We start from the raw sequence: 57671 nt of genomic DNA on the forward strand, positions 1-57671 counted from the left end.
ATCCTCTTCGGCGGCCGCGTCTGATGTGTATAAGAGACGGGGCACTGGGGCTGCGCGCGGCAGCGCAGCCCGGGGCGCCCGCGCGGCTAGCCGCGGGCGCGCTTTATGCCGCCGCGGGGCAATGGCCCGCCGCGGCGGAGCAGTTTGCGGCTGCGCGCGAAGCCGCGGCGCAGCCATGGGTCTCGCGAGCCGCCGCTTCGGGGCTCGCGGCCGCACTTGCGGCGCGGGCGCGGGCAGCCGCGCCAAGAGCCGTGCCCGCAGCGCCTCTGCTCTGCGAGCGGGAGCTGCTGCTGCGCGTCACCTCCGCGCTGCACGGCTTATAGGATATAGTGCTCTCAAACACGCTCTCAATATAGCTAATAACCCAAGCGTTTATTTAATCAACCAGCCATCGCGTTCCTCCTACCGCTCCTCATCGCGCTTCGCGAGCTGCTCCGCAATAATCGTCTTCCAGGCCGCCAGCCAGCGGCTCTGGTCGAACGTGAGCGCCGCCCGCCGCGCGGCAGCTCCCATCCGTCTTCGCAGTTTGGGTTGTTCAATGAGGTCGCATATTGCCGGCGTAACGGCGCCGGCTGAAGGATGCGTCAGCCGGCCGTTCAAGCCGTCTATAATGAGGTCGTTCAGTCCGCCGACATTCGTTGCAACCACCGGCAGACCACAGCTCATGGCTTCGAGGCACGAGAGGGAGGTGCCTTCCGAGAACAACGTTGGAATGACCGCGATATCGGCCTGCTGATACGCTTCGCGGACAGTCTCGAACGTATAGGTCCGGTGAATAATCCGATCTTGATGAGGGTGAGCGTCCAGCCATAGGCGGAATACGGCTGCCATGAGCGAGCCTTCGATCAGCTCGCCGGCGAATTCTACGGTTACCGCCGGATAACGCCCCAGCAACTCATCCGCGGACAGCAACATCGTAACGAGTCCGCGTTCATAACTTAATCTTCTAGGGTATAACACGCGTATTCCGCCGTCTGGCGAGGGGGCGCCGGTACGCGGAACGAACCAGGAAGTGTCTACCGGATTGGGCAGCAGGGTGACCGTGGCCGGATCCTCGAATTCGCATACCGCCCGGCAATAGGTCTGGAAATGCGAGTCGACCGAGACGAGTCGGTCCAGTTGCTGAAGCGCTTGCTGGATCGTCTTGCCGATTGCCGCCTTCGGCGCGGCCGCGAATTGCGGAGTGTCCCAATTAATGCCATGGCAAATGCCTATGCTGCCGGGGCGATAATGAATAGGATGCCAGATGCAGCTGGCATAAATGATTAACCCGTCCGCCGCGGCGGCCATCTGATCAAACACCTCGGTGATCTGGTTCCCTTCAAAGGTCCAGCCGCGTACTTGCATCCCCTCGTACACCGTGTCAAAAGGTTCGTAAAACGTCAGCTGATAGATAACCGGAGTAAGTCCCAGCTCTTTAATGGCGCGGGCCAGCAAATGGACGTAACGCTCCAGTCCGCCGCCAAATAGGCGGGTGTGCTCTTGGCCGTAGCCGTTCAAATAACTGTGGGTTAATATCGTTACCGTTTTTGGCAATTCCGGCTTCAAACTACTCATCGTCCCGGTTCCTTTCCTGCCAGCGGATCAGTCTTGGATTCGGCTCCAGAATGGAAGCATAATGGCCGAGACTGCCCCATTGCCCCTCGGGGTCCAGCTTGATATACCGGTCGTGCTTGGCCCGCCGTTCTTCGGCGCTTCCCGCCCACCCGAAATGTTTGATCCGCAGATCGGTATCGAGACCGGGCAAAGCGCTATACGTAAAAGGCAACCGTGGCGCATGATGCGCCCGCTTCGGAAAAGCATAATGATAGCCCGGCAAATACCGGACAAGCGTCATGATCGGACGCTGATGCAGATTCCACCATTCATCCTCCCGGTAATGCGTAACCGAATCCCAGAAATCGTACATGCGAAACGACACCGTATCGTATTCGTCTTGATCGATAAGCTCCCGCATGGCGTCCTTCGTATAGTCTTCATAGAATTCGTCCGCGTCCACGGCCAAGAGCCAATCCGGATTTGTCTCTTCCGCCGCCCGCCACAACTGTTCGCGAAGCAGCCATTCCTTATGGAACAGGGATTCTTTATTGCGGACAAGCTTGACGACTTTCGGAAACGATGCCGCGATGTCCGGCGTTTGATCCGTGCTGGCATCGTCGACAATGACAATCTCGTCTACAAAACCGGACAGATCCGCAAGAACCGCCTCCAAATACCGGCCGGCTTCATTGCGGACATGCATCATGGCCGTTAACTTGTTGCTTTCTTTTTTCCTGCCGCCTTTCCCGAGACCGTTAGCCATCTTTCAGTTGGCCTCCTTATTTCCCCGTGTGAGCTCCCTTACGGTGCTGTCCATTACGGCTAGTTCTACCATTCCGTGCAACTCCTCTTGAATGTTCTCACCGGCCTGCAAGAAACAATGAATCGCTTCATGCCGTTTACCCGCCAGCAGCAACGCGGTTCCTTGCAAATGCTGCCACTGTCTGCGGTCGCTCGCGGATTGCCGGTGCCGGGCTGACATGAGAGAATACGCGCCGTCCAGTCTTCCCATCTGAATGTAGGCGCTGACGAGCAGCGTTCTGGCTTCGGGATCGCCGGATAGCGGCTCTAGGAGCGCAGATGCTTTACGGTAGTCGTCATTTAGCATGTACAGCCGGGCTTGAACGAGCAACCGCTTTCCGCTGGCCAGCCATATCGTCAATTGCTCGGCTTCCTGCCATTCTTTCTCTCCTTGGGCGGTATAACCGTACGTTCTGACGGCATCCTGGAGATGCCCTTGTTCCAGCTCGATAGCCGACAGGAACCGGTATACGTCCTGAAGGGTATGGTTGCGGCCCTCGGCCAACATCTGCTCGAAAGAAGCCAGAAGAAGCTTGCGCGCGTAATCCGCCTCCCCCGTCAAGTAACGGTATACCGAGTGGAAAAAAAGCCCGTCGGCGTATCCTTGCGCCGATGCCTGATCCGTGATTTCCTGCTGCTGTTGCTCTAGCAGACCGTTCCGCCAGCTCGCTCTATGACGCTGCTGAAGGCGGATCAGAGTATCGGATTCAAAGCCGTCGATATGCCATTCTATCGCTTGTTTGGCGAACAGGTCTGACGTTTCGTCGAGCCCATCCATCAGGAAGACGCTGCCCCTTCGGAACGATTGCTCCAAGTAGAATGCTTCCGAACCCGCTACCACCATCGTCGCGTAAGCGCATAGCCATAAGCGGCATTTGCTCCACAATTCGGCTTCTTCCGGCTCGGGACCGGGCAGCACGGCAATTAGACAACGGGGTTTCAGCGGCACCGCAATATGCACCCAGGCCGCATGCATGACGATCGCGGAGGCATTGCTCCAATTAACGGAGCCCAGTTGTTCCAAGGCGAGCGTCTCCACTCCGTTTGGGGCGTCATCGGCAACCGCCAGCAGCTTCCTTTTCCGTGAAAGCTCCTCCAGCCAGCTCTTTAGCCCAGGCGGAATGCCGCGCCAGCCGCCATTTGGGAAGATGACAATCGGTTGTGCTTGCATGGCGCTTCACCATCCGTTTTTCAACTTTTTAGTTCTTGTAGGAATGTATGAAAAATAGTACTATAACGATTCCTTAAGCTTTCCGGTTTTTTCTCGAACTGGAAGTAAACAATAGGCACATCATCAGGTGAAGACACAAGGAAAGAGGTAGGTTTGTTAGATGGTTGATCAAAATAAGAGTGCTCCGGCTCCGGAATCGGCGGGCGGAGGCGAGCGTTTCTCGCAGTCCGGCTTCATCTTTGCCGCAATCGGAAGCGCCGTTGGGCTCGGCAACATGTGGAAATTCCCTTATATTACGGGCAAATACGGCGGGGCGGCTTTTTTCCTCATGTTTATCGTATGTTTGCTTGCCGTAGGTTTGCCGGTATTAATGGCTGAACTGACGATTGGCCGCGGCGGACGGGGCAGCGTATCCACTTCCTTTAACCGGCTGACCAAGAAAAAGGGTTGGGGAACACTCGGATTTTTAATGGTTCTGGCTCCGTTTCTGATATTGTCCTTCTACGCGGTTATCGCGGGCTGGACGCTCTATTACGCGGTACAATCCTTCTCCGGGAATCTATTCTCGAATTCTGATTATTCGGCTACTTTCGGATCTTTTATCGGCAGCTGGCAGCCGGTATGGTGGATGCTCCTGGCGCTCGTTCTGACCGCCTTCGTTATCATTAAAGGCGTATCCTCGGGGATCGAAAAGTTTAATAAAATATTGATTCCGGGACTCGTTATTCTGCTCGTCGCCCTCGTGATCCGGGCGCTCACTCTTAAAGGAGCCGGCGATGGCGTGTCGTTTTTCCTTGAACCGGATTTCAGCAAGCTGACGGCCCAATCGGCCCTGATCGCGCTTGGACATGCTTTCTTCTCCTTGTCGCTTGGCATGGGGACGATGATTACGTATGGCGCTTATGTAGACAAGAGACAGTCGCTTGGCGTTGGCACGATGGCTATTGGCCTTGGAGACCTCTTGTATGCGCTCCTGGCAGGTCTCATTATCTTCCCGACGTCGTTTGCTTTTGGCATTGAACCAGGCCAAGGGCCGGGTCTCGTATTTGTTGCTTTGCCTGCCGCGTTCGCGGCGATGCCGTTTGGCAGCTTGTTCGGCGGTTTGTTCTTCGTGCTGCTGGCGTTTGCCGCATTAACTTCAACCGTAGGCTTGCTAGAGGTGCCGGTTGCATTCGTCCGGGAACGTTTTGGATGGAGCCGCGGAAAGTCGGTTATCATCATTACGCTGCTTATTTTCATTATCGGGATTCCTTCCGCCGTTTCGGTTGGAGGAGCCGTGGATATATCGTTTGGACATAAGACGTTCTTTGATTGGATGGACTTTATTTGCTCCTACATTCTGCTGCCGGTTGGCGGTCTGATCGTAACGATCTTCGTCGGCTGGATTTGGAGGGATGCGGCCAAAGAGGCGGGCGTTAAGTCTTCTTGGCTTTATGTCTGGCTCTTTATGGTCCGCTATATTGCTCCGATTCTCGTTTTGCTCGTCTTGCTGCATTCGACCGGCGCGTTGGACTTCTTATTTAAAGAGTAGAGGCTGAAATGCCAGTGTATTTTCTCGTAAATTTGTGTATGATAGGAAGATAATTATTTACGGGAAAGGTTGGTCGCCGTGGAAAACACAGTGGAGAACAAGACATCATCCTCTAACTTTATCAAGAACATCGTCGTCGAAGATTTGAAAGAAGGCCACGTGCAGGAAATCGTGACCCGCTTTCCGCCGGAGCCTAACGGATATTTGCACATTGGACATGCCAAGTCGATCTGCCTGAACTTCGAGCTTGCCGATGAATTCAAAGGACGTACGAACCTGCGGTTCGACGACACGAATCCGGTGAAGGAAGATACGGAATATGTCGAGTCGATCAAGGAAGACGTGCGTTGGCTCGGCTTTGACTGGGACGATCTTCGGTTTGCGTCGGACTACTTCGAAGAATTGTATAACCGCGCCGTCTTGCTTATCCGCAAAGGCAAAGCTTACGTGTGCGACCTGACTGCCGAGCAAATCCGCGAGATGCGCGGGACGCTAACGCAGCCGGGACAAGACAGCCCGTACCGCAGCCGCAGCGTGGAAGAGAATCTTGACCTGTTCGCCAGAATGCGCGCAGGCGAGTTCAAGGACGGTTCCAAGGTGCTTCGCGCGAAGATTGATATGGCTTCGCCGAACATTAATTTCCGCGACCCGGTATTGTACCGGATTGCCCATGCCCATCATCACCGGACCGGCGATGCATGGTGCATCTACCCGATGTACGACTATGCGCATCCGATCAGCGATGCGATTGAAGGCATTACGCATTCCATCTGTACGCTCGAATTCGCAGACCACCGTCCGCTTTACGACTGGGCGATTGCGGAATGCGAAATGGTTGACGTGCCGAAGCAATACGAGTTTGCCCGCCTCAACATTACGAATACCGTGATGAGCAAAAGAAAGCTGAAGTCGCTTGTAGACGAAGGCGTCGTAACCGGCTGGGACGACCCGCGCATGCCAACGATCAGCGGTTTGCGCCGCAAAGGCTACACGGCGGAAGCAATCCGCGCGTTCTGCCGCGAGATTGGCGTAGCGAAAGCAAACAGCACCGTGGACGAACGGATGCTGGAGCATTTTATCCGCGAGGATCTGAAGATGAAGGCACTCCGCACGATGGCTGTTCTGCAGCCGCTGAAGGTCGTCATTACGAACTATCCGGAAGGCCAAGTAGAAATGCTTGAAGCAGAGAACAACGCAGAGAATGAGGAAATGGGCACTCGCCAAATTCCGTTCTCCCGCGAAATTTACATCGAACAAGACGATTTCATGGAGAATCCTCCGGCGAAATATTTCCGTCTGTTCCCTGGCAACGAAGTGCGCCTGAAACACGCTTACTTCATTACTTGCCAAGAAGTGATCAAGGATGAAGACGGCAATGTCATCGAGCTGCGCTGCACCTATGACCCGGCAACCAAAAGCGGTTCGGGCTTTAATGCCCGCAAAGTTAAAGGCACGATTCATTGGGTAGAAGCTTCGCAGGCCGTGCCTGCCGACTTCCGTCTGTATGAGCCGCTCATTACGAATGAAGCCGAAGAGGAAGGCAAACCGTTCCTCGAATGCATCAACCCGAACAACCAGCAAGTGCTGAAAGGTTTTGTTGAGCCAAACATGAAGGACGCGAAGGGACATGACAAGTTCCAATTCTTCCGCCATGGGTACTTCAACGTGGATCCGAAGGATTCATCTTCTGAGAATCTGGTATTCAATCGCATCGTATCGCTGAAGAGCTCGTTTGATCCATCCAAAGCTTAAGTTTACCCGGTCTGTCCATTATGGATAGACCGGTTTTTTGTTGTTTGAACAAAGGCTATGTAGAATGGCCTCGGATTTAGAAGTAAATTGTATAAAAAAGGATGATTATCCTTATGTGTCTAATTTGTAACATAACAAAAGATGATACGTAATAAGCTTATAGGAAAGTATCTGGAGCTTATCAAGCAAAGAGGTTAATAGAGACATAGGGAGGATTGCCGCAAGGAAGGGACGATGTTTGTTCATACTAATTAAATGGAGGCTGGAAGATGGATCATCATATGAATGTAGGTTTTTGGAGGCGTTTCGGCGCGAATCTATTGGATGCGATCATCATTGGCGTTCCGCTAGCCATCATTTCGTTTGTGATATTCGGGAACGGGGATAACGCGTTTACGAATGTCGTTTCTTTTCTATACTCCTTGCTCATTCCGGTCTTTTGGGGCGGCTACACGATCGGGAAAAAAATATGCGGCATCCAAATCCGCCGTCTGGACGGTACGCCGCCTGGAATCGGCACGATGCTGCTGCGCAATGTAGTAGGCGGTCTCATCTACGGCATTACATTTGGAGTCGCGGTAATCGTCAGCGCCTTTATGGTTGGCCTTCGCCAAGACAAACGCGCCATCCATGACTTTATCGCCGGCACGGTTGTTGTCCATGACGGCAGCGAATAAGCAACTCTATAAAGCACGCAAGTTCCCGCTAGGAACCTGCGTGCTTTATTTATTTGTAGTGGTTGAATTATTTACACGTGCGCAAATATTGCCCAAGCTGGTACAATCAAATAAAAGGAAACAACGTGCCAAGGAGAGAAATAGTTATGAACCGAGAATTTACGATCCGAGATGCAGGAGTAGAAGATCTGCCCCGCATCGTCGAAATATACAACTCCACGATCGCATCCCGCCAGGTAACGGCTGACCTAGAGCCGGTATCGGTGGAGAGCCGAATGAGATGGTATGACGAGCATTCGCCGGATTTTCGCCCGTTATGGGTGCTTGAAGATCAAGGCGAAATGATCGCATGGCTGAGCTTCCAGTCTTTTTACGGGCGCCCGGCGTATAATGCGACGGCCGAGATCAGTATTTATATCGACCAGGAACAACGCTCGCGCGGGATTGGTTCTTGGCTGATTCAGAAAGCGCTGGAAGCAAGTCCGGGGCTTGGCATTCGCACGCTGCTCGGGTTCGTGTTTGGCCATAATGAGCCTAGCCTTGCGCTGCTCCGCAAATTTGGCTTCGAAGAATGGGCGAACCTTCCGAAGGTAGCCGAGCTGGATGGGGTAGAGCGGGATTTGATTATTGTCGGACGCAAGATTTAGTGCAGAACAGAATTGGTAATATGCGTCAAAACGATTGATTCTGGTAACAATAGGATGATATAACGACAGGGGAGAATGCACATTGAGTAAGTTTTGGAGTCCGCTCACGGCTTCTTTAGTTCCATATGTACCGGGGGAGCAGCCGAAGGACAAAAAATATATCAAGCTAAACACCAACGAAAATCCGTATCCGCCTTCGCCTCAAGTGCTGGAAGCGATTCAGGCAGTCGCAAATGACGATCTGCGTCTCTATCCGGATCCGACTTGCGACACGCTTGTGAAGAAAATCGTCCAATATTTCGAGCTTGCTCCGAATCAAGTATTTGTAGGCAACGGTTCGGATGAAGTGCTCGCTTTTGCGTTTGCGGCGTTCTTTAATCCGGCGAAGCCCGTTACTTTTGCCGACATTACATACAGCTTTTATAAGGTGTATGCGGAGTTCTACCAGCTGAAGGCGGACATCGTGCCGCTGGACGAGCAGTTCAAGTTGCCGCTCGGCGCATTCAGCGGGCGGGATTCCGGCGGTATCGTCATTCCGAATCCGAATGCTCCAACGGCAATCTTGATCTCCCTCGACGAGATCCGGGAACTGCTTGCGACGAATCCGGACAAGGTTGTCCTGATCGATGAAGCGTATATCGATTTTGGCGGCGAATCGGCGGCGAAGCTGGTGAAGGAATATCCGAATCTGCTTGTCGTACAGACGCTTTCGAAGTCCCGTTCGCTGGCAGGACTGCGGGTAGGCTGGGCGCTTGGCAGCGAAGAGCTTATCGATGGGCTGAATCGCGTCAAGAACTCCTTCAACTCCTACACGCTCGACCGTCTTGCGCTCGCCGGCGCGGTTGCCGCTTTTGAGGATGAAGCTTATTTCCTCGAGACAACCGCCAAAGTGGTTGCAACGCGCGAAGCCGTGGCCAAGGAACTGCGGGAGCTGGGCTTTATCGTCACCGACTCGGCAGCGAATTTTGTATTTGTCTCCCATCCTGACCATGCGGCGGAGCTGTTGTTCCAAGAGCTGCGTGAACGCGGGGTGCTCGTGAGGTACTTCAAACAGCCGCGTATCGATCAATATTTGCGCGTAACGGTCGGGACAGGCGAAGAGATGTCCGCTTTTGTGGATGCTCTTAAGGAGATCATTAAGCGATAATGGAGCCCTCTTCAAGACCGGGCTATCACCGGGCTGCATTATTCGTTGTTCTGGCAAGCGTTATTTATGCGGTAATCGGGAATACTTTTTTTCAACTGGCCTATCGCTATAGTGCCGCTATAGATGAGGCGTACATCGTTTTTGCATTAACATCGGCAGTATACGCGTTGCCCGTTATATATTGGTTTCGCCGAAAATATTGGTATTTTGCTTTGTTTATCCCTGTTATTTGGGTGCCGATGCTGATGATTACCGGTTATCTGATGGGACTGGTTTTTCCGCTCCCAGAGGATGATTATGGCGCTGGCATGCTGCTTCTGTTCATACATGGACTGAATTTTGCGGCGGTAGTGTTAGGCGTGGCGCTTGGATTGACCGTGAATGCGGCGGTTGCGGCTTGGAGGAAATTCAGCAGGGAGTAGATTTGGTTATAAAAAGGCTAAACAGCCTATTTCCATTTTGTTAATTTTTCGTGCTATAATGGTGGCAAGTGACTGGTTCGGATTTTTAAGTTTGAAGTATAACAATCGTCGTCAGTCTTATAAATAGGAGGATTATTTTTGAATAACCATAAAAGTGAAAAGAAACTAACCATTTTTGCCTTGGGCGGCGTAGGCGAAATTGGCAAGAACATGTACGCGGTACAATACGCGAACGACATTATTGTAATTGATTGCGGTTCCAAATTCCCGGATGAGGAGCTTCTCGGTATCGATATCATCGTGCCGGACATTACGTACCTCATCGAGAATAAGGACAAGGTTAGAGCATTGCTAATCACGCATGGCCATGAGGATCATATTGGCGGCCTGCCGTACATTCTGAAGCAGCTGAGCATGCCGGTATATGCTAGCCGACTGACGATGGGATTGATCGAAGGAAAACTGAAGGAAGCTGGGCTTCTCGGATCGACGGAGCGGCATTTGATTCACGCCGATTCCGAGCTCAAGCTGGGCTCCATGAAGGCGACGTTCTTCAAGACAAACCACAGTATTCCGGATTCCCTCGGCGTCGTGCTGGATACGCCGGAAGGCGTAGTCGTTCATACGGGCGACTTCAAGTTCGACCAAACGCCGGTTGGCGATCATGCGGATATTCACCGCATGGCCGAGATCGGCCGCAGAGGCGTACTTGCTCTGCTGTCGGAGAGCACCAACGCCGAGCGTCCGGGCTTTACGCCATCGGAGCGTATCGTAGGCGCGAACTTCATTGATGCTTTCCGCAAAGCAGAGCGCCGGGTTATCGTCTCCACTTTCGCTTCGAACGTGTATCGTCTGCAACAAGTCGTTGATGCAGCGGCTGCAACGGGACGGAAGCTGGCGATTATCGGACGCAGTATGGTCAACATGATTACGATTGCTTCGGAGCTTGGATACCTGGATATTCCGGACGGCATGCTGATTGAGACGAACGAAGTGAACCGCTACGCGGATAATCAGGTCGTTATTCTTTGCACAGGCAGCCAAGGGGAGCCAATGTCCGCCTTGACCCGGATGGCGCGCTCGAACCACCGTCAGGTGGAAATTCTGGAAGGCGATACGGTTATTATCTCCGCAACGCCAATTCCGGGTAATGAGCGCAGCATCGGCCGTACGGTAGACGAGCTGTTCCGCCTTGGGGCGAACGTTATTTACGGTTCCGGCACGCAAACAGGCATGCACGTATCTGGCCACGGCAGCCAGGAAGAACTGAAACTCATGCTTCAGCTGATGGCTCCTAAGTATTTCATCCCGATTCACGGGGAATACCGGATGCAACTCCATCACAAGAAGCTGGCTGAAGCTGTAGGTGTACAACCAGGCAATACCTTTATCGTGGATAACGGCGAGATTGTTGAAATTGTACACGGCGATGCGCGCAAATCCGGCAAGGTGCCGGCAGGCAATACGTACATCGACGGACTTGGCATCGGCGACGTTGGCAACATCGTACTGCGCGACCGCAAGCATTTATCCCAAGACGGCATTCTGGTTGTTGTCGTAACAATCAGCAAGCAAGACAAAACGATCAAATCGGGTCCGGATATTATCTCCCGTGGTTTCGTTTATGTACGCGAGTCGGAAGGACTGCTTGAAGAAGCTGGCCGGATTGTGACAAGAACGATTACGAAATCCATTAGCGATAACGTGAACCAATGGACAACACTCAAATCAAACGTGAAAGACGCGCTCGGACGATTCTTATATGAACAAACGAAAAGAAAGCCGATGATCCTTCCAATCATCATGGAAGTGTAATCGGCACCTAACCAGTCCACTTCTTTTTGTTTAGTGAGCCGATATATACACAAAGGGGCGGTCCCATAGCTGAAGAGCTAAGGGGCCGCCCCTTATTGCGTTTATGCCCCGTTCGAGTCTAAGCAACAAGCTTCAGGCCTACTACTGCGCCAATGATCAACATAATGAAGAAGATCCGAAGGCCATTTTTGGGTTCGCCATACAAAACCATGCCAAGAATAGCTCCTCCGGTAGCGCCAATCCCCGTCCAAATCGCATAAGCAATACTCATCTCGAGCGTTTGCATCGCATACGACAAACAAACAAAACTCATGCCAAAGCCAATCAACAGAAGAGCGATATTTTTGAAGCTGCGCTTCTCGTTCACTTTATTCATCATGACGACGCCCAGCATTTCAAACAAACCCGCGCAAATTAGAGATATCCAGTTCATTTGGAAGATGCTCCTTTCTTGCCTTTACCGCCCGCCTCGGCGTGCTCCGGCGTAATGAGCTTGAGCCCAATGATGCCTACCAGGAGAAGGGCAATAAACAATAATTTAGCCGCGTGAAGCGGATGACCGAAAAAGACGGCTTCCGAAATAACCGTACCGGTAGTGCCGAGTCCGACAAATACGGCATACACGGTGCCGACCGGAAGCTGGCTGCTTGCTCTGATCAGCAACAAGAAGCTGACGATAATTGCGATAAACGTTCCGGCCCAGCTCCACGCGTTGTCCGAGTGTTTCAGACCGGTCACCCACAGCACTTCGAATACAGCCGCTACATAAACTTGAAGCCATTGCTTCTTCATGATAAATCTTCCTCCTTACACGTGATGTCATATTTTGAACAAAAAAATAAAACCCGGGAGACAACTGCTGACGCAGGCGACTCCCAGGTTTTTATCCTTCCGTGATCACAGCTATTGCTGTGCGTTTTCCCTCGGACCAGCCCTAAGCGCATACGGCTTAGCGGAACCCTAGAAAACCACTAACCTGTATTATACACAATTGTCCCCGAAGATCAAGGCTTCTAACACAGATAAAAAATGGCGGCACGCAGCCGGAAGCCAAAAGCTTCCTTGCTGGTGTCGCCAAAAAAAAGAAACTGCGGATTGCGGCTGAATCAAAGCTGATTAGGAATGCTCGGCGTCGTATGAAGCCGCAAGCTCCTTGGCGCGTGCTTCATCCTTGCTGCGTACATGAAGCCGTTTCAATTGTCCACCTTCCAAAGTAACCTTTGATTTCAACCCGCTTGACTTGAAAAAAGCATGAAGCCTGTCGATTTCGTCTGCCCGGGATCCCGCCTCGGTTCGGAAGGCCATCCACCGGTTCCACCACAGCACCATTCCAACACACCTCCTTCGCTTGCTGATTCGCCATTCCGTACATATGTATTCGGCCATCTGCCATCATGATGACAGGTTTGTTATTAACAATTTACTAATAATTCGATAGTTGCTTCGTTGTTCACCTCGGACAATCAGTGGTAAAATAGGGTAGCTGCAAAGCAAAATCCATTTATGTTGGGAGGAGAAGGTTGTGAACAAATTGACGTCCATTACGCAAACGACTGAACTGAACAATGGCATTCAAATGCCTTGGCTTGGTCTTGGCGTATATAAAACGCAAGACGGTGCCCAGGTGGAGCAAGCGATTGCGGATGCGCTGGAGATTGGCTACCGCAGCATCGATACGGCGGCGATCTACGGCAATGAAGAGGGCGTAGGGCGTGCGGTCGCGTCAAGCGGTCTCGCTCGGGAAGAACTGTTTATTACAACAAAGGTATGGAACAGCAATCAAGGCTTTGAGAGCACGCTGAAGGCATTCGAGGAGAGCAGGCGCAAGCTGAAGCTTGAGACCATCGATTTGTATCTGGTACATTGGCCGGTTGCCGGCAAATACAAAGAGACTTACCGTGCATTGGAGAAGCTGTACAAGGAAGGTTATGTTCGGGCCATTGGCGTAAGCAACTTCCTGATTCCTCATTTGGACGATCTGCTCGGCAGCTGCGAGATCGTGCCTGCCGTTAATCAAGTGGAATTCCAACCGTTCCTGACCCAGCCGGATCTGCAAAGCTACTGCAAAGACCGGGGCATTCAGCTGGAAGCGTGGAGTCCGCTGCTTCAAGGCAATTTGGATGTGCCGCTTCTGCAAGAAATTGGACGTGCACACGGCAAATCGGCGGCTCAAGTGATTTTGCGCTGGGATTTGCAAAGCGGGATTGTCACGATACCGAAGTCGGTTACGAAGAGCCGGATTGCCGAGAATGCGGACGTATTTGATTTCGAGTTAACGGCAGAAGAAATGGCTTCGATTAATGCCTTAAATGAAGGGCGCCGGCTTGGTTCCGACCCCATGAATTTCAATTTCTAGCAGTATGCTTAGCGAATAAGGGGGATGCTGCCGTCGCACCCTATGACTGTGGCGGAAATCGGGCGGCCTGCTATTGACATTTTGAACTGTAATTGTTATTATTACAGTACTAAACAGGGAGGCCGTTCACATTGAACAGCGAATTTACGATTGCCGTACACAGTCTCGTTTATTTAGCCTATCTGCCTGAGCGGATGGCAAGCAGTGAAATGATCGCCGATAATGTAGGCACGCATTCCGCGCGCGTCCGCAAAGTTATGAGCGGCTTGCGCAAAAGCGGCTTTGTCGATACAAGAGAAGGTGCTGGAGGCGGCTACAGGCTTACAATTGATCCTAATGTCGTTACGCTTGGCGACGTGTACCGCGTCATGGCGCAAGGCTCGTTTATTCCGAGCTGGTGTTCCGGTAATCCGGGCATGGACTGCGTCGTTGGCTCGAACATGAACCAGGTGATGTTCGGGATCTTCTGTACGGCCGAGAAGCAGCTCGAAGGCTACTTCAACGGTATTACCATTTCCGATGTACTGAAGCAGATTCACGCTTGTGGCTGCGATTAGGTTATTATAAACGGTACGTGGCGGAATTCCCTTATCATAAACCAATTGGAGAGGATGATTCACAATGGCAGTAGCATTGACAAAAGACAACTTTGCAACTAGCGTACAAAGCGGCGTTTCTCTGGTAGATTTCTGGGCACCTTGGTGCGGACCTTGCAAAATGCAGCTTCCAATCGTTGAAGAGCTGGCAACTGAACTGGAAGGCCAAGCAACGATCGCAAAAATCAACGTTGACGAAGAGCCTGAACTGGCTTCGCAATTCGGCGTAATGAGCATTCCTACGCTGATCCTGTTCAAAGACGGTCAACCGGTAGACAAAATGGTTGGCGTACAAAGCAAAGACGCTCTGAAAGCAAAAATCTCCGGTCAACTGTAAGAATTGACCGCATAGCAACAAAAGCCAGGGACCTGCGTTATACGCAGGTCCCTGGCTTTTTTCAGTAGAGCAAAGCGCCATTAGAAGAAGGCGCGTGACCCAGTACTTTTTTGTACGCGCGGTAAAAGGCGGAATAATCGCGGAAGCCGGCTTCCGTGGCGGCCGAGCTTGCGGTATGGCCTTGTTGGATCAAATTTTGGGCCATGACGACCCGTTTATGTATCAGGTAATTGCCAACGGTTGTTCCCGTCGCTTTGCGAAAGATCTTGTTCAAATGATGCTTGCTTATAAAAAACTTGGCGGACAGCTCGTCCAGCGTCACGGTCTCCGTCATTCGTTCGTTTAGAAACGAAAGGATTGGGGCTATGGATTTGGCGGTAGCGAAATCCTGCAACGCATTTTTATGGGTATAGCTCATCATGAGAATTTGCGATAGCAGTGCTTCGAGCCGGATGCGAAGCAACATGTCCCGGATCGATTCGTCGGCATGCCAAGCCTCGATCAGCTGCTCCAGGAAGGAGAAGATCTTCCCATCGTTGGAATAATAAATCCCTTCTGCGCTCCGGAAATTGTGGAAGGCCGATAACAAGGCGGTCTGATTCTCGGGAGGGAGAATGCCTGGCACAAAATGAAGCGAAATCCGCTCATATGGGATGTCGCTTTCGACTTTTACCCCATGAAACACGTGCGGGGCAATGAGAAGCAGGCTATTCGGCTCCAGTACATATCGTTGCCCTTCCACCAGATAACTGACATTCCCGCCTATAAAATAAAACACTTCGTAGAAATTATGGCAATGAAGCGCATATTCGCTTGTTTTCTCACGGTCGACCGCATGGTGAAGAATCAGGGAATCCGTTCGGATATCGACGAGCATCATCGAAACTCCTCCTCCGGCTAATGTAGATTTAGTCTAGTGGATGATCGCTATATTTGCAATGTGTTCGTCCTCATTCGCAATGGCTCAAAACCGCATTGGGATTATAATTAAGAGGAGTAAGGGATAACGCGATTTACCTTGAGGAGGAGCCAAATTACGATGATTTTGGGCGCGCAGCTGTATACGGTCAGATCCTTTCTCCAGACGGAAAAGGATATTCGTCGATCCTTGCAAAAGATTGCAGAAATGGGCTATAAATCGATTCAGGTTTCCGCGATAGGAAATATCCGTCCGGAAATCTTGAAGGAAATTTGCGATGAGTTATCTCTTCAGATTGCGCTTACGCATACGAATGCGGACCGGATTCTGAACGAGACGGAAAGAGTAATTGAAGAGCATGACATCCTCGGCTGTAACTATATCGGAATCGGCAGCATGCCGGATAAATACCGCGAACCGGATTGGTATGACTATTTCGCGGCAGACTTCCGGAAGGCTGCCGGCAAAATCGCTGAGGCAGGCAAGCTGTTTATGTACCATAACCATCACTTCGAATTCGAGAAGTTCAAGCAGTGGAACGGCAAGCGTCTGATCGAACGGTTAATGGAGGATTTTTCCCCGGAAGAGATGGGGGTTACGCTGGATACCTATTGGGTGCAGGCGGCAGGCGCGGACGTATGCGAGTGGATCGGCAAGCTGAAGGACCGGCTCCATTGCGTTCATTTGAAGGATATGGCGGTTCGCGGCACGGAGCAGCTGATGGCGCCGGTCGGGGAAGGGAACATGAATTTCCCGGCCATTCTGAAGGCGCTGGAACAAACGAATGCGAAGTACCTGCTTGTGGAGCAGGACGTATGCCAGACCAGCCCGTTTGAATGTCTGCAAACCAGCTACAACAATCTAGCCGCGCTCGGCTACCGCTAGGAGGCAGGGGGAGAATAATGACCAAACTGCGTATGGGGATTATCGGCATGGGCAACATGGGTTCGGACCATGCCAAGAAGCTGATCAATGGAGCCGTGCCGGAAGTCGAGCTGACGGCGGTTTCCGAGATGGACGTCTCGCGCCTTGAGGCTTGCGGGTCTTATTTGCCGGAGACGGTTGCGCGATTCGGGGGCGCCAAGGAATTAATGGACAGCGGATTATGCGATGCCGTGATCATCGCTACTCCGCATTATGAGCATCCGCGGCTTGCGATTATGGCGTTTAGCAAAGGACTGCATGTGCTCTGCGAAAAACCGGCAGGCGTCTACACGAAGCAGGTCCGCGAAATGAACGAACAAGCGCAAGGCAGCGGCTTGGTGTTCGGAATGATGTTTAACCAACGGACCAATCCGATGTACCGGAAAATGCACGAGCTAGTTAATGGCGGTGAGCTTGGCGCGATGAAACGGGTCAACTGGATTATTACCGACTGGTACAGATCGCAAGCGTATTACGATTCCGGCAGCTGGCGCGCAACCTGGGCGGGAGAAGGCGGCGGCGTGCTTATCAACCAATGTCCCCACAATATCGACCTGCTGCAATGGATCTGCGGGATGCCGGAGAAGGTACGCGCTTTCCGCCATGAAGGGAAATGGCATCATATTGAAGTCGAGGACGATGTAACGGCCTATATGGAATATGCTAACGGCGCAACGGGCGTATTCGTGACGACAACCGCCGATCTGCCGGGAACGAACCGTCTGGAGATCACGCTGGAGATGGGCAAGCTGGTATGCGAGAACGATACTTTAACGCTGCACAAGCTTAGCCAGAACGAACGTGAATTTTGCTTCGGGAGCAAGGATGGCTTCTCGAGGCCGGAAGTGACGGTATCCGTTGTGCCGGTTGAAGGGGATAACAGCCAACACCTTGGAGTCATTAAGTCTTTTGCAAGAGCCGTGCTTCACGGAGAACCGCTGATTGCCGGAGGAGAAGAAGGCATTCATAGCCTTGGCTTATCCAACGCGATGCATCTATCCAGCTGGCTTGGCGAGACCGTCACGCTTCCCGTGGACGAAGATGCGTATTTGGAAGAGCTGAACAAACGGATAGCGGCATCGAAACGCAAAGAAGCTAATCCGGTTCTGTTTTCGGTGGACGGCAGCTTTGGCTCTTAATGGCTGAGAACGGCAACGGAAAGACTTATACCTAAGCCCAGGCGTACAACAGAAATTGTTGTACGCCTGTTTGCTTGGGGACGGTCCGAATCTTATAAACGGATAGCCGATCAAATGAATGGATAAGCCCGGGTTAGTTCATTATTGGTATACTGAAGCTTACGCTAACCAGATGTCTTGAGTTCTGGGGTTACTAGCCTATCGGTGAAGGAAAGCAGGGAAACGGTATGAGAAGGATTGCAGGACGATTTCAAATGCTAAGGTTCAAGGGCGCATGGTCCGCGTTATTCTGGTCTTACATGGCTATTCTTCTATTGTTTATTGTAATCGGCAGTCTGCTCTATTGGCGGGCTAACGAAGTCGTGGAGCATTCCGTGGAGCAGACGAATTCCGCCATGCTTGGGCAGCTGAGAGAACTGGCGGACGGCCAATTTCAAATGATCGATCAGCTGGAGCAGCAAATCGCCACCTATCCCAAGCTCTATCAGATGGTGAGCCAACCAGCGCAAATGTCCGATCAGGAGCAGTATGACATGATCGAGATGGCTCAGGATTTGCAGCGTTACAAGCTGCTGTCTCCTTTTATTTACGATTTCTATATGTATTTCCCCAAATCGGGCACGATGCTTGGGCCAGGCGTCAAGACGACGCCGGAGTTCCTATTCGACAAAGTGAGCCGCTTTGAAGGCATGAGCGCGCAGGATTGGATCAAGCAATTCGAGAGCGGTTACCATTACCGCTCCTTTATTCCGGGGATGCGGGTCACCGGTCCGTTAGGAGAAAGAAACGATATTATCGCCTATATGCAGACGCTCCCGAAGATTGACCGGTCCAAGCGGACGGCTACCCTATTTATCATGATCAACGGGGAACAGCTTAGCAAGATGTTAGGAACGCTCGCGAAGGCAGGCAAAGGAGAAATACATATCGTGGATTCTTCCGACCGAATCATCAGTTCAACGACGGGTTCGGAGGGAACGCTGTCCTTTAGATATGCCGATATGAAAGGCGATGCAGGGAAGCTTGAGGCAGCCATCGCGGGACAAGACGCGGTCGTCTCCTATGCCGCTTCAAGAGTGTACGATTGGAAATACGTGCTGGAGGTACCGCGCGGCGTTTTCTTGAAGGAAGTGAATAAAGTCAGGAACTGGGCGTTGTTATTATTTGTTTTGGCAGCGTTTTCAGGTGCGGTGGTGTCGGTGTATCTTGCGTCTAGAAATTCCAGACCCATCCGGGATCTGGTATCCGCTTTAACCGGAGGCGCAGCGGCATCGCGCAGACATGGGCCATTCGAGTACGAGATGATTCGTTCATCCATACAGTCCGCAAGGCTGACCGAGTCGGAGCTCAGAGCGAGGTTGTCCCAGCAGACGCCAATTATACGCCTCCATTTCCTCAACCGCTTAATCAAGGGTTATGCGGATCCGCATGAGCTGCGGCCGGACTCGTTGCAATTCATGAATGTCCAATTCGCGTCCGGGGAATTTGCGGTGATGCTCGTGGAGGCGGAGGAGATAAACGGCATGCCGGGCGAAGGCGAGCAGGTTGACGACAAGGAATGGATGCTGGTTAATTTCGTCCTTGCGAATATCGCAACGGAGCTGGCAAACGAGCGGCATATTGGATTTACGACGGAGCTTGATCAAGGAAGCATCGCTTTGTTGATCAACTTCAGGGAGATCAGCGGGGAGTGTCATGGCGAAGAACTGGCGAATATCCGCCAGCGGCTAAGCGATATATTGCGGGAGCGTTTCAGAATGAAGCTGACCATCGGCACCAGCTTTGTCGCTTCCGATATTCAGTCTATTGGGGAAGCTTTCCGCGATGCGCTGAAGCAGCTGGATAACGAACGCAAGAGGGAGACCGATGATCATGGCGGCATGAAGCTATCCGGCCAGATGCCCGCTTATTATTACCCGCTCGATATCGAGCAGCAGCTGACCAATTACGTGAAGGCCGGCGAGGAAGAGAAGACCATTCAGTTACTGGATGCCCTGTACGCCGATCAGATCACCGGCTATGAGGGCGACTCTCCGGTAGGCTCTTATTTCCTTATGCACCTGTCGTCGACCTTGTTCCGGATTGCCCAAAACACGCCAAAGGTTGGTCCCGATCTTACAACCAGGCTGTTGATCTTATATCCAAACAGCTTCCAGCATCAGCATGCTACGTTTGAACGGTTGCGGGAGGATTTCCGTGATGTGTGCCGGCTTTGGAGAACGGGGCGGAGCGACCAGGGAAGCCGAATGCTCGAGGCGATTGACGGAATCATTCGGGAGCGGTACGGACAAAACATGCTAAGCGTTGGATTTATTGCGGACGAGCTAGGCATAACGCAGCCGTATCTGTCTTCCTTTTTCAAAAAAGCGACCGGTCAGACGATCGTGGAGCATATCGCAAAGATCCGGCTGCAGGAGGCGAAACGCCTGCTGACCGAAACCGACCATACGATCGCCTACATAGCCGGAGCCGTTGGTTATTCGAACGATATCGGCTTTATCCGTTTCTTCAAGAAATACGAGGGGATTACACCGGGGCAATACCGGGCAAACGCACAAACGGAATGCCAATCTTAAATTCGGATTGTCCCCAATCTTACGGTCTGCATATGGATCAAACAACCGGGCTATACCCAACAACCGCTCCCGGAGGCTACTCTGAAGACGCGGCTGGCAAGAAGCCGTTATGAGCCAAATAGGACGAGGGGGTACTTATTGCATGAAGTACGGAAGCAACAAAAGCAAGGCGGCTGCGCTCGCGGCGGTTACGGCTTTAACCGTTGTATTGTCGGCATGCTCCGGCAGCCAGTCCAATAATAATGAAGCCGCCGTTTCGCCGGAGAACACAGGCAACGCAGGGGCAGCCGAGACGCCCGCGGACGGCAAGATTGTAGCGGAGCCGCTGACGCTGACCGATTTTGTACAAATGTCGGGCAATCCGGCTCCGGGAATGAAATCATTTAATGATATGGCCGCTTATAAGGAGACGGAGAAGCTGACGGGTATTCATATCGACTTCCAGCATCCAACCGTCGGTCAGGAAAAAAACCAGTTCAACCTTCTAATGAGCTCCGGCAAATACCCGGACATTATCGAGTGGGGCTGGGGCGATTATCCCGGCGGCGGCGTAGGCGCCATGAATGCCGGCGTTATTATACCGCTTAACGATTATATCGAGAAATATGCGCCTAATCTGTCAAAACTACTTGCGGACAATCCGGATATCCGCAAGGATGTATCGACGGATGACGGACGTATCTATGCGTTCCCGTTCCTCAGAAGCGATTCTTATCTTCGCACTTACCAAGGGCTCGCAATCCGTCAGGATTGGCTTGATGCCGTAGGCATGCAAATGCCGACGACCATCGACGAATGGCATACCGTGCTTAGGGCATTCAAGGAAAAAGACCCGAACGGAAACGGCAAGCCGGACGAGATTCCTCTTCTGATCGCCAAGGATACGCTGCTTAACTTCAGCAACGTATTCCTGAACGCATGGGGCACGACGGGCCGCTTCAACCTGCAGGACGGCAAGGTTGTGTTTGGTCCGGTTCAGCCGGCTTACAAGGAGTTTCTCCAAACGATGCGCAGCTGGTATGAAGAAGGGTTGATCGACCGCGACTATGCCGGCACGGACGGCAAACAGAAGGATGCGAAATGGACAGGCGATTTGCTTGGCGCCTCGGAACTTGCCGTAGGCGGCGGAATCGGCAAATATACAACGGCAATGGCAGCGAAAAATCCGAAGTTCAACTTAGCCGGCGCGCCTTACCCGACCTTGAACAAAGGCGACAAGCCGGTGCTTGGCCAGCGCGAGCCGATCTTTAACGGAGTTGGCGCCGCCATTACGAAAGATAACAAGCATGTCGTGGAAACGGTGAAATGGCTTGATTTCAAATACGGCGAGCAAGGCCACATGCTGTTCAACTTTGGCGTGGAAGGCAAGAGCTACGAAATGAAAGACGGATTCCCGACCTATACGGACGAGATTATGAAAAATCCGGACGGCATGTCGTTTGCGACGGCTATTGGTCAATACGCGGTGCCGTTTGGCGGTCCGTTCGTCCAGGATAAGCGTTATCAGGAACAGAATGCTTCGCTTCCTCAACAGAAGGAGGCGCTTAATACTTGGATGGCTGTCGACAACGACGGACTGCTTCCTCCTCTTACGTTCACTAATGAGGAATCCAGCAGGCTCGCGGCCATTATGGCGGACGTCAACACCTACCGCGACGAGATGTTCGATAAGTTCGTCATGGGCACGGAGCCGCTCGACCGCTTCGATAATTTTGTGAAAACGATACAAGGCATGGGCATTCAGGAAGCGCTGGAAATTGAACAAGCGGCGTACGACCGCTATCTGAAACGGTAGGCAATGCCGGTCTGGCGGGCTTCTTGGGAGCGCATACGCTGCGTTGCCAAGCAAGCCCGTTTATTGTCCGCCTGCATCCTGGAGGAGGTACAGCAATTGAAAATGCAATGGTCCCGCAATAAATACATTTATCTCATGCTTTTGCCGGTTGTCGTCTATTACGTCGTGTTTATGTATTTGCCGATGTACGGACTTCAAATCGCCTTCAAAGATTTCTCCCCCGCCAAAGGGATTTGGGGGAGCGCGTGGGTCGGCTTCGACCACTTCAAATCGTTTTACGAGAGCTATTATTTCTGGAGACTTATCCGCAACACGCTTCTCATCAGCTTGTATGAATTGGTATTCGGCTTCCCGGCTCCCGTTATTCTAGCTTTGCTGCTGAACGAGATCCGGTCCCGTTACTTTAAAAATATCGTGCAGTCCATTACGTACCTGCCCCATTTCATCTCGGTGGTTGTCGTATCGGGGATGATGATTGATTTCCTCTCTAGCGACGGCATCATTAATCAGCTGACAGGGCTGTTTGGCATTCAGCCGTTGTCGTTCCTTATCCTGCCGGAATGGTTCCGGAGCGTTTATGTCTCATCGGGCATCTGGCAGGGGGTAGGCTGGGGTTCGATTATTTACTTGGCCGCCATCTCCGGCATAGATCCAAGCTTGTACGAAGCCGCCAAATCGGACGGTGCGGGAAGGTTCCGGCAAATCTGGCATATTACCGTCCCGGGCATTATGCCTACCATCATGATTATGCTGATCCTCCGCTTTGGTACGTTGATGGCGGGCGGCAGCATGGAGAAGATTCTCCTTCTGTACAATTCGACAACTTATGAGACGGCGGACGTCATCTCCACGTTCGTGTACCGGAGAGGTCTGCTGCAGATGGACTATGGCTTCTCTGCCGCCATCGGTTTATTTAATAACATTCTGAATTTCATTCTGCTTGTCGCGGCGAACAAATTCAGCCGTAAAATCAACAATACAAGCTTATGGTAGATTCATTAGAGGAGGTGAGGCGGCTTTGAAGCCTCGGGTTCCAATCAGAGAGCAGGTATTCGACGTTGCGAATACGCTGCTGATGCTCATATTGGTCGTCATTACGTTATATCCGTTCCTGTATGTCCTGTTTGCTTCGTTTAGCAATCCCGCCGATTTGATTCAGCATCGCGGGTTGTTGCTTGCCCCAACCGGGTTCAGTCTCGAATCCTATAAGCTTGTGTTCGAGAATCCAATGATCTCAATCGGCTACTTCAATACGCTTATCTATGTGGTTGGAGGTACCGCTTTAAACTTGGCGATGACGAGTTTTGCCGCTTACGCCTTGTCGCGCCGGGGGGTGAAGCTCATTGGTCCGGTTATGTTCGGAATCGTGTTTACGATGTTTTTCTCGGGAGGACTGATCCCGACTTACTTGAACATGAAAAACCTAGGGCTGCTCGACAATAGATGGGCGATGATATTGCCTTCTGCGATCAGCACCTGGAATCTGCTTGTCATGCGAACTTCGTTCGCCAGCATACCGATGGCGCTGGAGGAGTCGGCCCGGATCGACGGGGCTAACGACTTTAAAATTCTGTTCCGTATCTTTATCCCGGTCTCTTTGCCGATTATGGCGGTAATGACCTTGTTCTACGGCGTTGGCCACTGGAACTCCTATATGGATGCGCTCATCTATTTGCGCACCCGCGACTTGTATCCGCTGCAGCTGGTGCTGCAGGAAATTCTCATTACGAACAGTACGGACTCCATGATGTCTTCCGTAGCCGACGTTGATAAGGGCCTGATTACGGAAACGATCAAATACGCCACGATTATAGTGGCGACGGTTCCGATCCTGCTGCTGTATCCGTTCCTGCAAAGGTATTTCGTAAAGGGCGTTATGCTCGGGTCGATTAAGGAATAGTTGAGAAGCGCAAAACGTGAAATTGAAATATTTGGACAGAGCGCAACTTCCTGGGCGGCATCTGCGTCTATTTAGCAGATTCACAAGAATGGAAAAGCATGGGAGGTTCGTTATGGTGAAGAATCATCGTAAGAAGCTGGCTGTCCTGGCGGCTACCGTTATGCTGACAAGCAGCTTGCCCGCAGCGGCTTTTGCCGAAAGCGCTACCACGCCGGCGGTTTCCGCTGTCTCTGCAACAGGAGATGCGGCAGCATCTGGCGGCAGCGCCGAAGTGCCTGTTGACGTAAAGGTATCGAAGGAGAAAGCCGAATCGCTTGCCCGGCAATTGGTGAGCATTCCGAAGGAGTATAAGCTGCAGGGCGCATCGCTCTCGGCAGATATGCTGGCAGGCGGCAAACGCAGCGCATGGTCGCTGGATTTCGTGTATAAAGTGAACAACAAAACAAAGGGCAGCATCTATGTCGGCCTGAACGCGGACAACGGCCAGCTTCTGAATTACAGTACTTACCTGGACAACCCAAACGCGAAGCCTACTTACCCGCTGAAAGTTGAGCGCGAGGCCGCGCAAAAAATTGCTTATGCCTTCTTGTCGAACGTGGCCCCAACTTATAAGGACCAGGTGAAATTCAATCCGGAATACGGCGCGCAGCAGCTGCCTCCTCTGACGGGCGAAGTACGCCATACGCTGCGGTTCGACCGGATCGTTAATGATATTCCGTATGTAGATAACTACATTCAGCTTGATGTGGACAGCGAAGGCCATGTGCTCAGCTACTCGCTGCAATGGGACGATACGATTACGTTCCCGAAGGCAGAGGCGAAGCTAACTGCCGATGAGGCGAAGAAAAACCTCATTGAGCAGGCCAAACCCGAGCTCAAATACATCATTCCGTATAACGGGCAAGGACCGCGCAAGCCGGTACTCAGCTATGATATGGGCGCTTTCGCCATTGATGCGGTAACCGGCAAAGAGGTGCAAAACGGCTACATTAATCCGGATATGGTGTCGGAGACGCCGCTTGCGGATAAACCGCTGGGCGAGGCGCCTGCGGCAGTCAATCTGACGGAGGAGCAAGCGAAAAAAGCGGTCCTGGCCGCGTTCCCGCTTCCGGCGAATGCGGTATTCAACAGTTCCAGCTATTACGAGAACACCGATGACTCCACTGGGGAAACTACGGCAAACTGGCGATTGGATTGGGAGCTCAAAAACGGCAAAGATAGCGTAGGTTCGGCATCGGCATCGATCAACAGCCGGACCGGCGTCATCAGCAGCTTCTATAGCTATCAGTACAACGGCCAGGCCGTTAACGCCAAACCGGCCGTCTCTTATGAGCAAGCGGAAGCGAAAGCGGTAGAAGCGGTGAAGAAGCAGCTGCCTTGGATCGCCGATGAGCTCTATCTGGTGAAGCGGGATAAGTCGCAATATGATCCGGACAAAGTCCAGTACATTGATTCGTATTATTTCAATTTCGTGCATAAGATTAACGGCGCGACAGCGGAATACGATAACGTCAACGTATCCATTGACGCAAATACGGGCGAGCTGCGCAATTATGACGCCAGCATTAACCCGTATAAATACCCGGCGACATCGCCAAAAGTGATTACGCCGGCGCAAGCGATTGACAAATGGATGACTTATTACAGGACCGAGCTGACTTATTATCTGGTGCCGAATTATGTGTATCAGGGTCAGCCGATCCCGGTAGAGAAATATAGAACGCTCCTGGCCGCGGGCGAACTCAAAGCTTCGGAGCTCGATACAAACACAACGGCTCAGCTGATCTACCGCCTTGTACCGCGCCAGCTTGACGAGTCCATCTTCCTGGATGCGCAATCCGGCGACTGGAAGAGTCGTGAGAGCGGCGACGTAACCCAGCTGGAAAAACCAAAAGCAACGGATATTGACGGTCACTGGGCACAGCGCCAGCTGGAGTTGATGGTAGCTTACAAAGCGCTTGACGTGAAGGACGGCAAAGTCCGCCCGAACGAAATCGTAACCCGCGGCGAGCTGATCAAGATGCTCGTGCTGGCCATGAACAGCGGCCGTTCGCCGATTCTGTACGAAGGTGCCGCCGATACGGCTACTTCCGCTTCGTTTGACGATGTTGGCTCGAAAAACCAATATTATGTGTACGTCGAAAGCGCGCTTCAGCAGAATCTGATCGATATCGGCGACGGTTCGTTTAACCCGGACGGCAAAGTCGACAGGGAAGAGATGGCGGAGCTGATCGTACGCGCTCTTGGCTATAACTCGCTCGCCGGTTATGAGAATCTGTTTAATATCAACTTCAAGGATGCCGGCAAGATGGACAAAAAAGGCCAAGCGGCTATCGTTGTAGGCCTCAAGATCATGACGCTGCAAAACGGCAACTTCCTGCCGGCCAAGCAAGTGTCGAGGGCGGAAGCCTCCGTAGCTTTCTTCCGCTTCCTTCAAACAAGAGCCGAGCTGCAGGAAGCTCCGCTGCGCAATTAGAGCAATGGCCAATAAGAAGCCCCCGATTCGGCAGCTGCTGTCTTTTTGCTAAGACGGCAGTTGCCCCTCGGGGGCTTTTGCTCGCGAGATTAGTCCGATTTTTTGTTGTTGGGGGAGAAGTTGGTCACGGATTTGGCGTCTTCAATCGTATCGTTCACGAATGCCATATCTTGGTTCTTTGCCTTCATGGCCGTTGTCCCTTTATAATTGCCTTTGTGGCTTTTATTTTCCATCGTGTAAGTGTCACCTCCCTCACGTCCTTGTTAGTATGGGCGCGGGGAGTGTTTGGCATGCAATCGCGGTATACGGCATAAGGGGTGTAGAAAATGGTTAAGAAGGCGGCAGTATACAAGTATGTGGTGTTCATTCTGTTTCTTTTGTTCACCATGCTTGTCGTTTACGCAAGTAATGAAGTATTGATACGCAACGGCGACCCGGATACGACGGACAAATTTTTATTTGTTTTATTCTCCATAACGTTTGCTTTCGGGGCCAGCCTCCATATGCTCGGCAAAGGCGAGTTTGGCATACGGATCAGAGAAACGCAGTTTACGCTAATGCTTTCAATTGTCCTCGTCGTACTGAATTATGTGGCAGCCGTTAGCTACGGTCAGCTATATACGAATGCAAGCGGTACGGTTGAATCGCTTATCCGGATTGTTCTCGACGATAAGAATGAAGCTATCATTAATGTTCTTGCCGGTTATTTGTTCGGATTATCCTTTATCAAAAAATAACTTGAGGCCCGGAGTAGGCGAACAGCGCTTACGATCCGGGCTTTGTTGTCATATGCTGATGGCATGAACCTATTGTGCCGGGCGGTGGAGAAGAAGTGCTTACGAGTATTGTTCTGGTGGCCAAAGACGGTCTGGATTATACAAGATCATGCGTGGAGAGCATTAGGCGGCATACGGCTGCGGGCAGTTACGAGCTTATTCTTGTGGATAACGGATCCGAAGACGGGACGCCCGAATGGGCGAAAGCAGAACCGGACATTCATCTGATCGAGAACGGTTATAATGCCGGATTCCCGAAAGGCTGCAATCAAGGGGCGGCCGCGGCTAACGGCGATTTCATATTGCTGCTCAACAACGATACCATCGTGACGCCGGGCTGGCTGGACAGCTTGCAGCGGCATTTGCTTAGCGATCCTGCTATTGGAGCGGTTGGTCCAGTAACCAACTCTGCCCACTACTGGACGCAAATTCCAAGTCATTACACAACGGTGGAGGAGCTCGACCTGTTCTCCGAATCGGTTCGGCAATCAGCGGGGAACCGCCCGCGGGAGGAGCGGCTGAAGCTCATCGGCTTTTGCATGCTCATCCGCCGGGAAGCTTATGAGACGGCCGGCGGGATGGATGAACGGTTTGGCATCGGCAATTATGAAGACGACGATTTGTCGCTGCGGCTGCGTCTCCTCGGCTATAAGCTGATGCTCTGCCGGGATACGTTTATTCATCATTACGGCAGCGTAAGCTTCCGGGCCGATACGGCCATGTATTTGCAGCTGTTTGCCCGCAATAATCAACTATTCCGCGACAAATGGGGGTTTACATCTTCCGAAGCGCTGACGATGCAAGCGGAAATGCTGGGGCTGCTCGAGCAGGAATCGGCAACGTCTGGCGGCGGTACGGGAAATAAAGCCTTTATGAACATCGGCTGCGGCTGCGGGGCAACGCTGCTTCGTTTGAAGCACGATTTTCCGGCCGCGGCGTTGTACGGGGTTGAAAGGAACGAGCAAGCCGCCAAGGTTGCCGCTGCGGTCGGCATTCAGGTGTTTGAGTCCGAATCTCCGGAACAATGGGGATTTGAAGCGGGAACGTTTGACGGGATCCTCGTTGGAGACGCGCATATGTGCGGAACGCCTGAAGCGATGCTCAAGCTGAAGCGGCTGCTGAAACCCGGCGGTTGGCTGATCGGGACATTCCTGAACCGGCATTACTACCCGTTTATGCTGCGGTATTTGCAGCCGGATAACGGGCATGCCCAGCATCAGGCGGGGTTTCTCTATTCCATTGAACAGGTGAGAATGCTGTATGCCGATGCGGGATTCTCCTATATATCTACCCTTCTGCTGGATGACGGCAAAGACGGACGTCCCGGCAGCGACATTAGCGCCGAGGACTTCGGCTTTCTGGAACGGATGGCGAGCGGAAACAATCCGGTAAAGGGCCGTATGACCGCTAACGGGATTATTACGCTTGGGATTAACGGCCGCGCGCAACCAGAGTTAATAGAGGATAGCGGTGCTTTGCAATCTACTGTTGCCGCTGTAGGCGGAGACGAACTTACGGCCGTAGCAGCCATGACCGAGGAGCTCGCGCTGCCAGCTCCGGATCCGTTGCTGAAAGAACAAAACGACGTCCGGTTCAGCGGCGAACGGCTTGTCATCAACAAGCAGGTCAAAGAGCAATATTCCGATGTCTATGAGGAACACATGCATCGCTATGAACTGGCTTGCCGGTATGCCAGGGGGCTCAAGGTGCTCGATGCGGCCTGCGGAGCGGGGTATGGTTCGGCGCTGCTTAAGCGCTCAGGCGCTGCTGAAGTTATAGGCGTGGACGTAGACGCAACATCCGTCAGGCTTGCGGAACGCGACTACGGCGGAGAGGGTATCCGTTTCGCTGCTGGCGACGTGCTGGCGCTTCCGTTTGCCGACGAATCGTTTGACGCGGTCGTTTCTTTCGAGACCATCGAGCATGTGGAGGCAGGGTCTGCTTGGATCAAGGAGTCGGCCCGCGTGCTTAAACCGGGCGGTCTCTTTATCGTATCGACGCCTAACCGCTCCGTTACAAATCCGCCGCTGTACTTCGAAGAGCAGCCTTTTAATGAATATCACCGGTTTGAATACCGCACGTCGGAGCTTGTTGGCGAATTGCTGGCCTGCTACGATATCGAAGCGATGTTCGGGCAAAATCCGGTGGACGACTCGAGGCTGCTGTCACTGAACTGGCTGCGGGAAAAGACGGGGCTGCCGTTAGGAAGAGCAGAGCAGCATCTGCTGAAGGCGGATGGGCATGAACCGCTGCCGCTATCCAAGTTCAAAAGCTGCGATCCGATGTACGTCATTGCGGTATGCCGCAAAAAATCGGGTTGAATGGCGGTTATTGCCCCATTTTTGGAAGAACAGACTTCATTGTACAGGGCTTTTATTGTAAGCGGCCATCGGGTATAATGACGTGAGATTGTTACTTCGGAAAATGGGGTGTCTTATTTCATGGCTTTGAAAGCTGGTGTCGTGGGTTTGCCAAACGTCGGCAAGTCCACTTTATTTAATGCAATAACGCAAGCAGGCGCGGAATCCGCGAACTATCCATTCTGTACGATTGACCCGAACGTGGGCGTCGTAGAAGTGCCGGACTACCGTCTGGACAAACTGACTGAGCTCGTGCAACCGAACAAGACGGTTCCGACGGCTTTTGAATTCGTGGACATCGCGGGTCTTGTGGCGGGCGCAAGCAAAGGCGAAGGCCTTGGCAACAAGTTCCTCGCGCATATTCGCGAAGTTGACGCGATTGTGCATGTTGTTCGCTGCTTCGAAGACGAGAACATTACGCACGTGAACGGCAAAATCGATCCGCTCGGCGATATCCAAACGATCAACCTGGAGCTGATTCTGGCGGACATCGACTCCGTGGAGAAAAAAATCGACCGTTCCCGCAAAAACCTAAAAGGCGGCGACAAAAAAATCGCCCAAGAGGTTGAAGTGCTCGAACGCGTAAAGGAAGCTTTGTACAACGATCAGCCTGCGCGCAGCGTAGAGCTGTCCGATGACGAGAAACTTATTATCCGCGATCTTCATCTGCTCACGATGAAGCCGGTTCTGTATGCAGCCAACGTGGCCGAGTCGGAAGTTGCCGATACGGATAATAACAAATACGTACAAGTGGTTCGCGAATTCGCTGCGGCTGAAGGCGCGCAAGTAGTGCCAATCAGCGCGAAAGTGGAAGAAGAGATTGCGGAGCTTGAGGGCGATGACAAAGCGATGTTCCTTGAAGAGCTTGGTCTTCAGGAATCCGGCTTGAATCGTCTGATCAATGCGGCTTACAAGCTGCTTGGCTTGTACACGTACTTCACGGCCGGCGTGCAAGAGGTTCGTGCCTGGACGATCCGCAAAGGTATGAAAGCTCCGCAAGCGGCGGGCGTTATTCATACGGACTTCGAGCGCGGCTTCATCCGTGCCGAGGTTGTATCGTTCGAAGATCTGGCTGCTGCCGGTACGATGAACGTAGCGAAAGAAAGAGGCCAACTTCGCCTCGAAGGCAAGGAATATGTCGTGCAGGACGGCGACGTTATGCACTTCCGTTTCAACGTCTAATAGCAGCTTAAATAACGGTATTGTTCCCCCTGCGGGCGAGCAATACCGTTTTGTTGCATTCTCATGTAAGCTGCCCTCTGCCTTCGTCTAGCTCTAAAGAGTCATGTGCGCAGTAGCAGACAGGCGTACAATTGGAGGGAAGCTAAAGAATAGGAGTATGGTGTTATGACAGTAAACTTACATACTTTATCCAAACGGATGTGGGCAGCGGGTCTGCTGCTGGCCTTAATGATGCTTGCGTTTGCCCCGCAGGCTTTTGCGCATGCGACGCTGGAGAAGACGGTTCCGGCGGCTAACTCGAAGCTGGACCAGTCCCCGCCTTTTGTCGAACTGCATTTCAATGAAGCGGTTGAACCTGGCGCGGGTTCTATGGAAGTGGTTGATTCCCAGTCGAATAAAATAAAAACGGAGGATGCCGTGCTTGAGGATGGCGGAACGGCCTTAAAAGTGCCGTTGCCGACGCTGGGAGATGGCGTCTATACGGTCTCCTACCATGTTATATCGGAAGACGGCCATCCGGTCAGCGGTTCTTATGTGTTTGTCGTAGGCAACCCTCCGAACTGGAAGGACGCGGCGACTTTTGCTACCGAGACGAACTCTAACTCGGGCATGCAGCAAAACGTGCTGTATGCGGTTCGTATTCTTTATTACGCCGCGCTGCTGCTGGCAACCGGCGTAGCTTTATGGTCCGTTATCGTGCGGCAGCCAAGCGTTTCCCTGCAATCGGCCTTTACGCGGTTATCCTTAATTGGGATGCGGGCGCTGCTGATCACGGTGTTGCTTCACATTTTCCTCCAGGCGAACAGCCTGATGAAAGGCCAGCCTTTATCGGCGTGGGGCAATCTGTTTACCGATACGTCAACCGGACGGGCTTGGCTTGAGCTTATTGTTCTGGTATTGCTTGGTTTTATAGCCGTTCGATTCAAGGAGAAGTTTGCCCGTCTCTTATGGGTGGTCCTGCTGCTTGGCGTGGAGAGTCTGATCGGGCATGCCGCGGCGAATGACCAGAAGGTTCTAACGATTGCTTTTGACTTTATTCATCTGCTTGCGGGCGCAGTCTGGGCTGGCGGTCTGGCCGTTCTTCTGTATGTCTGGTACGCGGATAGGAAGGAAGCGGGACGATTTGGCGCTGTTTTTTCGCGAGGGGCGCTGATTTCGCTAGTCGTGCTTGTTGTGAGCGGGGTTCTGATGACCTTGCTGTTCCTGCCGAAGCTGTCGTATTTGTGGCTGACCACGTGGGGCGGGCTATTGACGGTTAAAACAGCTCTTGTAGTCGCCGTGCTTGTGACAGGGACGCTGCTTCGCCTTCGGATGAAGAAAAACGGCTTCCCTGCCGGAACGCTGCTCAAGGCGGATGCCATTCTTATGGCTTGTATCGTCGCGATTGCCGCGGTGTTCTCTTATATGAGTCCGCTGCCGCCAAACGAGCCGTACAACTTCCACCAAATGGGCGAGGATATGCATGTGACGCTTAACGTATCGCCAAACGTGCCTGGCGGAGACAATACGATTTCGCTTCAGGTGTGGCTGCCGGAGGCGGCCGGTGCGCCTAAGTCCGTTATTCTCCGTCTGCGTTCAAGCAGCAAGCAAGATGCGCCGATCGATATTCCGCTTGTGCAGAAGGATGACGGGCCAAACGATTCCTTCCCGGGTTATTTGCGCGCGGCTTATGAAGCGACGGGTCCGTTCCTGCCTTACGCGTCCAAATGGACGGCGGAAATCCGCGTGATGGACCAAGACGATAATGAAATCGTGCGGGAAACGGCATTCCGGAATTATTAAAGAGGCTGGACACATAATAGTCATATCCGGGTAGCCCTTTCGAGTCATGTCAAACGCGGGGCGTGGGTTATATACTCATGACAAAAGAAGCGTGATATGGCGCTAGGATCCGAAAGGGAGATGGATATGAGACAGATAAAAAAATGGATGGTTGCTGCTTCCTTGGCGGCGTGCCTGATGATGTTTGCCGGCGTGGCAAGCGCCCATGTAACGGTACAGCCGCCGAGCGTTCCGGCTAATTCGTACCAGGTGTTCGCCGTGCGGGTGCCAAGCGAAGAAAAAGGCGTCAAGACGGTTAAAGTTCAAGTTAAGGTTGCCGACGGTGCGGCGATCTCCCGCGTAGAGCCTAAGGTTGGCTGGACCAGCGAGCTTGAGAAGGACGCAAACGGCGTTGTAACGGGCATTACTTGGACGGCTGCCGACGGCGGCGGTCTTAGCGAAACGGAATTCACGGATTTCCGCATGAGCGGTAAGGTGAACGAAGACGCTACGCAACTCGTATGGAAAGCTTACCAAACCTACAGCGACAACCAGGTTGTAGAGTGGGTTGGAGCAGACGGCTCGGATAAGCCGGCTTCCGTTACGGCGGTAACGGCGGCGGCAGCCGAAGGCGATGGCCATGGCGCAGCCGCTGCGGCCGAGGAATCGAAAGACTCCGATTCGGATTCGGTTCTCCCGTTGACCTTGTCCATTATCGCGGTTGTGCTTGGCGCGGTTGCCGTTGTGCTGGCAGCTAGAAAAAACAAGAAATAAATGTGATGAAGGGGCTCCGTTTTCCATAGGGAAATCGCGGAGCCCCTTTCTAAGCAGTTAGGCAAATACACCAGTCGAAAAAACGGGTCTTATGTGCTATAATAGGTCTTACTAAAAAGGGAATTATAGAGGTGAATCATTGTGTTGGACCGTTTACAAGCGCTCGCAGACCGTTACGAGAAGTTAAGTGAACTGTTGTGCGATCCGGATGTAGCTAGTGATCCGAAGCGCCTGCGGGAATATTCCAAGGAGCAATCGGATTTACAAGAGGCTTATGAAGCCTTCACAGAATATAAGCAAGTGTCGGAGCAACTTGACGATGCGAAGATCATGCAAGGCGAGAAGCTCGACGACGAAATGCGCGAAATGGTTAAGATGGAGATCGACGAGCTGTCCGCGCGCAAGGAAGAATTGGATGATAAGATTCGTATCCTGCTGTTGCCGAAGGACCCTAACGACGATAAGAACGTTATCGTTGAGATCCGCGGTGCCGCGGGCGGCGACGAGGCGGCGTTGTTCGCTTACGAGCTGTATCGGATGTATACGAAGTTCGCAGACGCGCAGGGCTGGCGCACGGAACTTATGGACTTTAACGAGAATGACCTTGGCGGCTTCAAAGAGGTTATCTTCATGATCAACGGCAAAGGCGCGTACAGCAAGCTGAAGTTCGAGAGCGGCGCGCACCGCGTTCAACGTATTCCGGTAACGGAATCGGGCGGCCGTATTCATACTTCGACTTCGACGGTATCGGTTATGCCGGAGGTTGAAGAGGTTGAAATCGAGATTTTGGATAAGGACATTCGGATTGATACGTTCTGCTCGAGCGGTGCTGGCGGACAGTCCGTTAATACAACGAAGTCGGCGGTTCGTGTCCTTCACGTTCCAACCGGCATCATGGCGACTTGCCAAGACGGCAAATCGCAAAATGAAAACAAAGCGAAGGCGCTTCAGGTTCTTCGTGCCCGCATTTATGATATTCGCCGTCAAGAAGAAGAGGCGAAATATGCTGGCGAGCGCAAGTCCAAGGTTGGTACCGGCGACCGAAGCGAGCGGATTCGTACGTATAACTTCCCGCAAAGCCGCGTAACGGACCACCGTATCGGTCTGACGCTGCATAAGCTGGATTCGGTCATGAACGGTGATATCGCGGAGATCGTATCGTCCTTGACGATTGCCGAGCAAGCGGACTTGATGGAAAGAGAATTGAATTAATAGGTAACCTTCGAAGAAGGGACGCTAGAGAGATGAGCGAGTATAAAGACGAACCGGCGTTTTTTGCGCCTTCGTATTCAATTAGAGAAGCCTGCATGCAGGCTTCTTCGTTTTTGGCGGGGCTTGGCGTGATGGAGCCGCGATCCAATGTGGAGCGGCTGCTTATGCATGTGCTGGGCATCGACCGAATGGCGATGCTGCGCGATTATGGCGACCCCTTTCCGGCGGCTCATGCCGCGGAATGGGTGGAGCTGATCCGCCGCAAGGCGGCGGGCGAGCCGGTGCAGTATATCATCGGCGAGGAATGGTTCTACGGCCGGCCGTTTACGGTAACGCCGGCTACGCTTATTCCGCGGCCGGAGACGGAGCTGCTCGTCGAGGCCGTGCTTGAGGCGGCCGACAAGTTATGGCCGCCTGAGGGGGCCGTTGTGCCGACGGTGGTTGACGTCGGCACCGGCACCGGCGCCATCGGCGTGACGCTGGCTTCGCAGCGTCCGCGCTGGCGCGTGAGCGCGTCCGATCTGTCGCCGGACGCGCTAGCTGTCGCCCGCACGAATGCGGCCCGCCATGAGGCGGCGGAGCGCATGGCATTCGTGCAGGGCGACCTGCTGGCGCCGTTTGCGAAGCGCGGCGCCGCAGGGGCAGGCGATGCGGAAGATACTATCCGCATCGACGTGCTTGTGTCCAATCCGCCGTATATTCCGGCGGATGATCTTGCGGGCCTCCAGCCCGAGGTTCGGGATTACGAGCCGCGCCTCGCGCTGGACGGCGGGGCGGACGGACTGGATCCGTACCGCCGCATGGTGGAGCAGCTGCCGTCGCTTGCGCAGCTGCCGCGGATTGTCGCCTTTGAGCTTGGCATGGGCCAAGCCCAAGACGTAGCCGCGCTACTGAGGGATGTCGGCGAATGGGACGACATCCGCATCATCACCGATTATGGCGGCATTGAACGCCATGTCATCGCAGTCCGGACAAGCGGCAACTAACGCCGCTTGTCCCCAAATCCCCCTGCTTGCATAAACCAAGCAGGGGGATTTTTTTGCTCCCTTTTACTCCTCGGACACCACCCTGCTCTTCCATCCACATGCAATTACGCGGAACCCGCGACTTATTCAGCAACCTATACACATATCCCCTGCATCCGTTCGCAAATAACGCGAAACTACCGGCTTATTCAGCCACTCATCAACCTTTTCGCGTTATCCACATGTGAATAACGCGAATTCCAACTTATTCAGTTATCTATCCACATTTCCCCCTCCCCTTCATGAAAACTACTCTATTATTTTCATTTTTTCTAATAGGTTTATAGAGCCGGGAACGCGGACATAATGACGGATAGATACGTTCCGGAACGCAAGCTGATGCACCGACGGGTGCGCGAGAGGAGCTTGTGTTAGTATGAACCGCACTCATTCCCGATTTTATTTCCGTAAATCTTATGCTTTGTTGGTTATTGTATTGTTTGTTCTGGTTATGAGCTGGGAGCAGCAACGTACGGATGCGGCTATGGTAGAGACTGTTATCCCGCAAGAATCGATTCGCCTTCGCATTTTGGCCAACTCGGATGCCCCTGCCGACCAAGCGGTGAAACGCGTTGTTCGCGATGCCATTGTCAAAGCGATGGACAACTGGGTAACCGGCCCGCAAACGATTGAAGAAGCGCGCCAAACGGTGCGTGACCATATGGGTGAGATTGAGAGCATTGTAGCCGATGTACTGGCAAGCCGCGGATTTGACTATTCGTACAAGGCGGAACTCGGCATGGTTCCGTTCCCGACCAAAATGTACAGCAACGAAGTATACCCTGCCGGCAATTACGAAGCTCTTCTTGTTACGCTGGGCGAAGGCCAAGGCCAAAACTGGTGGTGCGTATTATTTCCTCCGCTTTGCTTCATCGACGCGGCAACCGGCGAAGCAGCGGCAGCTGTAGAAGATCCGGACGCGGAAGCGGCTCAAGCTCAAGCAAACGCGGGGACGGTAAAAACAGCTTCCGCCGATAAAGCAGGCAATAAAGATACAATTAAAGCCGACAAAGCGGCTGACCATAAATCCGAAACTTCCGCGCAACAAGATAACGGCAAGCAAGGCGAAGCTCCGGAAGCGAAGTTTTTCCTGTGGGAAATCATTCAACAATTCATCAACTGGCTGAAAAGCTTGTTCTAAAATAGCGGCTTACCTTCCCCCGGCATCAAGCATGCGGGCCGAAGGTAAGCCGCTCCGCAATTAAAGCCGCTTATGCTATAATGGGGGCAGTTAGTTGAACTTTTAATAGCAGGGATTGAACGATAGAGATGAGAACAACGAAGGTTTGGCGGGTTGCGGCGGAAGCGGGTGCCGACGTGCTTGCCGGGCAATTGGCGGAAGCGGCAGCGCTTCTGCATGAAGGCGAGCTTGTCGCGTTTCCAACGGAAACGGTGTACGGTTTAGGCGCGGATGCCCGCAACACCAAAGCGGTAGAAGGGATTTTCCAAGCAAAAGGCCGTCCATCCGATAATCCGCTGATCGTGCATATTGCGGAGGAACGGCAGCTCGAAGAGCTGGTACTGCCTTATCCGGAGTTGGCGCGGCGGTTGATGAAGCAGTTATGGCCCGGGCCGCTTACGATCGTCCTGCCGGTTCGCCCAGACGCCGTATCGCCGCTTGTGACCGCAGGGCTGTCCACCGTCGGAGTGCGAATGCCCGATCACCCGGCGGCTTTGGCCCTCATTCGCCAGTCCGGCTGCCCGGTTGCCGCGCCAAGCGCCAATCGTTCGGGCCGTCCGAGTCCTACGCTTGCGGGGCATGTGCTGGAGGATCTGGACGGTAAAATCAGCGGCGTCGTAGACGGCGGAGCTACCGGGGTGGGTCTGGAGTCCACGGTAATCGAGCTTTCAGACTCGGATACGATTCGGATATTGCGCCCGGGCGGCATAACGGCGGAGCAGCTTCAAGCTGCGGTGCCGGAAGCCCGCATCGACGCGCCTTCCGGCACGAAAGCCGATACCGCGGAAGCCCCTCGTTCGCCGGGGATGAAATATACGCATTATGCTCCAAAAGGCGATCTTACGATTGTTCAGGGCGACGATCCGGAAGCTGTTGTCCGGTATATCCAGGAGCAGATTGACCGGGCTGCGCCGCTTAACGTAAGAACAGGCGTCTTGACCTTCGACGAAAGAACCGATGCCTATCATGCGGACGTCGTCCTTGCTTCCGGCAGCGAGCGGCATCTGGAGCAGGCCGCGCATAGTCTTTACGCCGCGCTTCGCCAGTTTGATGCCGAAGGCGTGCAGCTTATATGGGCGGAAGGCTGCTCGGAGGAAGGAATTGGCCTTGCGTTGATGAACCGTCTGGCGAAAGCCGCGGGCCATCAAAGCGTCCGGGTTTAGAGTAGTATGTTTGTCCCCTTGTCCGCATATGTTGGTTAGGAATGGATGTGGACATGGGGGCGATCTAGCGTGACTGATGCAACAATGCATGCCGGACAATTCGCGACACTGCTCATTATGGCGGTTGCGCTCGGTATGGATGCTTTTTCATTAGGGATCGGAATTGGATTAAAAGGGATTCGGCTGCGGGATGTGCTGCGCCTAAGCACCGTCATTGCGGTATTTCATGTGATCATGCCGCTTGCCGGCATGTATGCGGGCCATTTTGTCAGCGGACTGCTTGGCCATGTTGCGACGATGGCGGCAGGCGTACTGCTGCTCCTGCTTGGCGGGCATATGATCTACAATTCATTAAGAGGAGAAGCTGCCCAAACGATAGATTACCGCTCTTCGGTCGGAACGTTTTTGTTTGCGTTTAGCGTCAGCATCGATTCCTTTTCCGTTGGCGTGACCCTGGGCATGTTCAAGGCTGATATTGTGCTGACCGTACTGCTATTCGGTTTTTTCGGCGGCCTGATGTCGGTATTGGGACTGCTGCTCGGGCGCAGGGTCAGCCAGAACCTGGGTGGTTTTGGCGAAGCGCTGGGCGGGGCGATCTTGCTCATTTTTGGACTTTTATTTATATTCTAGAACAACGACAACTTCAGCGACTGGAAAGGGGATTGCAGCATGACTCGCATCTTGTTTGTTTGTACCGGGAATACATGCCGCTCTCCAATGGCGGAAGCTATGCTGAGGGCGATGGCGAAGCAGCAAGGCATTCCGCTGGAGGTTCGTTCCGCGGGAGTGTCCACGATAGACGGATTGCCGATTTCAACGCATGCGCTTTCGACGCTGCGCGGCAAATCAGTGAACCACCAAGGTTCATCGCGGGCGTTAAGCGGAGAGGCCGTAGCATGGGCGGATTTGATTCTGACGATGACGGCATCGCACAAAAGAGGCCTGCTTAACTATTTTCCCGAAGCGGTCGACAAAGCTTTCACCCTTAAGGAATACGTGAATCAGGATACGGCTGTTCAAGCGGATATTGAAGAGCTGGAGCGGCTATATTCGGAGATGCATATGAAGCAGGCGCTAGGACAACGGTTGTCCTCGGAAGAACGAACCCGGCTTCTGGAGCTGGAACGGCGTATTCCAAGCTTCGATATCGCCGACCCGTTTGGCGGGACGCTTGGCATGTACGAGAGCTGCGCGGCGGAGATTGAAGAGAGCTTGAAAGCGTTGGTTGGCATCCTTCAAAAGGGATGAAATTCCATGCCTGAATTGGGCTCGATTCATCGATTTAGACGATTGATTTTCAAGATTGAATAAGCTATCATGAAGGTAATTAAAGACGGTTTCCGATGTAACTGGCGACGGAAGTGGGTAACCACGGTGGAGCATCGGAACATACGGCCGGTCGCCTGGGCAAAGAGCAGCATGCTTATGTTAAGCATGTCTTGCTCTTTTTTCGTCTTTTAAGCGGAATTTAGGTATAATAAGTCCGTATGATTCGACAAATTGCAGGAGGGTTTTGCATTGAAGATTGCCATTGGCGCTGATCATGCGGGTTACCGTTTGAAAGATGAAATCGTTCCGTTCCTTTTAACTCTTGGTCATGAAATTGAAGATTTGGGCTGCGACTGCAGTCAATCGGTGGACTACCCCGACTACGCGTTGCCTGTTGCGGACAAAGTGGCGAGCGGCCAAGCGGACCGCGGCATTTTGATATGCGGTACGGGGATCGGCATGTCGATCGCTGCCAATAAAGTGCCCGGCATTCGTTGCGCCCTGGTTCATGATATGTTCTCGGCGCAAGCGACTCGCGAGCATAACGATACAAACGTGCTTGCGATGGGCGAGCGTATTATCGGCCCTGGAGTTGCGCAGGAGATTGTCCGCATTTGGCTCGATACGCCGTTCTCTGGCGGCGAGCGCCATGTGGGACGCGTTCGGAAAGTCAATCAGATCGAGCAGCAGTATACCGTACATCCTTAGGCTTGAAGCAAATGCTTAACTTTGTAGGAGGTGCAGCATGAGCAATCTCGAAAATTCAATTTCAGTTGATGTGGAGACCATCGTGCGGGAGCTAGCTTCCGTCGCGGGGCTGAGGGCCGGCCAATTGCTGGTTATCGGCACAAGCACGAGCGAAGTGCTGGGGCACCGGATCGGAACTTCGGGTACTGTGGAAACGGCTGCGCAAATTTATGCGGGCGTGGAAGCGGTCCGGAAGGAAATCGGTTTTTATCCGGTATACCAATGCTGTGAGCACCTGAACCGCGCTCTTGTTCTTTCCCGCGAAGCAGCGGAGAAGTACAATCTCGATGAGGTTGCCGCCGTACCTGTACCGAAGGCTGGCGGCTCGATGGCGGCATATGCTTACCGGCATTTACAGGAAGCATGCTTGGTCGAAACCATGCAGGCCCATGCCGGCATCGATATCGGCGATACTTTTATCGGCATGCATCTTCGCAGGGTGGCCGTGCCTGTTAGACCTTCCATCCGGTCGATTGGAGCCGCGCACGTGACGATGGCTTTTGCGAGACCAAAACTGATTGGCGGAGTTCGTGCCGTATACACGCTGGAAGACAATAGCGGCCTGGCGTCAGAGCAGACGTCGGGATCATGCGATTAAACTATTAGGAGGCTTTTCACAATGGAAAACTTACGTAACCAAGATCCTGAAGTATTGAAGGCAATGGGCCTGGAGCTGCAGCGCCAACGCGACAACATCGAGCTGATCGCATCCGAGAACATCGTTAGCGAAGCGGTTATCGAAGCATTGGGTTCGGTATTGACGAACAAATACGCAGAAGGCTACCCTGGCAAACGTTTCTACGGCGGCTGCGAGCATGTTGACATTGTTGAAGATATCGCGCGCGATCGCGCAAAAGAGATTTTTGGCGCCGAGCACGCGAACGTACAGCCTCACTCCGGTGCGCAAGCCAATATGGCGGTATACCTGGCTGTCCTCAAACCAGGCGATACGGTTCTTGGCATGAACCTGGCTCACGGCGGCCACTTGACGCATGGCAGCCCGGTTAACGCATCCGGTCTCCTGTACAACTTCGTTGCTTACGGCGTAGACGAAGATACATTCACAATCAATTACGAGGAAGTGCGCAAAGCGGCTTTCAAACACCGTCCTCGCCTGATCGTAGCCGGCGCTAGCGCTTATCCGCGCACGATCGATTTCGAGAAGCTTGGCCAAATCGCGCAAGACGTAGGCGCTTTGTTCATGGTCGATATGGCTCATATCGCTGGTCTGGTTGCGGCTGGTCTTCATCCGAGCCCGGTGCCTCACGCACACTTCGTTACAACAACAACGCACAAAACGCTGCGCGGTCCTCGCGGCGGCATGATTCTGTGCCGCAAGCCTTGGGCGGCAGCTATTGATAAAGCGGTATTCCCTGGCTCGCAAGGCGGACCTCTGATGCACGTTATTGCGGCGAAAGCTGTTGCATTCGGCGAAGCTCTTCAGCCGTCCTTCAAGGAATATGCGCAAAACGTCGTAAACAACGCAAAAGTATTGTCCGAGACGCTGGTTGCAGAAGGCATCAATATCGTATCCGGCGGCACGGACAACCATCTGATGCTGGTTGATACGCGCAACTTGAACATCACGGGCAAAGATGCTGAGCACGTGTTGGACTCGATTGGCATTACAGCGAACAAAAACGCCATTCCGTTTGACCCGACAAGCCCGTTTGTAACAAGCGGTATTCGTCTTGGTACTCCGGCTGCGACTTCCCGCGGCATGGATGAGAAAGCAATGAAAACAATCGGCGAGATCATCGCGATGACGTTGAAAGCTCCTAAAGACGAAGCGGTTCTGGCGAAAGCAAAAGGCATGGTTCGCGATTTGACTGCCCAATACCCGCTTTACCCGAACATGAAATACTAATTCTCAACCTCTTTAATCATAAGCTGTCCCCAAAGGTCCAAGAGGCCGGAGGGGACAGCTTTTTTTTATTTGTGATAGAAGCATGCCGTTTTCGTTTTGGTGCATTAAGCAAAAGCGAATGCAGCATCCTATAGGTGGAGGGATGCACAATAAATGTTTCGACAATTGTCGGCATTAAACAACATTTCAACTTTGTAATTTCTGGGGCGTGACAAAACAATAATATTTATTGTATATTTATTACCGGCATATTAATTTAGCATTAATTTTGTGCTAATTTGGCTTGAACATATGTAAACATCGTGAATGAACAAATGTTCATTGATATTAATTCAGTGAATTGTATGACTTTTCGCATTGTTTAAATATGTAATGTCAAATTATTACAATACAAAGAAAGAGGAACAGATCCAGGGGAGGAAGTAAAATGTCGAAGAAGAAGTATGGCTTTACCCTGATTTCCGTACTGCTTGTGCTGGCTCTTGTAGCAGTTGGCTGTACACCTAAGGAAGAGTCCGGAAGCAGCGAAGGCTCTGTATTCCGCATGAACCTTGCAACTGAACCGCCGTCCCTTGACCCGGCTCAAGTACAAGACCAAGTATCTGCAACTGTAGTTAACGGTTTGTATGAAGGTCTGACTCGCAAAGACGAGAAGGGCGATGTTGTTCCAGCTGTTGCTAAAGAGTGGAAAATCTCTGACGACGGCAAAACGTACACGTTCACTATTCGCGACGACGCGAAATGGAGCAACGGTGACGCTGTAACAGCCGGTGACTTCGAATACGCTTGGAAGCGTGCTCTTGATCCGAACCTGAAACCAGCAGCATCCGCTTATGCTTACCAGCTGTACTACATCAAGAACGCAGAAGCTTACAACACTGGAGCTGACGGCGTAACTGCCGATGATGTTGCGGTTAAAGCGATTGACGAGCACACGCTGCAAGTTGAGCTGAACTCGCCAACTCCTTATTTCCTCGGTCTGATGTCCTTCACTGTTTTCTATCCGGTTCACCAATCGGCTAAAGAAAACGAAGCTTGGGCAACTGACGTTTCGACAATGATCACTAACGGTCCGTTCACAATGAGCGAATGGAAAAAGAACAACTCCATTACAATCGCTAAGAACGACAACTACTATGCAAAAGACGATATCAAGCTTTCGAAAGTTGTCTTCTCCGAAGTTAACGATTCGAACACAGAGCTGAGCATGTACCAAACTGGCGAACTTGATTATGCAGGTATGCCAACTGGTTTGATCCCTAACGAACAATTCCCGACGCTGAAAGCTAACAATCCGGATGAGTTCAAAGTACAAGGTAGCGCATCGATCTACTACTACCTGTTCAACACAACGCAAAAACCTTACACAAACGAAAAAATCCGTCAAGCGCTTTCGATGGCAATCAGCCGTCAAGATATCGTAGACAACGTTACAAAAGGCGGACAAATTCCGGCTTACGGTATCGTTCCTCCAGGTATCAAAGGCGAAAAAGACGACTACCGTACAGAACATCCAGATTCCTCTTACTTCAAAGAAGACATTGAACAAGCAAAAACATTGCTTGCTGAAGGTCTGAAAGAAGAAGGCCTGACTGCAATGCCTACGGTTAAAGTAACTTACAACACAAACGAACTGCACCAAGCGGTTGCTGAAGCAATTGCTGAAATGTGGAGCAAAAACCTCGGCATCAAAACCGAAGTTAGCAAGCAAGAATGGGGCGTATTCCTCGACAACCGTAACCACCTGAACTATGATGTGGCACGCGGCGGTTGGGGCGCTGACTACGATGATCCAATGACGTTCATCGACCTGTTCTCTTCGAAATCCGGCAACAACAACACTGGCTTTGCTAACCCTGAATACGACGCTCTGATCAAAGAAGCTTACAGCACTGACGATCAAGCTAAACGTATGGAAGCAATGTCCAAAGCAGAAGAAATGGTAGTTGGTACTCGCGCAATTATGCCGATCTACTACTACAGCACTGTATATATGATTAAGCCTGGTTTCAAAGGCATCTTTATCGACTACAAAGGCGATATTGATTACAACCGCGGTTACAAAGAAGCGAAGTAATTAGCTCGTCACGGATTGAGGGATATATGCGGCCAGTGATGTCTGCATATATCCCCTTTCACGTTTTTGTTTTTTAAATATTTGCAGGGAGGTGCCATAACGTTTGGTCCGTTACATTCTTCAGAAACTGTTGTTCATGCTCGTTTCGATCTTCGTGCTGGCTTCGGCCACTTTTTTTCTGATGAAGGCCATTCCGGGCAACCCGTTCCAAAGTGAGAAAAATATTCCTCCTGCCATTCAAGAACGTTTGAATGAAGCGTATGGATTAAATGACCCTCTGGGTGTTCAATATTTGCATTACATGAACAACTTGATCCACTTTGATCTCGGTATGTCCATGAAACAACAGTACGTTACTGTAGTTGACATCATCAAAACTGGCTTTATCTACTCGCTTCAAATCGGTATCTTCGCCATTATCGTGGCGATTGCAGCAGGCGTGCTGTTTGGTCTGATTGCTGCGCTTAACCACCGCAAGTTTCTTGACGGCTTTACGATTTTGCTGGCAGTACTTGGGGTATCGATCCCGAGTTTCGTTGTCGCTCCGTTCTTGCAGTATGTATTTGGCGTCAAATTGCGCTGGTTCGACGTAGCCGGATTAAATGACGTAACTGACTTTATTATGCCGGTTCTGGCTTTGTCTTTCCTGCCGGCGGCATTTATCGCGCGTCTTGTGCGCTCCAGCATGCTGGAAGTGCTTAGCGCCGATTACATGAAAACCGCACGCGCCAAAGGTTTGTCCGGCCGTGTCATTCTCGTTCGCCATGCTTTGCGCAACGCGATTTTGCCGGTTGTCACCTACATCGGTCCGATGACGGCCAATATCATTACGGGTTCCGTTGTTATCGAACAGATTTTTGGTATCGGCGGCCTCGGCAAGTTCTTCGTTAACAGTATTACAAACCGCGACTATACGCTTATTATGGGACTAACGCTGTTCTATGCGATCATTTTGATGCTGGCGCGTTTCCTTACCGATATAGCTTATGGCTTTGTAGATCCGCGTATCAAATTGACCAGGAAGGGGGGCTAATAAATGAACGAACATACGCTTCAGCCTAGCGACTTCGAGAAGCTGAGCCAAGAAGAGAAAAAAGGCGAGACGGTTGTACGCGAAAGTATTTCCGCTTGGAAAGACGCTTGGCTTCGTCTTCAAACGAACCGAATGGCTATGATCAGTCTCTATATATTAGCCTTTATCGTCTTAGTGGCGATTTTTGGTCAATGGATTGCGCATCAATTTACGGGCAACGACTTCTCCACCAATGATCTGAAAGCAACCAACCAAGCGCCGTCCGGCGACCACTGGTTTGGTACGGACGGTCTTGGCCGCGATATGTTCGCAAGAACATGGATGGGTGCGGGGATCTCGCTCCAAGTTGGTATTTATGCCGCGATTGTCGACTTGATCGTTGGCGTTATTATGGGCGGTATCATGGGTTACTTCGGCGGTAAGGTCGATGAAATTCTGAACCGCATTTGCGAAATTTTATATTCCATTCCGAGCTTGCTTATTGTAATCCTGCTCATTGTCGTTATGGAGCCAAGCATGTTCACGATTATTCTGGCGTTAAGCATTACGGGATGGATCAACATGGCATGGATCGTTCGCGGTCAAATCATGCAGCTCAAGAACCAGGAATATGTTCTTGCCGCACGCGCGCTGGGTGCAAATCCGGTTCGCATCATGTTCAAACATCTTGTTCCGAATGCGATGGGTCCGATTATCGTTACAATCACGATGACGGTTCCGAACGCGATTTTCGCGGAAGCATTCCTTAGCTTCCTTGGTCTTGGCGTTCAATCGCCGGCCGCTTCTCTTGGTACATTGATTAATGACGCCATTAAGGCGATGACTGTATTCCCATGGCGTATGCTGTATCCAGCCATTTTGCTCAGCTTGACCATGCTTTGCTTTAATATTTTCGGTGACGGCCTGCGTGACGCACTTGATCCGAAAATGAAAAAGTAGGAGGTGCTATCGATGGAACGTTTGCTCGAAGTAAATGATCTTCGTGTTAATTTCAAAGTTCGCGGCGGTACCGTACAAGCGGTACGCGGCGTTAACTTTCATATAAATAAAGGCGAAGCCGTAGCGATCGTAGGCGAGTCCGGCTGCGGCAAGTCCGTAACGGCGCAAACCTTGATGCGTCTGATTCCAAGCCCGCCTGCGATGACAAGCGGCTCGATTATGTTTAAAGGGCAAGAGATTTTGTCCAAGACGCCGAAAGAAATGGAAAACATCCGCGGTAAAGAGATGGGCATGATCTTCCAAGATCCGATGACCTCCCTTAACCCGACGCTTTCCATCGGCCGTCAAATTACAGAAGGCCTGGTTAAGCACCAAGGCATGAGTTCTTCGGCTGCCCGTAGCCGCGCGATTGAGATGCTCAATCTCGTAGGTATTCCAAACCCTGCCGCACGCTTTAACCAATACCCGCATGAGTTCTCCGGCGGTATGCGCCAACGCGCGATGATCGCGATTGCGCTGGCGTGCAATCCTTCGCTTCTCATTGCGGACGAGCCAACTACGGCTCTTGACGTAACGATTCAGGCGCAGATTTTGCGCGTGATGAAGGATCTGCAAGAACGCATGGGTACTTCGATTATCTTGATTACGCATGACCTTGGCGTTGTAGCGGACATTTGCGACCGCGTTATCGTTATGTATGCGGGTAAAGTCGTGGAAAGCGGTACGAAGTGGGAGATTTTCAAAAATCCGAAGCATCCTTATACAAAGGGTCTTCTTCGTTCCGTGCCTCGTCTTGACCAGAGGAAAGACGAGCCGCTTATTCCGATCTTCGGTACGCCGCCGGATCTGATCAAGCCGCCGGCCGGCTGCAGCTTCTGCGCGCGTTGCGACGAAGCGATGCGCGTCTGCGTCGACAATGATCCGGAACTTCTTCCGGTTGACGGCAACGAATCGCATACTTCCGCATGCTGGATGGCGCATCCGTACGCGAAGCCTGCCAAACAGGAGGTATCCGTATGAGCGAACCATTAGTTAAGGTAAATAACCTGCGCAAGTATTTCAACTTGGGCGGAGGCAATATTCTGAAGGCGGTCAACGAGATCGACTTCTCTATCGCAAGAGGCGAGACGGTTGGTGTCGTAGGCGAATCCGGCTGCGGCAAATCGACGGCGGGACGTACGATTCTTCGTCTGTATGAGCCTACAAGCGGTAACGTTACGTTTAACGGCGAAGACATCTACAAGATGAAAGGCGCTAAGCTGAAGCAAATGCGCCGCGATATGCAGATGATCTTCCAAGATCCGTACGCATCGCTTAATCCGCGGATGACGATTACGGATGTAATCGGCGAAGCGCTTGATATTCACGGTCTTGCGGGAAGCCGCGCGGAACGCAAACGCAAGGTAGAGGATCTTCTTGACCTTGTAGGTCTGAACCCGGACCATGCTACGCGTTACCCTCATGAATTCTCCGGCGGTCAGCGCCAGCGGATCGGGATTGCCCGCGCGCTTGCGGTTGATCCGAAGTTCATTATTGCGGACGAGCCGATCTCGGCGCTCGACGTATCCATCCAAGCGCAGGTAGTTAACCTGATGCAGGATTTGCAACGAAAAATGGGCCTGACTTACTTGTTCATCGCGCATGACCTGTCGATGGTTAAGCATATCAGTGACCGCGTTGCGGTAATGTACCTGGGCAAAATCGTCGAGCTTGCGGAAAGCAGCGAGTTGTACAGCAGCCCTGCGCATCCGTATACGCGCGCGCTTCTGTCGGCGAACCCGATTCCGGATCCGGAAATCGAGGCTACCCGCGAGCGTATTGTTCTTGCCGGCGATTTGCCGAGCCCGATCAATCCGCCGACAGGCTGCCAGTTCCATACCCGTTGCCCGATGGCGACGGAGAAATGCAAGACGGATGAACCTAAACTTGTTGAAGTGAGAAAGGGGCATTTTGCTTCCTGCCACTACGCATCGGTATAATTTTACAGGACGAAGCAGAGATTACTTCTGTTTCGTCCTTTTTTAATTCTAAGAACCGCTAAGTTTCCCTAAATAAATAAGGCTTAGAATTCACCGGAATGAAACTTGCCTACCCGCCAAAGTACGGCATAGCCGTTTCGCCTTTTTGCCGCAAAACCTTTACATATCCTCATAAAACTCTGGATGCAACAGGCAGGGCGGAGTGATATAATAAACGGGATTGTGTCCAAGACTAAGGGAATAACATTTTCACACAGGAGGAATTACGCTCCATGAGCAAAGTGGTTATATGCGACCATCCATTAATTCAGCATAAGCTGACCTTTATTAGAAACAAAGATACCAATACGAAGGACTTTCGTGAACTGGTTGACGAAGTTGCCACGCTGATGGCCTATGAAATAACAAGAGACGTGCCGCTGGATACGATTACGGTGGAGACGCCTGTCGCAACGACAGAATCCAAAGTGGTATCCGGACGTATGCTTGGGCTTATTCCGATTCTGCGTGCGGGACTCGGCATGGTGGAAGGAATGCTCAAGCTGATTCCGGCCGCGAAGGTCGGCCATATCGGACTTGTCCGCGACCATGAGACGCTCCAGCCAACGGAGTATTACATTAACCTGCCTACGGATGCGGCTAACCGCCAACTGATCGTGATCGATCCGATGCTTGCTACCGGCGGCTCTGCGATTGCGGCGATCAACTCGCTCAAGACACGCGGCTGCGACCAAATTAAGCTGATGTGTCTGATCGCGGCTCCAGAAGGAGTTAAAGCAGTACAAGACGCGCATCCGGACATCGATATTTATCTGGCTGCTCTTGACGATGCGTTGAACGAGAAGGGCTACATCGTACCGGGTCTTGGCGACGCGGGCGACCGTCTGTTCGGAACGAATTAATAGCACATGAATTGTCGCAAATCGCTCATATTGAGCTCATTGTGGCAACAATTCATTTTAGGAGTGAGACATTTTGTCTAAACTGAAAGTAATGACGATTTTTGGTACGCGTCCGGAAGCCGTTAAGATGGCCCCGCTCGTACTGGAATTGAACAAGCATGCCGATCAGATCGAATCGATCGTATGCGTAACGGCACAGCACCGCCAAATGCTGGACCAAGTGCTGGATTTCTTCGAAATCCAGCCTAACTATGACCTGAACGTCATGAAGGACCGTCAGACGCTGACTGAGACGACCGTACGCGTTCTGGAGGGCCTCGACCCTGTTCTCGCGGAAGCGAAGCCGGATATCGTGCTTGTACACGGCGACACGCAGACAACGTTCCTTGCGAGCTATGCGTCGTTCCTGAAGCAAATTCAAGTCGGCCACGTCGAAGCCGGTCTTCGTACGTGGAACAAGCTGTCTCCTTATCCGGAAGAGATGAACCGCCAATTGGCAGGCGTTCTCTCGGATGTGCATTTTGCTCCTACCGAATGGTCGGCAGGCAACTTGCGCAAGGAGAACAAATCGGAAGCTTCCATCTATGTGACAGGCAATACGGCAACGGATGTGTTCCAATATACGGTTGATCCGTCGTTCTCCCATCCGGTGATCGAATGGGCGAAGGGCAAGCGCATGATTCTTATGACGGCGCACCGCCGCGAAGCGCTAGGCGAACCGCATCGGAATATTTTCCGCGCGGTGAAGCGGATTGCCGACGAACATGAAGATGTTGCGATCGTGTATGCGGTTCATCCTAATCCGGCCGTTCGCGAGCCGGCTAACGAGATTTTGGGCAATCATCCGCGCATTCAGCTGATCGAACCGCTTGATGTTTTCGAATTCCATAACTTCTACCCGCATGCGTACATGATTCTGACCGATTCCGGCGGCCTGCAGGAAGAAGCGCCATCCTTCGGGGTGCCTACGCTTGTCTTGCGCGATACGACAGAACGTCCGGAAGGCATCGAGGCGGGAACGCTTGAGCTTGTCGGTACGGATGAAGAGTTGGTATACAGCCGTACGCGCGCTCTCCTGAATGACGCGGCTTTATACGAAAAAATGAGCAAATCTGCCAATCCTTACGGTGATGGACAAGCTTCGGCAAGAATTGTCCAAGCGATCCTGCATCATTTTGGCAAAACGGACAAGCGTCCGGAGTCGTTCACACAACGTTCATAGTTTTGTAAGCGGATAGCTGCTAGTTAAGCTATGTACAGCATACAGTGGTACTGTACGGTTTGGAGGCTCGACAAATCCTTTGTTTATAAGGATTTTCGGGCCACCGTTCACTAAATGTTTGAATTTAAATGAATTGACAAAAGATTAACAGCTTCGATAAAATAAATGAGAGTTTTGGAGTGATTCTGCATGGATCCATCCAAAGAAACACCGTCCAAAGAGAATCGGAAAAAGTCGGATTATGAGAGTTTTGGAGAAGACCCCTGGAGAGCAATGGGATTGGTCGGCACTATTGGCGCCGATCTAGCCGTATGTCTGGGGCTTGGCTATTGGCTCGGTCATAAAGCCGATCTTGCAAACGGTACCGGATACTATTCTATTATTGGATTAGTAGCGGGACTGGCTGTAGGGATCGTAACGGTCATATTCCTGATTCGGACGTTTGCGGGAGGCAAAGCGAAATAATGGACGATTTGTCGGCCCACTTGAAAGCCGTTACAAGAATTACTTTCTTATTCATGTCCCTCTGCTGCGTCGCTTGGGCGCTTATGCCCGAGAACGAAAGCTGGTGGGGCGGTCTGATGATCGGAGGAGCCGCCAGCCTGATTAACGCTTATCATCTGAGCTGGAAGGTGACGAAGGTTGGGGCGGTTGCCGCTGCACAGATCAAGAAGAGGGTTAACCTCGGATTTGTCACCCGTGCATGCATCACGTTATTAGCAGTTGTAATTGCGACAAAAACATACACGTTCCAACTTTCCGCGACGGTTGCTGGTTTATTTGTCGCTCAATTGGCAACACTCATACTGGGATTTTTGTCCAGACGGAAGTTGATGGCGTCGAATCCTACCGATGAAAGGGGTGAAAATAACTAATGGAACACATTTTCCCGATCGTTCACGTGGCAGGAATCCGATTCGATCTGGCGACTCTGAGCATGATGCTTCTGACTAGCATTATCGTGTTCGTACTGGCAAGGCTCGCAGTAAGAAATTTGTCGGTTACGAATCCTACGAAACTTCAGAACTTCCTGGAGTGGGTCATCGAATTCGTTGAGAACATCATCGGCACGTCCATGAGCATGAAACAAGGACGTCCATATCTCGTTCTCGGTATTTCCCTGATCATGTACATTTTCGTCGGTAATATGCTTGGTCTGCCATTCGGTATCGTAACCGAAGCGCATCACGGTGCTACGATCTTCGGATTGGAACTCGATTTGAAGGGCGAAGAAGAAGGTCACATCGCATGGTGGAAATCGCCTACAGCTGACGTTGGTGTAACAGGTGCATTGACGATTATCGTCATCTTCCTAACTCACTTCGAAGGTTTGCGCCTGAACGCGAAGCATTACCTGAAGCACTATGTAGAGCCGCATTGGGCGTTCCTGCCTCTCGCATTGATCAAAGAGGTTGCGAAACCACTGTCTCTTGCATTGCGTCTTTACGGTAACATTTTCGCGGGCGAGGTTATGATTGGTGTCATCTTGGGCATGGGTTGGCTTGGTATCCCGGCACTCGTTGTATGGCAAGGCTTCAGCGTATTCGTAGGTGCTATCCAGGCCTTCGTATTCTGTATGCTGACGATGGTTTACATGTCGCAAGCGATTGTGCATGAAGAGCATGGCGAACAGCATTAATGGCTTCAAACCGGCGGTCAACCGGCGGTAACTATAAAAAACAAATTTTTCACGAAAATTGAGGAGGATTTTTCTAATGGGAGCAACGGCATTAATCGCAGCAGCAATTGTATTCGGTTTGGGCGCACTGGGCGCAGGTATTGGTAACGGTCTGATCGTAGGTCGTACGGTTGAAGGTATTTCCCGTCAACCAGAACTTCGCGGTACACTTCAAACTACAATGTTTATCGGTGTCGCACTCGTCGAAGCACTTCCAGTTATCACGCTGGTACTCGCGTTTATCTTCTACGGCGAAGCTTAATAAACAAGAATCAGTTCATGGCGGGGAGAGTGGCTTTGCCTCCGCGCCTTCCTTTTTATTTAGCCCTAGTTTAAGGGTTATATAACCGGATAGTAACGGTGTGAAACAGTGTTCAAGCTATGGAAAGGAGTGACGTTTTTTGGATATCGTATGGTCGAATTTTTTCATCCAGTTGGTTGCGTTTCTGATTCTTTTCTGGTTGCTTAAACGTTATGCTTTTGGTCCATTGTTCGGCATTATGGAGCAGCGCAGACAATACGTTCAAGAGCAGATTGCTACTGCGGAAGCGAGCAAGAAAGAAGCAGAACAGCAATTGGAGCAACAGAAACAAGCACTTCAGGAAGCTCGTAAAGAAGCTTACGACATTATTGAGCAAGCTAAAGCTACAAGCTCGAAACAAGCCGAAGAAATCATTCAAGTTGCGAAATCCGAATCCACTCGTCTGAAAGACGATGCGGTTAAAGATATCGAGAGCGAGAAGAACAAAGCGGTTGCAGCACTTCGCGAAGAGGTTGGCGGAATTTCCGTCAAGATCGCTTCGAAAATTATCGAGAAGCAAGTGGACGAGAAATCCCAAGAGCAATTGGTTAACCAATATCTTAAAGAGGTTGGAAGCAAATGAGCCGGGATGTCGTCGTAGCGAAGCGCTACGCTAAAGCACTGTTTGAGCTTGCTCAGGAGCAAAGCATCGTATCGGAAACCGAAGAACAGCTTAAGCTGATCGTTCAAGGCCTGAAGAATGATGCGGATGCCCGTAAATTCCTGGAGCTCCCAAGCATCGAGCCGGAGAAAAAAATCGCCGTGCTGAAAGGCGCTTTTGGCGATCATGTATCCGCGCTTGTCCTTCATACGCTTGAACTTATTCTTGTTCGCGGCCGTCAGGATCTTATCGCTGACGTATACGAAGCGTACACTAAGATTGCTGGGGAGTCGCTTGGTCAAGCGCATGCGATTGTTTATACAGCGCATTCCTTGTCCGATGTGGAACTGGCTGAAGTGGAAGCAAGCTTCGGCAAGCTGAGCGGCAAGAAAATTGTTGCGGAACAAATCGTTAAACCAGAATTGCTAGGCGGCGTGCAAGTGCGCATCGGCGATCGTCTGTATGACGGCAGCCTGTCCGGCAAGCTGGAACGTTTACAAAAATCGTTTAAAATCTAATGCAGGTAGATAGGGGTGAACGAATTGAGTATCAGACCTGATGAAATCAGCACGCTGATTAAACAACAGATCGACCAATATAAATCCGAAATTCAAGTCGTTGACGTCGGCACCGTAATCAATGTCGGTGACGGTATTGCCCGCGTACACGGTTTGGAAAATGCGATGCAGGGCGAACTGCTCGAATTCTCCAACGGCGTTGTAGGCATGGCGCTCAACTTGGAAGAAAGCAATGTTGGTGTCGTTATCCTCGGCCCTTACACGGATATCCGTGAAGGCGACCAAGTAAAACGCACGGGCCGCATCATGGAAGTGCCAGTAGGCGAAGAGCTTCTGGGCCGCGTTGTAAACCCGCTGGGTCAGCCGCTTGACGGCAAAGGTCCAATCAACACAACTCAGTTCCGCGCGATTGAATCCCCGGCTCCGGGCGTTATCGATCGTAAATCGGTACATGAGCCAATGCAAACGGGCATTAAAGCGATCGACGCGATGGTACCGGTTGGCCGTGGTCAACGTGAGCTTATCATCGGCGACCGCCAAACAGGTAAAACAGCAATTGCGATCGACGCAATTATCAACCAAAAAGGCAACGGCGTGAAATGTATCTACGTTGCCGTAGGTCAAAAACAATCCACGGTTGCTGGCGTAGTAGAAACACTCCGCAAGCACGGTGCTCTTGATTACACGATCGTCGTAACAGCTGGCGCATCCGATCCGGCTCCATTGCTCTTCCTGGCTCCTTATGCAGGCTGCTCGATGGGTGAGTACTTCATGTACAAAGGCGAGCACGTGCTCGTTATCTACGATGACTTGTCGAAACAAGCGGCTGCATACCGCGAATTGTCCCTGTTGCTCCGCCGTCCGCCAGGTCGGGAAGCATACCCAGGTGACGTATTCTACCTGCACTCCCGTTTGCTCGAGCGCGCGGCTAAACTTAGCGACGCACTTGGCGGCGGCTCGCTGACGGCTCTGCCGTTCATCGAGACTCAAGCGTCTGACGTATCGGCTTACATTCCTACGAACGTAATCTCGATCACGGACGGCCAGATCTTCCTTGAAGCGGACCTGTTCTACTCCGGCCAACGTCCGGCAGTAAACGTAGGTATCTCGGTATCCCGCGTAGGCGGTTCCGCACAAATCAAAGCAATGAAAAAGGTAGCCGGCACACTCCGTCTGGACCTTGCGGCTTACCGCGAGCTTCAAGCGTTCTCGCAGTTCGGGTCCGATCTTGATAAAGGTACGCTTGCCCGTCTGAACCGCGGCGCTCGTACAATGGAAATTCTGAAGCAAGGCGTTAACCAGCCGATGCCGGTTGAGAAGCAAGTAATCTCGATCTACTCCGCGGTTAAAGGCCACCTGGACGATATTCCGGTTGCTGATATCCAACGCTTCGAGAAAGAATTCCTTGCGTTCCTGGATGCTAGCCACCCAGAAATCGGCGAATCCATCCGTACAACAAAAGACCTCGTTGCCGACAACGAGAAAGCTCTTGTTGACGCGATTAACAAGTTCAAAAAAGGCTTCTCTGTATCGGCTTAATTAGCCGTTAAGCTTAAGCCTTACGAATAAATGTCCCGCGCCCGTCTTTGTACGGGCGCAGGCGCTTAACACCAGGCTTTGTGGGTACTGTAGTTTTTTCGATTAGCCGGTTGTATGGAAGGAAACTGTGTGAGCCGAGAGTTTACGTGCTGCTTTTGAAGATGTATCCTCACCGTCAGGTGATTTGTTCAAAGGATACAGCTTCAATGGCGGCCGAGGTGAAATACAGGTTCCTGGAATACAACCATCCGCTAATCGAAGACGTCAACGGTACAGCAAAGCAACAAAGGCGGGTGACAATGCAATGGCAAAAGGCATGCGCGACATTAAGCGCGAAATCAAAAGTAAACAAAACATGAAGCAAATCACGAAAGCGATGGAGATGGTTGCGGCTTCCAAGCTCAGAAGAGCACAAGAAGCATCGACGAATGCCCGTCCTTATTCGGATAAGCTGAAGGAAGTAGTAGCTAGCATCGCAGCAGGTTCCAAAGGCGTGAAACACCCGATGCTCGAGACGCGTCCGGTGCAAAAAACGGGTTACCTCGTTATCACGTCCGACCGTGGTCTGGCAGGCGGCTACAATGCGAACGTCCTTCGTAAAGTTACGCAAACGATTCGCGAGAAGCACAAATCGAATGATGAGTACGTATTGTTCGTAATCGGGCGTAAAGGCCGGGATTACTTCCGCCGCCGCAATATGCCGATCATCGATGAGGTAATCGGTCTTTCCGATGCGCCAACATTCGCTGACATCAAATCGATCGCTTACAACGCGGTCAAAATGTTCTCTGAGGGCAAATACGATGAGCTGTACATCTGCTACAACCAATTCGTAAATGCCATTACTCAGATCCCGACAGAAACTCGTTTGCTTCCGCTGCAGGAAGTAAGCGGCAACGGGCCGGTAACATCGTACGAGTACGAGCCGTCCCCGGAAGGCGTTCTGGAGGTGCTGCTGCCGAAATATGCGGAGACGCTTATTTACAGCGCGGTGCTTGACGGGAAAGCCAGTGAACAAGGCGCTCGTATGACTGCCATGGGCAGCGCGACGAAAAATGCTAACAAAATGATCAACCAATTGACACTGACCTATAACCGGGCACGTCAAGCGGCGATCACGCAAGAGATCTCGGAGATCGTAGCAGGTGCAAACGCACAGGCTTAAGGAATATAGAAGTAAAAGAAAGTACCAGGAGGGAAAACCATGAAAAAAGGACGCGTTGTATCCGTCATGGGTCCAGTCGTTGACTTGGAATTCGAACGCGGTAACCTGCCGGAAATTTTGAACGCCGTCAAAATCGTTCAAGATGCTCCAGCAGGCGGCATCGCTATTAATCTGACGCTTGAAGTAGCAGTTCATCTGGGTGATAACCTGGTTCGTGCTGTTGCGATGAGCACAACTGACGGTCTGGTCCGCGGCATGGAAGCTGTAGACACAGGCGCGCCAATCACAATTCCGGTTGGTGCAGCAACACTCGGCCGCGTATTTAACGTACTTGGCGAACCTATCGACCAAGCAGGAGAAGCAGTCTCGGAAACAAATCTTCCGATTCACCGTCAAGCTCCTGCATTCGACGAATTGTCCACGCAATCGGAAATTCTCGAAACAGGCATCAAAGTTATCGACTTGCTCGCTCCATACGCTAAAGGCGGTAAAATCGGTCTGTTCGGCGGCGCGGGCGTAGGTAAAACGGTAACGATCCAAGAACTTATCAACAACATCGCTCAAGAGCACGGCGGTATCTCCGTATTCGCTGGCGTAGGCGAGCGTACTCGTGAAGGTAATGACCTTTACCACGAGATGAAAGATTCCGGCGTACTTCCAAAAACAGCGATGGTATTCGGACAAATGAACGAACCGCCAGGCGCACGCCAACGTGTAGCTTTGACGGGTCTGACAATGGCTGAATACTTCCGTGATGCTGAAGGCAAAGACGTACTTCTGTTCGTCGACAACATCTTCCGCTTCACGCAAGCAGGTTCCGAAGTATCGGCCCTTCTTGGCCGTATGCCTTCCGCGGTAGGTTACCAGCCAACGCTGGCAACTGAAATGGGTCAATTGCAAGAACGTATCACGTCGACGAAAAAAGGTTCGGTTACTTCGATCCAAGCGATCTACGTACCTGCCGATGACTACACGGATCCGGCTCCTGCTACGACGTTTGCTCACTTGGACGCTACAACTAACCTTGAGCGTAAAATCTCCGAGATGGGTATCTTCCCAGCGGTAGATCCACTTGCATCGTCGTCCCGTCTTCTTAACCCAGAGATTCTGGGCGAAGAGCATTACAACGTAGCTCAAGGCGTTAAGAGAATTCTTCAGCGCTATAAAGAGCTTCAAGATATTATCGCAATCCTTGGTATGGACGAGTTGACTGAGGAAGACAAGCTGACTGTAGCGCGCGCGCGCCGCATTCAATTGTTCCTGTCCCAACCGTTCCACGTTGCTGAACCGTTCACGGGTATCAAAGGCAAATACGTACCTGTTAAAGAAATCGTTCGCAGCTTTAAAGAAATTCTCGAGGGCAAACATGACGACCTTCCGGAAGAAGCTTTCCGATATGTAGGTGTGATTGAAGAGGCCGTGGAGAAAGCCAAAACGCTGTAATAGCGAAAGGCGGGAGGAATCCACATGAGTACTTTTCTGGTTGAAATCGTAACTCCGGAACGCAAGGTGTACGCAGAAACGGCCACTATGGTCAGCGTAAAAGGCATAGCGGGTGAGCTCGGCATTTTGCCAAACCACATTCCGCTAGTGACTCCACTGCGTATTGCTCCGGTAAGCATCAAACGTGACGGTAAAGTTGACGTTCTTGCTGTAGGCGGAGGATTCATTGAAGTCCGTAAGGACAAAGTGGTTATCCTTGCTGAAAGCGCGGAACTGGCTAATGAGATCGACGTGAACCGCGCGCAAGCTGCGAAACAGCGTGCTGAAGAGCGCCTGGCAGTTAAACGCGATGAGGTCGACTTCAAACGCGCAGAGCTCGCTCTGCAGCGTGCAACGAACCGCATCAACGTTACTGAGCGTTAAGAAACAAGCCGCTTG

The 57671-nt window shown here is 52.0% G+C and carries 57 protein-coding genes and 2 riboswitches; of the genes, 49 read left to right on the forward strand and 8 right to left on the reverse strand.

Annotated elements, in window-relative coordinates; translation table 11 throughout:
* The coding region (locus QQK89_RS22070) for a hypothetical protein (protein ID WP_284240848.1) at window positions 1-323 on the forward strand (323 nt) is incomplete at its 5' end.
* 79 nt (window positions 324-402) lie between these two features.
* On the opposite strand, the gene QQK89_RS22075 is transcribed toward QQK89_RS22070, so the two are convergent.
* From QQK89_RS22075 to QQK89_RS22085, 3 genes are read right to left on the reverse strand one after another with little or no spacing between them, the layout of a single operon-like run.
* Window positions 403-1557: a glycosyltransferase family 4 protein gene (locus QQK89_RS22075; protein WP_284240849.1), complete on the reverse strand. Its 1155-nt coding sequence runs from the start codon at window positions 1555-1557 to the stop codon at window positions 403-405.
* Window positions 1550-2302 (reverse strand): glycosyltransferase, encoded by a 753-nt coding sequence (locus QQK89_RS22080; RefSeq protein WP_284240850.1) that lies wholly within the window; start codon window positions 2300-2302, stop codon window positions 1550-1552. The genes QQK89_RS22075 and QQK89_RS22080 overlap by 8 nt, the downstream gene beginning before the upstream one ends.
* A gap of 3 nt (window positions 2303-2305) precedes the next feature.
* On the reverse strand, window positions 2306-3511 hold the full coding sequence (locus QQK89_RS22085; protein ID WP_284240851.1) for a tetratricopeptide repeat protein: 1206 nt from the start codon (window positions 3509-3511) through the stop codon (window positions 2306-2308).
* 160 nt (window positions 3512-3671) lie between these two features.
* Here QQK89_RS22085 and QQK89_RS22090 point away from each other — a divergent pair, with 160 nt between their 5' ends.
* The 7 genes from QQK89_RS22090 to QQK89_RS22120 all read left to right on the forward strand — a co-directional run bounded on the left by QQK89_RS22090 (window position 3672) and on the right by QQK89_RS22120 (window position 11502).
* The gene (locus QQK89_RS22090; protein WP_284240852.1) at window positions 3672-5042 is read left to right on the forward strand and encodes a sodium-dependent transporter; all 1371 of its coding nucleotides are present in this window, start codon (window positions 3672-3674) and stop codon (window positions 5040-5042) included.
* Window positions 5043-5132: 90 nt separating this feature from the next.
* The gene (locus QQK89_RS22095) at window positions 5133-6794 is read left to right on the forward strand and encodes a glutamine--tRNA ligase/YqeY domain fusion protein (protein ID WP_284240941.1); all 1662 of its coding nucleotides are present in this window, start codon (window positions 5133-5135) and stop codon (window positions 6792-6794) included.
* 269 nt (window positions 6795-7063) lie between these two features.
* Window positions 7064-7471: an RDD family protein gene (locus QQK89_RS22100; RefSeq protein WP_284240853.1), complete on the forward strand. Its 408-nt coding sequence runs from the start codon at window positions 7064-7066 to the stop codon at window positions 7469-7471.
* Window positions 7472-7617: 146 nt separating this feature from the next.
* Window positions 7618-8118: a GNAT family N-acetyltransferase gene (locus tag QQK89_RS22105; protein ID WP_284240854.1), complete on the forward strand. Its 501-nt coding sequence runs from the start codon at window positions 7618-7620 to the stop codon at window positions 8116-8118.
* Window positions 8119-8200: 82 nt separating this feature from the next.
* Entirely contained in the window at window positions 8201-9265 is a 1065-nt protein-coding gene (hisC, locus tag QQK89_RS22110; protein ID WP_284240855.1) for a histidinol-phosphate transaminase, read from the forward strand.
* Window positions 9265-9687, forward strand: a complete 423-nt coding sequence (locus QQK89_RS22115; protein ID WP_284240856.1) for a hypothetical protein — start codon at window positions 9265-9267, stop codon at window positions 9685-9687. Before hisC ends, QQK89_RS22115 begins: the two co-directional genes overlap by 1 nt.
* A 138-nt stretch (window positions 9688-9825) precedes the next feature.
* On the forward strand, window positions 9826-11502 hold the full coding sequence (locus tag QQK89_RS22120) for a ribonuclease J (protein WP_284240857.1): 1677 nt from the start codon (window positions 9826-9828) through the stop codon (window positions 11500-11502).
* Window positions 11503-11620: 118 nt separating this feature from the next.
* On the opposite strand, the gene QQK89_RS22125 is transcribed toward QQK89_RS22120, so the two are convergent.
* From QQK89_RS22125 to QQK89_RS22135, 3 genes are all read right to left on the reverse strand, one after another.
* Window positions 11621-11935 (reverse strand): DMT family transporter, encoded by a 315-nt coding sequence (locus QQK89_RS22125; RefSeq protein ID WP_284240858.1) that lies wholly within the window; start codon window positions 11933-11935, stop codon window positions 11621-11623.
* On the reverse strand, window positions 11932-12294 hold the full coding sequence (locus tag QQK89_RS22130) for a DMT family transporter (protein WP_284240859.1): 363 nt from the start codon (window positions 12292-12294) through the stop codon (window positions 11932-11934). The genes QQK89_RS22125 and QQK89_RS22130 overlap by 4 nt, the downstream gene beginning before the upstream one ends.
* A gap of 78 nt (window positions 12295-12372) precedes the next feature.
* Window positions 12373-12477, reverse strand: a riboswitch (guanidine-I (ykkC/yxkD leader).
* A gap of 141 nt (window positions 12478-12618) precedes the next feature.
* Complete coding sequence (locus QQK89_RS22135) at window positions 12619-12831, reverse strand: hypothetical protein (protein ID WP_284240860.1); 213 nt, start codon at window positions 12829-12831, stop codon at window positions 12619-12621.
* A gap of 202 nt (window positions 12832-13033) precedes the next feature.
* On the opposite strand from QQK89_RS22135, the gene QQK89_RS22140 reads away from it, so the two are divergent.
* The 3 genes from QQK89_RS22140 (at window position 13034) to trxA (ending at window position 14791) form a co-directional block, all read left to right on the forward strand.
* Entirely contained in the window at window positions 13034-13858 is an 825-nt protein-coding gene (locus tag QQK89_RS22140; protein WP_434481743.1) for an aldo/keto reductase, read from the forward strand.
* 131 nt (window positions 13859-13989) lie between these two features.
* Window positions 13990-14415, forward strand: coding sequence for an RrF2 family transcriptional regulator (locus QQK89_RS22145; RefSeq protein WP_284240861.1), 426 nt, complete (start codon window positions 13990-13992; stop codon window positions 14413-14415).
* Between the two features lie 64 nt (window positions 14416-14479).
* Window positions 14480-14791, forward strand: coding sequence for a thioredoxin (gene trxA / locus QQK89_RS22150; RefSeq protein WP_284240862.1), 312 nt, complete (start codon window positions 14480-14482; stop codon window positions 14789-14791).
* A gap of 61 nt (window positions 14792-14852) precedes the next feature.
* Here trxA and QQK89_RS22155 read toward each other — a convergent pair whose 3' ends face one another.
* Window positions 14853-15671 carry an AraC family transcriptional regulator gene (locus QQK89_RS22155; protein ID WP_284240863.1) on the reverse strand — a complete coding sequence of 273 codons (819 nt, stop codon included), beginning with the start codon at window positions 15669-15671 and terminating at the stop codon, window positions 14853-14855.
* A 159-nt stretch (window positions 15672-15830) separates the two neighbouring features.
* Here QQK89_RS22155 and QQK89_RS22160 point away from each other — a divergent pair, with 159 nt between their 5' ends.
* The 7 genes from QQK89_RS22160 to QQK89_RS22190 all read left to right on the forward strand — a co-directional run bounded on the left by QQK89_RS22160 (window position 15831) and on the right by QQK89_RS22190 (window position 26520).
* Complete coding sequence (locus QQK89_RS22160; RefSeq protein WP_284240864.1) at window positions 15831-16595, forward strand: sugar phosphate isomerase/epimerase family protein; 765 nt, start codon at window positions 15831-15833, stop codon at window positions 16593-16595.
* Window positions 16596-16612: 17 nt separating this feature from the next.
* Window positions 16613-17773, forward strand: a complete 1161-nt coding sequence (locus QQK89_RS22165) for a Gfo/Idh/MocA family protein (protein ID WP_284240865.1) — start codon at window positions 16613-16615, stop codon at window positions 17771-17773.
* A gap of 254 nt (window positions 17774-18027) precedes the next feature.
* Window positions 18028-20349 carry an AraC family transcriptional regulator gene (locus tag QQK89_RS22170; RefSeq protein WP_284240866.1) on the forward strand — a complete coding sequence of 774 codons (2322 nt, stop codon included), beginning with the start codon at window positions 18028-18030 and terminating at the stop codon, window positions 20347-20349.
* Between the two features lie 142 nt (window positions 20350-20491).
* Entirely contained in the window at window positions 20492-22144 is a 1653-nt protein-coding gene (locus QQK89_RS22175) for an extracellular solute-binding protein (RefSeq protein WP_284240867.1), read from the forward strand.
* Window positions 22145-22246: 102 nt separating this feature from the next.
* Window positions 22247-23137, forward strand: coding sequence for an ABC transporter permease (locus QQK89_RS22180; RefSeq protein ID WP_284240943.1), 891 nt, complete (start codon window positions 22247-22249; stop codon window positions 23135-23137).
* A gap of 82 nt (window positions 23138-23219) precedes the next feature.
* Window positions 23220-24044, forward strand: a complete 825-nt coding sequence (locus QQK89_RS22185; protein ID WP_284240944.1) for a carbohydrate ABC transporter permease — start codon at window positions 23220-23222, stop codon at window positions 24042-24044.
* A gap of 112 nt (window positions 24045-24156) precedes the next feature.
* Window positions 24157-26520: an S-layer homology domain-containing protein gene (locus QQK89_RS22190; protein WP_284240868.1), complete on the forward strand. Its 2364-nt coding sequence runs from the start codon at window positions 24157-24159 to the stop codon at window positions 26518-26520.
* An 89-nt stretch (window positions 26521-26609) separates the two neighbouring features.
* Here the strand turns inward: QQK89_RS22190 and QQK89_RS22195 are convergent, their stop codons facing one another.
* A complete protein-coding gene (locus QQK89_RS22195) occupies window positions 26610-26753 on the reverse strand; it encodes a hypothetical protein (RefSeq protein ID WP_284240869.1) in 144 nt (47 codons plus the stop codon).
* Between the two features lie 93 nt (window positions 26754-26846).
* Here QQK89_RS22195 and QQK89_RS22200 point away from each other — a divergent pair, with 93 nt between their 5' ends.
* From QQK89_RS22200 to QQK89_RS22350, 31 genes are all read left to right on the forward strand, one after another.
* The gene (locus tag QQK89_RS22200; RefSeq protein ID WP_284240870.1) at window positions 26847-27257 is read left to right on the forward strand and encodes a hypothetical protein; all 411 of its coding nucleotides are present in this window, start codon (window positions 26847-26849) and stop codon (window positions 27255-27257) included.
* Window positions 27258-27352: 95 nt separating this feature from the next.
* Window positions 27353-29617 (forward strand): methyltransferase domain-containing protein, encoded by a 2265-nt coding sequence (locus QQK89_RS22205; protein WP_284240871.1) that lies wholly within the window; start codon window positions 27353-27355, stop codon window positions 29615-29617.
* Between the two features lie 120 nt (window positions 29618-29737).
* Window positions 29738-30838, forward strand: a complete 1101-nt coding sequence (ychF, locus tag QQK89_RS22210; RefSeq protein ID WP_284240872.1) for a redox-regulated ATPase YchF — start codon at window positions 29738-29740, stop codon at window positions 30836-30838.
* 165 nt (window positions 30839-31003) lie between these two features.
* Window positions 31004-32620: a copper resistance CopC/CopD family protein gene (locus QQK89_RS22215; RefSeq protein WP_284240873.1), complete on the forward strand. Its 1617-nt coding sequence runs from the start codon at window positions 31004-31006 to the stop codon at window positions 32618-32620.
* A 126-nt stretch (window positions 32621-32746) separates the two neighbouring features.
* Complete coding sequence (locus QQK89_RS22220; RefSeq protein ID WP_284240874.1) at window positions 32747-33373, forward strand: YcnI family protein; 627 nt, start codon at window positions 32747-32749, stop codon at window positions 33371-33373.
* Between the two features lie 141 nt (window positions 33374-33514).
* Window positions 33515-34585, forward strand: coding sequence for a peptide chain release factor 1 (prfA, locus tag QQK89_RS22225; protein WP_284240875.1), 1071 nt, complete (start codon window positions 33515-33517; stop codon window positions 34583-34585).
* Between the two features lie 32 nt (window positions 34586-34617).
* Complete coding sequence (gene prmC, locus QQK89_RS22230) at window positions 34618-35571, forward strand: peptide chain release factor N(5)-glutamine methyltransferase (protein ID WP_284240876.1); 954 nt, start codon at window positions 34618-34620, stop codon at window positions 35569-35571.
* A 415-nt stretch (window positions 35572-35986) separates the two neighbouring features.
* Complete coding sequence (spoIIR, locus tag QQK89_RS22235; protein WP_284240877.1) at window positions 35987-36751, forward strand: stage II sporulation protein R; 765 nt, start codon at window positions 35987-35989, stop codon at window positions 36749-36751.
* A gap of 128 nt (window positions 36752-36879) precedes the next feature.
* Window positions 36880-37953, forward strand: coding sequence for an L-threonylcarbamoyladenylate synthase (locus tag QQK89_RS22240; RefSeq protein WP_284240878.1), 1074 nt, complete (start codon window positions 36880-36882; stop codon window positions 37951-37953).
* 45 nt (window positions 37954-37998) lie between these two features.
* Window positions 37999-38583, forward strand: a complete 585-nt coding sequence (locus tag QQK89_RS22245; protein WP_434481741.1) for a manganese efflux pump MntP — start codon at window positions 37999-38001, stop codon at window positions 38581-38583.
* 39 nt (window positions 38584-38622) lie between these two features.
* Window positions 38623-39201, forward strand: a complete 579-nt coding sequence (locus tag QQK89_RS22250) for a low molecular weight protein arginine phosphatase (RefSeq protein WP_284240880.1) — start codon at window positions 38623-38625, stop codon at window positions 39199-39201.
* An 87-nt stretch (window positions 39202-39288) separates the two neighbouring features.
* A riboswitch (ZMP/ZTP riboswitch) is annotated at window positions 39289-39369 on the forward strand.
* 102 nt (window positions 39370-39471) lie between these two features.
* On the forward strand, window positions 39472-39930 hold the full coding sequence (gene rpiB / locus QQK89_RS22255; RefSeq protein ID WP_284240881.1) for a ribose 5-phosphate isomerase B: 459 nt from the start codon (window positions 39472-39474) through the stop codon (window positions 39928-39930).
* Between the two features lie 37 nt (window positions 39931-39967).
* On the forward strand, window positions 39968-40567 hold the full coding sequence (locus tag QQK89_RS22260; protein ID WP_284240882.1) for a TIGR01440 family protein: 600 nt from the start codon (window positions 39968-39970) through the stop codon (window positions 40565-40567).
* 21 nt (window positions 40568-40588) lie between these two features.
* Entirely contained in the window at window positions 40589-41836 is a 1248-nt protein-coding gene (glyA, locus tag QQK89_RS22265) for a serine hydroxymethyltransferase (protein WP_284240883.1), read from the forward strand.
* A 427-nt stretch (window positions 41837-42263) separates the two neighbouring features.
* The gene (locus tag QQK89_RS22270; protein WP_284240884.1) at window positions 42264-43913 is read left to right on the forward strand and encodes a peptide ABC transporter substrate-binding protein; all 1650 of its coding nucleotides are present in this window, start codon (window positions 42264-42266) and stop codon (window positions 43911-43913) included.
* Between the two features lie 103 nt (window positions 43914-44016).
* Window positions 44017-44946 carry an ABC transporter permease gene (locus QQK89_RS22275; protein ID WP_284240885.1) on the forward strand — a complete coding sequence of 310 codons (930 nt, stop codon included), beginning with the start codon at window positions 44017-44019 and terminating at the stop codon, window positions 44944-44946.
* A gap of 3 nt (window positions 44947-44949) precedes the next feature.
* The gene (locus QQK89_RS22280) at window positions 44950-45885 is read left to right on the forward strand and encodes an ABC transporter permease (RefSeq protein ID WP_284240886.1); all 936 of its coding nucleotides are present in this window, start codon (window positions 44950-44952) and stop codon (window positions 45883-45885) included.
* 12 nt (window positions 45886-45897) lie between these two features.
* The gene (locus QQK89_RS22285) at window positions 45898-46905 is read left to right on the forward strand and encodes an ABC transporter ATP-binding protein (protein ID WP_284240887.1); all 1008 of its coding nucleotides are present in this window, start codon (window positions 45898-45900) and stop codon (window positions 46903-46905) included.
* The gene (locus tag QQK89_RS22290) at window positions 46902-47864 is read left to right on the forward strand and encodes an ABC transporter ATP-binding protein (protein WP_284240888.1); all 963 of its coding nucleotides are present in this window, start codon (window positions 46902-46904) and stop codon (window positions 47862-47864) included. The genes QQK89_RS22285 and QQK89_RS22290 overlap by 4 nt, the downstream gene beginning before the upstream one ends.
* A gap of 272 nt (window positions 47865-48136) precedes the next feature.
* Window positions 48137-48766, forward strand: a complete 630-nt coding sequence (upp, locus tag QQK89_RS22295) for a uracil phosphoribosyltransferase (protein ID WP_284240889.1) — start codon at window positions 48137-48139, stop codon at window positions 48764-48766.
* Between the two features lie 73 nt (window positions 48767-48839).
* Entirely contained in the window at window positions 48840-49988 is a 1149-nt protein-coding gene (gene wecB, locus QQK89_RS22300; RefSeq protein WP_284240890.1) for a non-hydrolyzing UDP-N-acetylglucosamine 2-epimerase, read from the forward strand.
* A 189-nt stretch (window positions 49989-50177) separates the two neighbouring features.
* Window positions 50178-50453, forward strand: a complete 276-nt coding sequence (locus QQK89_RS22305; protein ID WP_284240891.1) for an AtpZ/AtpI family protein — start codon at window positions 50178-50180, stop codon at window positions 50451-50453.
* Window positions 50453-50863, forward strand: coding sequence for an ATP synthase subunit I (locus tag QQK89_RS22310; RefSeq protein ID WP_284240892.1), 411 nt, complete (start codon window positions 50453-50455; stop codon window positions 50861-50863). Before QQK89_RS22305 ends, QQK89_RS22310 begins: the two co-directional genes overlap by 1 nt.
* On the forward strand, window positions 50863-51627 hold the full coding sequence (gene atpB / locus QQK89_RS22315) for a F0F1 ATP synthase subunit A (protein ID WP_284240893.1): 765 nt from the start codon (window positions 50863-50865) through the stop codon (window positions 51625-51627). The genes QQK89_RS22310 and atpB overlap by 1 nt, the downstream gene beginning before the upstream one ends.
* Window positions 51628-51703: 76 nt before the next feature.
* The gene (gene atpE, locus QQK89_RS22320) at window positions 51704-51928 is read left to right on the forward strand and encodes a F0F1 ATP synthase subunit C (RefSeq protein ID WP_284240894.1); all 225 of its coding nucleotides are present in this window, start codon (window positions 51704-51706) and stop codon (window positions 51926-51928) included.
* 139 nt (window positions 51929-52067) lie between these two features.
* Window positions 52068-52550, forward strand: a complete 483-nt coding sequence (gene atpF / locus QQK89_RS22325) for a F0F1 ATP synthase subunit B (protein WP_284240895.1) — start codon at window positions 52068-52070, stop codon at window positions 52548-52550.
* Entirely contained in the window at window positions 52547-53086 is a 540-nt protein-coding gene (locus QQK89_RS22330) for a F0F1 ATP synthase subunit delta (RefSeq protein WP_284240896.1), read from the forward strand. Before atpF ends, QQK89_RS22330 begins: the two co-directional genes overlap by 4 nt.
* Before the next feature lie 24 nt (window positions 53087-53110).
* On the forward strand, window positions 53111-54625 hold the full coding sequence (atpA, locus tag QQK89_RS22335) for a F0F1 ATP synthase subunit alpha (protein WP_284240897.1): 1515 nt from the start codon (window positions 53111-53113) through the stop codon (window positions 54623-54625).
* 304 nt (window positions 54626-54929) lie between these two features.
* Window positions 54930-55790, forward strand: a complete 861-nt coding sequence (gene atpG, locus QQK89_RS22340; RefSeq protein ID WP_284240898.1) for an ATP synthase F1 subunit gamma — start codon at window positions 54930-54932, stop codon at window positions 55788-55790.
* Between the two features lie 39 nt (window positions 55791-55829).
* Window positions 55830-57233, forward strand: a complete 1404-nt coding sequence (atpD, locus tag QQK89_RS22345; RefSeq protein ID WP_284240899.1) for a F0F1 ATP synthase subunit beta — start codon at window positions 55830-55832, stop codon at window positions 57231-57233.
* Between the two features lie 24 nt (window positions 57234-57257).
* On the forward strand, window positions 57258-57656 hold the full coding sequence (locus QQK89_RS22350; RefSeq protein WP_284240900.1) for a F0F1 ATP synthase subunit epsilon: 399 nt from the start codon (window positions 57258-57260) through the stop codon (window positions 57654-57656).
* Window positions 57657-57671: the final 15 nt, after the last annotated feature.

This window comes from Paenibacillus glycanilyticus (assembly GCF_030161375.1).
GTDB lineage: Bacteria > Bacillota > Bacilli > Paenibacillales > Paenibacillaceae > Pristimantibacillus > Pristimantibacillus glycanilyticus_B.

Bases quoted from the DNA above. Each gene is read 5' to 3' on its own strand.
- QQK89_RS22075 (WP_284240849.1), bottom strand. From the start codon at position 1,557: ATGAGTAGTTTGAAGCCGGAATTGCCAAAAACGGTAACGATATTAACC.
- QQK89_RS22080 (WP_284240850.1), bottom strand. From the start codon at position 2,302: ATGGCTAACGGTCTCGGGAAAGGCGGCAGGAAAAAAGAAAGCAACAAG.
- QQK89_RS22085 (WP_284240851.1), bottom strand. From the start codon at position 3,511: ATGCAAGCACAACCGATTGTCATCTTCCCAAATGGCGGCTGGCGCGGC.
- QQK89_RS22090 (WP_284240852.1), top strand. From the start codon at position 3,672: ATGGTTGATCAAAATAAGAGTGCTCCGGCTCCGGAATCGGCGGGCGGA.
- QQK89_RS22100 (WP_284240853.1), top strand. From the start codon at position 7,064: ATGGATCATCATATGAATGTAGGTTTTTGGAGGCGTTTCGGCGCGAAT.
- QQK89_RS22105 (WP_284240854.1), top strand. From the start codon at position 7,618: ATGAACCGAGAATTTACGATCCGAGATGCAGGAGTAGAAGATCTGCCC.
- QQK89_RS22115 (WP_284240856.1), top strand. From the start codon at position 9,265: ATGGAGCCCTCTTCAAGACCGGGCTATCACCGGGCTGCATTATTCGTT.
- QQK89_RS22125 (WP_284240858.1), bottom strand. From the start codon at position 11,935: ATGAACTGGATATCTCTAATTTGCGCGGGTTTGTTTGAAATGCTGGGC.
- QQK89_RS22130 (WP_284240859.1), bottom strand. From the start codon at position 12,294: ATGAAGAAGCAATGGCTTCAAGTTTATGTAGCGGCTGTATTCGAAGTG.
- QQK89_RS22135 (WP_284240860.1), bottom strand. From the start codon at position 12,831: ATGGTGCTGTGGTGGAACCGGTGGATGGCCTTCCGAACCGAGGCGGGA.
- trxA (WP_284240862.1), top strand. From the start codon at position 14,480: ATGGCAGTAGCATTGACAAAAGACAACTTTGCAACTAGCGTACAAAGC.
- QQK89_RS22155 (WP_284240863.1), bottom strand. From the start codon at position 15,671: ATGATGCTCGTCGATATCCGAACGGATTCCCTGATTCTTCACCATGCG.
- QQK89_RS22160 (WP_284240864.1), top strand. From the start codon at position 15,831: ATGATTTTGGGCGCGCAGCTGTATACGGTCAGATCCTTTCTCCAGACG.
- QQK89_RS22165 (WP_284240865.1), top strand. From the start codon at position 16,613: ATGACCAAACTGCGTATGGGGATTATCGGCATGGGCAACATGGGTTCG.
- QQK89_RS22170 (WP_284240866.1), top strand. From the start codon at position 18,028: ATGCTAAGGTTCAAGGGCGCATGGTCCGCGTTATTCTGGTCTTACATG.
- QQK89_RS22175 (WP_284240867.1), top strand. From the start codon at position 20,492: ATGAAGTACGGAAGCAACAAAAGCAAGGCGGCTGCGCTCGCGGCGGTT.
- QQK89_RS22180 (WP_284240943.1), top strand. From the start codon at position 22,247: ATGCAATGGTCCCGCAATAAATACATTTATCTCATGCTTTTGCCGGTT.
- QQK89_RS22185 (WP_284240944.1), top strand. From the start codon at position 23,220: ATGCTCATATTGGTCGTCATTACGTTATATCCGTTCCTGTATGTCCTG.
- QQK89_RS22190 (WP_284240868.1), top strand. From the start codon at position 24,157: ATGGTGAAGAATCATCGTAAGAAGCTGGCTGTCCTGGCGGCTACCGTT.
- QQK89_RS22195 (WP_284240869.1), bottom strand. From the start codon at position 26,753: ATGGAAAATAAAAGCCACAAAGGCAATTATAAAGGGACAACGGCCATG.
- QQK89_RS22200 (WP_284240870.1), top strand. From the start codon at position 26,847: ATGGTTAAGAAGGCGGCAGTATACAAGTATGTGGTGTTCATTCTGTTT.
- ychF (WP_284240872.1), top strand. From the start codon at position 29,738: ATGGCTTTGAAAGCTGGTGTCGTGGGTTTGCCAAACGTCGGCAAGTCC.
- QQK89_RS22215 (WP_284240873.1), top strand. From the start codon at position 31,004: ATGACAGTAAACTTACATACTTTATCCAAACGGATGTGGGCAGCGGGT.
- QQK89_RS22220 (WP_284240874.1), top strand. From the start codon at position 32,747: ATGAGACAGATAAAAAAATGGATGGTTGCTGCTTCCTTGGCGGCGTGC.
- prmC (WP_284240876.1), top strand. From the start codon at position 34,618: ATGAGCGAGTATAAAGACGAACCGGCGTTTTTTGCGCCTTCGTATTCA.
- spoIIR (WP_284240877.1), top strand. From the start codon at position 35,987: ATGAACCGCACTCATTCCCGATTTTATTTCCGTAAATCTTATGCTTTG.
- QQK89_RS22240 (WP_284240878.1), top strand. From the start codon at position 36,880: ATGAGAACAACGAAGGTTTGGCGGGTTGCGGCGGAAGCGGGTGCCGAC.
- QQK89_RS22245 (WP_434481741.1), top strand. From the start codon at position 37,999: ATGTGGACATGGGGGCGATCTAGCGTGACTGATGCAACAATGCATGCC.
- QQK89_RS22250 (WP_284240880.1), top strand. From the start codon at position 38,623: ATGACTCGCATCTTGTTTGTTTGTACCGGGAATACATGCCGCTCTCCA.
- QQK89_RS22260 (WP_284240882.1), top strand. From the start codon at position 39,968: ATGAGCAATCTCGAAAATTCAATTTCAGTTGATGTGGAGACCATCGTG.
- glyA (WP_284240883.1), top strand. From the start codon at position 40,589: ATGGAAAACTTACGTAACCAAGATCCTGAAGTATTGAAGGCAATGGGC.
- QQK89_RS22270 (WP_284240884.1), top strand. From the start codon at position 42,264: ATGTCGAAGAAGAAGTATGGCTTTACCCTGATTTCCGTACTGCTTGTG.
- QQK89_RS22280 (WP_284240886.1), top strand. From the start codon at position 44,950: ATGAACGAACATACGCTTCAGCCTAGCGACTTCGAGAAGCTGAGCCAA.
- QQK89_RS22285 (WP_284240887.1), top strand. From the start codon at position 45,898: ATGGAACGTTTGCTCGAAGTAAATGATCTTCGTGTTAATTTCAAAGTT.
- QQK89_RS22290 (WP_284240888.1), top strand. From the start codon at position 46,902: ATGAGCGAACCATTAGTTAAGGTAAATAACCTGCGCAAGTATTTCAAC.
- upp (WP_284240889.1), top strand. From the start codon at position 48,137: ATGAGCAAAGTGGTTATATGCGACCATCCATTAATTCAGCATAAGCTG.
- QQK89_RS22305 (WP_284240891.1), top strand. From the start codon at position 50,178: ATGGATCCATCCAAAGAAACACCGTCCAAAGAGAATCGGAAAAAGTCG.
- QQK89_RS22310 (WP_284240892.1), top strand. From the start codon at position 50,453: ATGGACGATTTGTCGGCCCACTTGAAAGCCGTTACAAGAATTACTTTC.
- atpB (WP_284240893.1), top strand. From the start codon at position 50,863: ATGGAACACATTTTCCCGATCGTTCACGTGGCAGGAATCCGATTCGAT.
- atpE (WP_284240894.1), top strand. From the start codon at position 51,704: ATGGGAGCAACGGCATTAATCGCAGCAGCAATTGTATTCGGTTTGGGC.
- QQK89_RS22330 (WP_284240896.1), top strand. From the start codon at position 52,547: ATGAGCCGGGATGTCGTCGTAGCGAAGCGCTACGCTAAAGCACTGTTT.
- atpG (WP_284240898.1), top strand. From the start codon at position 54,930: ATGGCAAAAGGCATGCGCGACATTAAGCGCGAAATCAAAAGTAAACAA.
- atpD (WP_284240899.1), top strand. From the start codon at position 55,830: ATGAAAAAAGGACGCGTTGTATCCGTCATGGGTCCAGTCGTTGACTTG.
- QQK89_RS22350 (WP_284240900.1), top strand. From the start codon at position 57,258: ATGAGTACTTTTCTGGTTGAAATCGTAACTCCGGAACGCAAGGTGTAC.